This is a genomic window from Leeuwenhoekiella nanhaiensis, from assembly GCF_002744755.1.
GTDB lineage: Bacteria > Bacteroidota > Bacteroidia > Flavobacteriales > Flavobacteriaceae > Leeuwenhoekiella > Leeuwenhoekiella nanhaiensis.
This window is the reverse complement of record NZ_KZ319290.1, coordinates 257750-315420: the sequence shown is the minus strand read 5'-3', so window position 1 is coordinate 315420 and position 57671 is coordinate 257750. Positions and strand designations below refer to the sequence as shown.

Genomic DNA, 57671 nt, shown 5'->3' with positions numbered 1-57671 from the left:
CAAAGGCTTGTAACCCGCATAAACTTTGTGTTCGTGTCAATTAAATTCAATTATTCGCCTAACTTTAGAAAAAAAGGAATGATTAGAGTTTTTGTACTTTTTATTGCCGGATGTCTGTGCTTACCAATATATGCTCAGGAGAAGCCTGCTTACCGCATATTTGATGCAAATGGCAATGTCATAGCTTACAGCGCTATGCTGGATAGCTTAAAAACCGAAGCCGATGTGATTCTTTTTGGCGAATTGCACAACAACCCTATCGCCCACTGGCTCGAATTAGAGCTTGCTAAAGACCTCTCCAAAGACCAAAATGTGATGCTAGGGGCCGAAATGCTTGAAACCGATAATCAGAAAGCATTGAGCCACTACCTCAAAGACAGCCTGGATTATAAACAATTCAGCGAGCAGGCTCGTTTGTGGACAAATCACAAAACCGATTACCAGCCCCTTGTTGATTTCGCTAAGGAAAGTGAAATAGACTTCATCGCAACTAATGTTCCCCGGCGCTATGCAGCACTAGTGCACAAGCAAGGTTTTGAAGCCCTGGATAGTATCGCTCCCGAAGAGAAGCAGATTATCGCACCATTACCCATTACCTTTGATGCCGATTTACCCCGATATCAGGAAATATTAAAAATGATGGGCGATCACGGAAGCCCTAAACTAGTGATGGCACAAGCTCTTAAAGATGCGACTATGGCGCATTCGATTTTGACAAACTATACTGAAGGCACTTTATTTCTCCATTTTAATGGTGCTTTTCACAGTGATTTCCACGAAGGGATTCTTTGGTATTTAAAGCTTCAGCAGCCTGAATTGAATTATTTTACCCTAAGCACAGTGCTTCAGGATGAGCTTTCAAACCTGAATGAAGAACATCGCAATCGCGCAGATTTCATTATCGTCGTTGATGCCGATATGACTACCAGTTATTAATCACTTGGTATTCGGATATAACTCCCATTCACTACAACGGTTTCGGTTAAAATTTTTATAAGAAACGAAGAGTTGATAGTAATACTACTATTTTTGCGTTCAAAATAATCAGATATGGATGCATTACTTAAAAATCTGAAAATTTCGATCAACGAAAGTATCTACCTTAAAGATCCTGAGTCCTCTGATTTAGGCAAGCGAATCGTTAAATACGGAATCATTTTAATCAATGAACTGGGTTTTGACAATTTCACCTTTAAAAAGCTTGCCGCTCATATAGAATCTACCGAGAGTTCTATTTACCGTTATTTTGAAAACAAGCATAAATTTCTCATTTACCTCACCTCCTGGTATTGGGGCTGGAAGGAATATCAGCTGGTCTTTGCCACAAATAACCTTACCGATCCTGTTGAAAAGCTTTTAAAGGCTATTGAGATTGTTACCCGTGAGGTAGAAGAGGACCAGTCGTTTAATCACATCAACGAAGTCTTTCTCAATAAAATCGTGATCAATGAGTATTCTAAGTCTTACCTTACCAAAGAGGTAGACGATGAAAACAAAGACGGCTATTTTGCCATTTACAAAAGGCTTTCAAACCGAATTAGAAAAATGATCTCAGATGTTGATGCCTCATATCCATACCCTGCAAGTCTGGCAAGTACCATTCTTGCAGACTCGTTGCATCATCATTTTTTAAAAAATCACTTTTCATCCCTTACCGAATGTGATGATCAGACTTCACCTTCACAGTATTTTGAGCATCTAATCCTAAACCTACTTAATCTATAATATATGGCTAAAGAAGTTTTATCAGCCTGGCAACGTTTTACAGGTCTTTTACAGCTCGAGAAAAAGGACTTTTTACAAATCTTATACTACGCCATATTCGCAGGATTGGTTAGTCTCTCGCTGCCATTAGGTATTCAGGCTATCGTAAACCTGATTCAGGGGGCGCAAATCAGTACCTCCTGGATCATTCTCGTGGTTTTAGTAACTCTGGGCGTTGCATTTGTGGGCGGCTTGCAGATTATGCAGATACGTATTGTTGAAAATCTTCAGCAAAAAATATTTATGCGGGCCTCTTTTGAGTTCACGTATCGATTCCCAAAAATCAAAATGAGCGAACTTAACCGTTTCTATCCACCGGAATTAGCAAACCGATTTTTTGATGTGCTTACCGTTCAAAAATCACTCTTTAAACTGGTACTCGATTTTCCTGCGGCATTGGTTCAGATTATTTTTGGTTTGATCCTCTTATCTTTTTACCATCCCTTCTTTATATTCTATGGGGTTCTTTTGGTTTTACTTATTTATCTGGTATTCAAATTCACCGGCAATAAAGGTTTACAAACCAGTCTCACCGAATCAAAGTACAAATACAAAATCGCACATTGGATTCAGGAGATTGCCCGCACGCTGGTTAGTTTTAAGCTTTCAGGCAGAACAAGCCACGCATTGCAAAAAAATGACGCATTGGTAAATGATTATCTGGATGCCAGAGAAAGCCACTTTAAAATTTTAAGGCTACAATTCATACAAATGATTGCCTTTAAAGTACTGGTTACGGCAGGTCTTCTGCTCATAGGTGGTATTTTGGTTCTCAATCAGCAAATGAACATCGGCCAATTTGTAGCTGCCGAAATTGTAATCGTACTGATCATCAACTCGGTTGAGAAGCTCATTTTTGGTCTTGAAAATCTTTACGATATGCTTACTGCTCTAGAAAAAATAGGTCAGGTCGTTGATAAAGATTTAGAATCTCAGGAATTAAGCACCCCTTTCAGCGCCGGTGAACCTTTAGGTTTTGAACTGCGTAACGTGAGTTACAAAGACACTGCAGATGACAAACTAATTCTAAAAGATATCAGCTTAAAGGTAAATCCAGGGGAACGTGTTTTAATTCTAGGTAAAAACGGCTCAGGTAAATCTACCTTACTAAAAATTTTGGCCGGAATATATGAGCCTACTGACGGAACGTTTTATATTAATGATAAATCCTTAAAGGGCATAAACCTAAATCATTATCGCTCATTCCTGGGACAATCCTTACCTGAAGAAACACCTTTTGAAGGTTCTATACGAGACAATATTACATTTGGTGATACGAGTATTCCTATTGAAGATATTGACTGGGCGATAGAAAACACCGGGCTGCGTGAATATATAAAAGAACAACCAAAAGGTCTGGATAGTTTACTCTATCCCGAGGGCCAGCATTTATCCCGAACCATTGGTAAAAAAATTGTTTTAGCCCGAAGCATCGTTCGTAAACCTAAGGTCTTAATTCTCAAAGAACCTTTAAACAAGTTTGCCAAAGAAGAAAAAGAGCGTATCGTAAATTTCCTTTTTGATAAATCAAATCCCTGGACCATTATTGTCGCCAGTCAGGATGAAGCCTGGAAAGAATGCTGTGAACGAACGCTCATTCTTGAAAACGGTAAAATATCTCAAAACTAAAAAGCCATGCTTAATATTTCGAAAAACAAGCTTAACGATAAGGTTGATCTTTCTGGCTACAAGGCTGGCCGCAAAGTTCTGGGAAAAAAACATTATACCTACTTCAACAGGTTTTTAAAGGTTTTTACTGTAATTCTAATTATCGTACTCTTTCTGCCATGGACGCAGACGATACAGGCAGTAGGCTACGTCACCACATTGACTCCTGAGCAGCGCCCGCAAACCATTCAGTCTCCCATACCGGGAAGAATTGAAAAATGGTATGTACGTGAGGGTGATTCGGTAGCTAAGGGAGATACTATTTTATTTATATCTGAGGTTAAAAATGAGTATTTTGACCCGCTTCTCGTAGAACGTACAGAACAGCAGGTGCTCGCCAAGAGCAATTCGGTACTCTCGTATGCTGAAAAAGTAGCTGCCTTAACTAATCAAATCCAGGCACTTCAGGCTGAACGTATCCTTAAGCTAGAACAGGCCGAAAACAAGCGCATACAAGCCGAGCTTAAGATTAAAAGCGACTCTATTGATTTTGAAGCTGCAAAAACAAATCTGGCAATTGCAGAGCGCCAGTTTGAGCGAACGTTAGGTCTACAGCAGGAAGGGCTAAAAGCGGTGACCGATGTGGAAGAAAAGCGCTTAAAACTACAGGAAACTCAGGCAAAATTGATTTCGCAGCAAAACAAATTACTAGCCAGCCGCAACGAACTCATCAACGCCCAAATTGAAATCAACCGGGTTGGCGCAGAGTATACAGACAAGATTTCGAAGGCTCAGAGTGATCGTTCAACAGCTCAATCCAACCAGTTTGACTCTGAAGCAACCGTGAGTAAGCTCGAAAATGATCGTACAAACTATGCAATTAGGAATGGAATGTACTACATCACGGCGCCGCAGGCCGGATTTATAAACAAAGCCATCATAGGTGGTGTAGGCGAAACCTTTAAAGAAGGGCAACCTCTAGTGGGGATTATGCCTTCAAAATATGATCTGGCTGTAGAAACCTTTGTACGGCCTATAGATTTACCCCTAATTCATAAAGGGGAAAAAGTACGGATCCAATTTGACGGTTGGCCATCAATAGTTTTTAGTGGTTGGCCCTATAATTCATTAGGAACCTTTGGCGGGGAAGTAGTTGCTATTGAACGTTTTATAAGCGCTAATGGTAAATACCGTATTTTGATTGCTCCAGATCCTGACGAAGAGCCCTGGCCGGATGCCTTGAGAGCCGGTTCTGGTGCCAATACTCTGGCATTGCTTGAAGATGTACCCATATGGTACGAATTATGGCGACAGCTTAACGGCTTCCCACCTAACTATTACACACCCGATACGTCTAGCGCTCAAACAGATAAGAAAAAATGAGAATTCTAGTTTGGTTTAGTCTTTTACTGGCCTTTAGTACTACTGCTGTTAACGCTCAGGAAGAACCTGTATCTACACTGAGCTTTGACGAGTATCTAAATATGGTGCAGCAAAATCACCCCTTGGCACGGCAGGCTTATCTCATTGAGCAAACCGGAGAAGCCAAACTGCTAAAAGCCCGGGGTGGTTTTGACCCAAAGGTTGAAGTTGATTTTGATCAAAAAGTCTTCAAGGATACCGAATATTACGATCTGCTCAACGCAACTTTTAAAATCCCTACCTGGTATGGTATTGATTTAAAAGCACAGTTTGAACAGAATGAAGGCTATTATTTAAATCCTCAGAATACGGTTCCTGAAGACGGCTTGTATACAGCCGGTATTTCGGCATCTTTAGGTCAGGGTTTGTGGATTAACGAGCGTATGGCGACCCTGAGACAAGCCCGTTTTTACCGTGAACAGGCCCGGGCTGATTTACAGCTTGCCGTGACCAATGTGTTATATGAAGCTTCTCTTGCTTACTTTAACTGGTTGCGGGAGTACCAAAAAGTATTGCTCTATCAGCGATTTTTAGAAAACACTACAGAACGTTTTGTGGGCATTAAAACCAGTGCGCTGTCTGGCGCAATCCCGCTTATTGACACGACCGAAGCTAAAATAAGTGTTCAAAGCCGGGAATTAAGCCTGCAGGAAGTACGTCTTGATTATCAAAAAGCCAAACTGGAACTGGCTAATTACCTGTGGTTGGGAAATAACATCCCGGTAGAATTACAGGATGATATTTATCCCGAAGGCGAACTTAGTGATGTGATAAGCAAAACGCTTCAGATCACCGATTTTGATTTGGCCGATTTTCAAATTGATACCCATCCTAAAATGCGCTCGCTTGATTATAAGGTGCAGGCGCTCGAAGTTGAAAAACGTTTAAAAGCCAATAAGCTGCTACCGGTTATAGATGTCAACTATAATTTTATAACTTCAGAACCTCGCAATCTCAATTCGTTTTACACCCAAAACTACAAAGCCGGTTTACGATTTAGTATGCCTTTATTTCTGCGGAAAGAACGCGGAGACCTTCAGCTGGCCAAGCTTAAATTGCAGGACGGCGAATTTGATTTGATCAATACCCGTTTGACGCTTCAGAATAAAATTAGGGCTGTAAACACAGAGCTTGAAGTTTTAAACGAACAGCAGGAACTGGTAGAAGATCTGGTAATCAACTACACCACGATGCTCGAAGCCGAATTGCGTAAATATGAGGTGGGCGAAAGTTCGATCTTTCTTATCAATTCACGGGAATTGAAGCTTATTGACAGCCAGCTTAAAGCCATCGAGGTTACTAACAAGCTGTACAAGACTAAAGCTCAACTCTTTAAAACCCTGGCTACAATCCCTGAGTTTGACCAGGAATAGTATCGAGCGGTATCTGATGGATCGTATTTTATAAAATAAACACTGAAGTAGTTCAGGATATTGAAATACTGCGCGTTTTTGTGGTTTTAATAAAGTCAAAGCAGGTATTCTTTGTAACTTTACGCCCTCAAAAAATGACCTGATGATAATTACCAAAACAAGGGAAGAGATCGAGCTGATGCGTGAAAGTGCCCTTATCGTATCTAAAACGCTTGGGGTTCTCGCTAAAGAAGTGAAGCCCGGCGTTACCACTTTAGAACTTGATAAACTAGCCGAAACCTTTATTCGTGATCACGGTGCCGAGCCGGGTTTTTTAGGAATGTATGACTTTCCTAACAGTCTTTGTATGAGCCCCAATGAGCAGGTAGTGCATGGGATCCCCAATAATACACCTCTTAAAGAAGGTGATATTATATCAATAGATTGTGGCGCCTACAAAAACGGTTTTTACGGAGATCACGCATACACCTTTGAAGTAGGAGAAGTAGATGCCGAAATCAAAAAACTCCTTCAGGTTACTAAAGAATCTCTCTACAAAGGTATTGAGCAATTTAAATTAGGAAATCGTGTAGGCGATGTAGGTTATGCCATTCAGAAATATTGCGAAGATCGTGGTTATGGTGTAGTACGGGAACTGGTAGGTCACGGTCTGGGACGCAATATGCACGAAGACCCGGAGATGCCAAATTACGGCAGAAGAGGTCGCGGTAAAAAATTCATCGAAGGGATGGTTGTTGCCATTGAACCTATGATCAATATGGGTACACAGCGCATAAAACAACATCGTGACGGCTGGACCATCACAACACGTGATAATAAACCCAGCGCCCATTTTGAACACGATGTGGCTTTAATAGACGGCAAACCCCAACTTCTTTCAACTTTTGAGTATATTTATGAGGCATTAGGCATACAAAGCGATGAAGAGGCCCCTTTCAAAGCGCAGCCCACATTCAACTAACAAAAATCACACGGTGCTATGCAATTAGAAACCTGGAAGGATTTCCGCGAGGATGACTGGGATGAGGCATATACTTTAGGACTCTCCAACTATGGTCGCGCACGGAGTTATGTAAAAGATCCCAATGGTAGTCTTATCAAAGGGGGAATCATAAACGGATACATAACCGTCAACGTAAAACTTAAAACTGGTAAAAGGCGCAATTTTTACCTGCACAAACTTTTGGCTAAAGCCTTTTTAACGCCGGGTGAAAATGAGAAAGCAGTGCTGCATCTCAATCACGATAAAACAGACAACCGTCTCGAAAATCTGACCTGGGCAACCCACAAAAAACGCTACGCACATCAAAAAACTAGTCCGCTTGACATTAAAAGACGCACATCTGGCGAGCGTCATTATACCAAATTGAGTTATGCCGAAGCAAAGGTTCTTAAGAAAAAACTTTTAGATCCTAACCGGCGCACCCGGCTCAAAGTACTGGCCAAGCAATTTGGCGTTTCAGAAATGCAATTACACCGCATCAAGACCGGGGAGAATTGGGGAGATCTTCAGGTATGACCGGTAGTATTTTTAAAAAAATTTTAAATACGGTACCCAGGCCCCTGCTTATACGCCTCAGTTATGTAGCAAGGCCTTTTTTAGCTTTATGGCTTAAAGGTTCTCGCTATACAGACCCTATTGACGGAAAGTCTTTTAAAAAATTTCTTCCCTACGGTTACGGTAAGCCTCGAGAGAATGTTCTTTCCCCTTCTACCCTTTCGCTAGAGCGACACAGATTGCTTTGGTTGTATTTAAAGAACGAAACGGATTTTTTTAAGGTCCCTCATAAAGTCCTACATTTCGCGCCTGAACAGGCTTTTTACAAAAGATTTCGAAACCTTGAGCATTTAGATTACACCACTACCGACTTGTTTTCGCCTCTGGCAGATATAAAGGCAGACATCTGCGATCTTCCCTTTGAGGATAATAGCTACGATGTCATTTTGTGCAATCACGTGCTCGAGCATATTCCTGATGACACCACGGCTATGCAGGAGCTTTATAGGGTTCTAAAACCCGGAGGTATGGCCATCTTACAAATCCCTCAGGATTTATCAAGAGAAAAAACCTTTGAAGACGACAGCATCACAGATCCTGAAGAACGCGCCACTATATTTGGGCAATACGATCACGTTCGGGTTTATGGAAGGGATTATTTTGATAAATTACGCGGTATAGGTTTTGAAGTTCAGGAGGTTGACTATACCCAAAAAATGGATACTAAACTTGTAGACACTTACCGCCTTGCAGCGGGTGAGATTTTACCGGTTTGTTATAAACCCACATCATGAAAAATATTGCAATCGTATGGTTTATGGTATTTTTTGGCGTCCTAAACGCTCAGAATGCTAACGATTGTACTGATGCTATTGTTCTTTGCGGGGATACTCCGGTAGGAATTGAACCCAGCGGGGTGGGCTTTGATGAATTTAGTCTGCCGGGCAATTTCCAACCCCCGTGTTATTCGTTTAACAATCAAACCGCGTGGTTTAAAGTAGAAATCGATCAGGGCGGAAGTTTTACATTTGATATTGTCCCCGAAAATCCAAACGACGATTATGATTTTGCAGTTTACGGACCCGTTCAGGACTGTCAAAACCTGGGAAGTGCAATTCGCTGCAGCAGTACCCATCCGCCTTCGGCAAACGTAGACGCAAATACCGGTCTCAATAATACCGAAACCGACACTTCGGAAGGACCGGGAGCTGACGGTAACGGCTATCTGAAAGCAATTGATGCAATGGCCGGAGAAACCTATTATATTCTTATAGACCGGGCTAGTGGTTCTTCACGATTCTCTATAGATCTAACCGGTACTGCAACCACTCCAAAAACTACCGGTTTTAACGTACCGGGAAATTTCGAAATCTGCTCGACAACCGGAACAAACACCTATAATCTCAATATACAACGTGACCTTATTTTACAAGGTTATCCCGATACTCGTGTAAGTTTTCATGGTGAATTGGGTGATGCAAACCTGGCCAGAAATGAGTTGCCTGACTTATATACAAACACTTTAGACAGTGAAATACTTTATGCACGCATCTACAGTCCATTAAATTCCTGCTCAGAAATAGTGCCTTTTAAAATCAGCGTTGCCGCGTCTTTGGTTAATGATAACCCCGGTTCTGTTTTTATATGCGACACCAGCATAAATCAAAATTATAACCTTTTACCACTGGGCAATGAAATAATAAGATCACGAACAGATCAGCAAATCCGGTTTTATCAATCACAACAAGATCGAGATACCGACCAAAATACTATTCAAACCTTGAATTTAAGCAGCTCGCAAACTGCTGTTTATTACCGTATTGAAAGCACTAGTGGAGATTGCCTGCTGCTCGATGAATTTACCTTTTTCTTAACTGAACCTCCGGCAGTCCTAAAACCTTCTGCTCTCGATGTATGCGTAGCTGATGAAAACAGCCTCACTCTTAATCTAGACCAAAAAGCCAATGAAGCTCTGGGCGGGCAGGATATTTCGTTATTCAGCAGGCGTTATTACGCCACGGCAAACGACAGAGACCTTGACCAAAATCGTCTGAGTTCGAATTATACTACCGAAGCGGTTGCTCAGGAAATTTTTATGCGAATAGTAGCCAATCGCAGTGGCTGCTATTCCGATACTTCTTTTCAAGTAGTGTTTAATGAAAGTCCTGTTTTTGAATTTCCTGAAACTGCCTACTACTGCACAGATACGCAGGAACCGGTGGAATTGAGAGTGTCTTCCGGCTTTGCCTATTACGAGTGGAGTACGAGTCAGGAAGGGATCGATCTCAACACCATATTTATTGATGAACCGGGAGAATACAGCATAACCGTTTATAACGAAGCAGGTTGCGGCACTACTCAAACGGTTCAGGTTCTGCCTTCCGAAAAGGCTATTGTTGAAAGAGTAGAAGTTACCGGGCTTAATTACCCCAATAATGAAGTAAGTATCCAGGTATCAGGAAATGGGGATTATGAATTTTCGCTAGACGACGCCCCTTATGTAGATAGCTCTGTTTTCACCGGACTTTCAGCCGGTTATCACCAGCTTGCAATAAGAGACAAAAATGGCTGCGGTACGGTAGAAACTGAGCCGTTTTTAGTTCTTGACTATCCCAGGTATTTTACTCCAAATGGGGATGGCATTCACGACACCTGGCGACTGATTGGTCTCGAAGAATATCCCGGGGCTCAAATTTTTATTTACGACCGTTATGGCAAACTTTTAAAGCAGTTAGAATCATCTTCAGAGGGCTGGGACGGCACCTTTCTGGGAACACTTTTGAATCCTGATGACTACTGGTTTGAACTAAAATTGCCCGATGGTATTAGCCTTAAGGGACATTTCAGCCTTATTTATTAGGCTCTATGAGGTAAGGTTTAAAACGTTCGGAAACATATACAGATACAGAGTCTTCAGTTTGATCTGAATACATCAGATAAGCCGCCAGATCCTTATTTTTAGCAATAACGGCTTTAGAACGCTCAAAACCTAAAGCCATAAATGCTGTTGCCCACGCGTCTGCCTCTGCACAGGTTGGGGCAATGACGGTTGCGCTTAGCACATCGCTTTGTTCGCCACTACCGGTAATGGGATTGATGGTGTGCACATACTTTTTCCCTGTGACTGAATCCTGACGGTACTTACGATAATTTCCCGATCCTGCCATTCCTTTATCGTGCAGACTCACCGCTTCGGTGTAGGTGCGCTGTTCTACAGGTGCATTGATGTTTTCAATACCTACACGCCAAGACTGATTTTTATCGAGATTTTTACCTTTCGCCAGAAGCTCTCCACCGATTTCTATAAGGTAATCTTCTACCCCGTTCTGCTCCAGCATTTTACCAATTCGGTCTATGCAATACCCTTTTGCGATACTATTGAAATCTAAATAAATATGTTCTGTGTTTTTTTGAAGTTTGCCTTGCGGCGAAATAGTCAATTTATCTAAACCTACATACTGCATCAAAGAATCTATAGTGATGGAATCAAGCTTTTTTAAGGGCTTATCAGGGCCGAAGCCGTAAGCATTAGCCAAAACCCCAACCGTTGGATCGTAATACCCATCTGTGGCATTATATACTTGCTGTGCCAGGGCAAATACTTCTTTAAACATAGCGTCAACCACAACAGTGCTGTCTCCGGCATTGATGCGCGAAATATCAGAATCAGGCTGGTAGGTGCTCATAGACTTATTAATCGCGGTGATTGTAGAGTCAAACTGCTTTACCAAATCAAAACGCTCCGGTGCATAAAACTGCAACTGGTAACTGGTTCCCAAGGCCTGACCGTTGTAGACCACCAGATTTCTTTTGCGCTCACAAGATGTACAAAGTGCTAAAAATAAAGCACTGAATAAAAGTGCAGATATTGATTGTAAACTGAATTTCATAATTTCTGAAAGGTGATTAAAGTATTTCCTGAAGACCATTATAAACCTGCGTATAGGCTGAATCTTTCTCGACAGGTCTGCCATAATCTTCAGCACTCCCTAAACCTACACCTGCATAAAAAGTTCGCGCATTAAACTTGTCTGCGTGCGTTTTCATTTCCTGCATAAAGACCGGGTCGTAGGCATTAGGGTCATCAGGATATTGCAAAGCCCTGACGATTACAAAATGTAATTTCTTGTCTTTTAAAGCTACAAATTGTGGATTGCGTTTCAGTTGAGAATTGACACCCAAAAATTCGAATCCCTGAGATTCCAGGTCTTTTCCCACGATATTCATCGCCAGATTATGCCGTTCCTGTTCGGTAAGAAGTGTTGCCATTTTGCAAAGATACATCGCGGCGATTTCAGACAAAAAAAAGCCGCTACTTTCGTAACGGCTTTTATAAAATTCTTCTTTTGGATTATCCTCCAAAGTCATCAAAACGGATGTTCTCATCAGGGATACCAAAATCTTCTCCCATCTTTTGAACCGCTTTGTTCATTAGCGGAGGCCCACAGAAATACAATTCGATTTCTTCCGGCTCCTCGTGCTTGCTCAAATACTGCTCAATCACTGCATTGTGAACAAAACCTACAAAACCATCACCGGGACTATTGATATCTTCTTTGACCTTCCAGTTGTCCTCTTCTAAAGGCTCTGAAAGCACCAGGTAGAATTTGAAGTTTTCAAACTCTTCTTCCAAATCACGGAAATGCTTTAAGTAAAATAACTCACGCTTAGAACGACCACCGTACCAATAGGTTACTTTTCGACCTGTCTTAAGAGTTTTGAACAGGTGATACAGGTGCGAACGCATAGGCGCCATGCCGGCTCCACCACCTACGTAAAGCATTTCAGCGTCAGACTCGTTGATGAAGAACTCACCATAAGGACCTGAAATGGTAACTTTATCTCCTTTCTTTCTACTGAAAATATACGAAGAAGCAACACCCGGATTTACATCCATCCAGCCGCCTTTTGCACGATCAAATGGTGGAGTTGCAATACGTACGTTAAGCATGATCTCACGTCCTTCTGCAGGATACGAGGCCATGGAATAAGCACGTTCTACTACTTCGTTGTTCTTCATTACAAGTGGCCAAAGTTTAAACTTCTCCCACTCTTCCTGGAATTTATTAGGATCATCGTGCTCTTCAGGGTGAGCGGTGATATCCATATCTTCAAACTTCACGGTACATTCCGGAATTTCGATTTGGATATATCCACCGGCTTTGTAGTCCATATCCTCAGGGATCTCTACTACAAATTCCTTAATAAACGATGCTACGTTGTAGTTACGCACTACAGTTGCTTCCCATTTTTTAATACCGAATACTTCTTCAGGAATGGTGATTTCCATATCCTGCTTCACTTTTACCTGGCAAGCTAAACGCGCTCCGGCGGCTAACTCTTTACGGGTAAAGTGTGGCGTTTCGGTAGGTAATGCCTCTCCACCACCTGAAAGTACGTGACACTCACACTGAATGCAGGTACCACCACCACCACAGGCTGAAGGTAAAAAGACTTTCTTTCCACCCAATGTTGAAAGCAATGAACTTCCTGAGTCCACTTCTACCTTCTTCTCACCATTAATGGTGATGGTCACAGGACCTGAAGGCGACAATTTTTCTTTTGCAAAAAGCAGTAGGCCAACCAATACAATGGTCAAAACCAAAAACGCTACTACCGTTGCTGCAATAACTCCTCCTGTACTTGCTGCTAAAAACATATTATTTATTGTTTAGTTCTTGTGATACTTCAGCCAAAGGTTCTTCAGCGTCTTTATCCTGGGTTATCGTTTCGATTTGAGCGGCTTCATCAGTTTTCTCAGTCTTCTCTTCACCTCCGGTTAACATTCCACCAAAACTCATAAAACCAATAGCCATAAGACCGGTAATTATAAACGTGATTCCTAAACCTCTTAGAGGCGCAGGTACGTTTGAATACCGAATCTTTTCGCGAATAGCGGCGATGGCAAGAATTGCTAGAAACCAGCCAATTCCTGAAGCCAGACCGTAATTAAACGCAAGACCTAAGGTGGCGATATCTCTGGACTGCATAAAAAGTGAACCTCCCAAGATCGCACAGTTTACCGCAATAAGGGGTAAGAAAATACCAAGAGAGGTATAAAGTGCAGGAGCAAACTTTTCTACTACAATTTCTACGAGCTGTACCATTGTCGCAATGGTAGCAATAAACAGAATGAATGATAGGAAACTCAAATCATATTCTGCATATTCTGGACCTAACCAGGTTAATGCTCCGGGTCTTAACACATACTGATCAAGCAGCCAGTTCATAGGAACGGTTACGGCAAGAACAAAGATTACAGCAGCTCCAAGACCTACAGCGGTCGAAACTTTTTTAGACACAGCAAGGTAAGAACACATCCCAAGGAACGTGGCAAATACCATGTTGTCTATAAATATTGATTTAAAAAATAACTCTACGTGTTCCATTTTTCTTTTATGAAAAGTTAGACTTGAGTAAAACTCAAACCGTAATCTTTAGTTTTCTTCGATTAATGCTTTGTTTCTGGAGCGTTGTACCCAGATGATGATACCTACAACGATAAGCGCCATTGGCGAAAGAAGCATAAAACCATTATTCTCATAGCCTATGCCGTAAAGACCGGTTTTAGCGATTGGGTCACCCAAAACTTTAAATCCTAATAAAGTACCAGAACCTAAGAGCTCTCTGAAGAAACCTACAATAACCAGAATAAGAGCATAACCGGCGGCATTACCTATGCCATCAAGGAATGATCTCCAGGGGCCGTTACCTAAAGCGAAAGCTTCAAAACGTCCCATAATGATACAGTTTGTAATAATAAGACCCACGAAAACCGAAAGCGTTTTACTCAATTCATAAGCAAAAGCCTTAAGCACCTGGTCTACGATAATCACAAGGGCAGCAACTACTACCAGCTGAACGATGATACGTATTTTAGATGGAATGATATTTCGCATTAGCGAAATTACCACGTTACCAACACCCAATACAAACATTACCGAAATTCCCATTACGATAGACGCTTTCAATTGCGCGGTAATCGCAAGTGCAGAACAAATACCTAATACCTGAATGGTAATTGGGTTATTATCTGCCAGCGGATCAAGGATTAAACCTCTGTCTTTTTTAGATAGTAATGCCATAATTATATTTTTAAGTCTTTTAAGTAAGGGATGTACAATTTAACGGTACTGTTAATCATTGCAGTCACACCATTACCGGTGATTGTTGCACCAGCAAGAGCATCAACTTTACCGTCATCCTTGCGCTCGTTAAGTGGATCGTTATTTCCTTTAGCAACAGTGATTCCTTCATACTCGGTACCAGACATAATTTCTTCGCCTGTAAAATCGTCCATAAAGTAACGCTCTTTAATGTTAGCACCAAGACCGGGAGTTTCCCCTTTGTGGTCGAAATAAACACCCTGTACTACATAGTTTTCGTCTAAGGCAATGAAACCCCAGATAGCATCCCAAAGACCTTTTCCGTACATCGGGATGATGTAATAATCCTTACCTTCTTTTTCTCCTACGAAAAGCGGAAGCTTGCGCTCTGACATATCTTTTGCCAGTTCCTGCTTCAGATTGATTAAATAAGCAGAAGAATCCTTTTCGATTTTTCCGTTCTGAATAACCAATTGTTCTTTGATGTATTTACCAAACTCCGCTTCGACCTTGTTTGTTGGAACAAAATTCACAGAACCTTCCACATTCTCATTAATGCCCATAGCATAAAGAATGTTTTGTTGCTTTTCGAAGCGCTCATTTTCAGTAATTGCAGGCTTTAAGCTCGAAGCTGTAAAAGCGAGTAATGATCCTACTACGAGTACCATTACGACTGCAAAGATTACTGTGTAACCGTTTTTATCTGTATTTGCCATGATTAAGCAGTTTTTAATTTTAGACGTTTCATACGTTGTTTAACGTTTGCCTGAACAACATAGTGATCAATAGTTGGCGCAAAAACGTTCATTAGAAGAATCGCAAGGAATACTCCTTCCGGATATGCCGGGTTGAATACGCGAATCATAATAGAGAAAAAGCCTATTAAGAAACCATACCAGTATTTACCGGTGTTGGTTTGCGCACCCGAAACCGGATCTGTCGCCATATAAACGATACCGAAGGCGATACCTCCAATAATCAGGTGTTCCCAGAAAGGCGTGCTCATCAAGCCGTAAAATTTACTGCTCTCGGTAATCCATCCCTGATCTACAACTCCATTAAAAATCAATCCCATTACTGCAGCTCCAACCACGGCACTTAGAATAATTCTCCAGCTTGCAATCTTGGTAAACATCAAGAACAATCCGCCGATAATGATAAGAAATGTTGAAGTCTCACCTACTGATCCCGGGATAAACCCAAAAAACTTATCAGCAAAATCATAAACTACGGAGTTGTTTTGCGCGTAAGATCCTAAAATGGTTTCTCCTGAAAAAGCATCGGGAGTACCTGCAGCTGCCTGAGCTCCGTGTACCCATACTTTATCACCACTCATCCAGGTAGGATAAGCGAAGAATAAGAACGCACGAATAGTAAGTGCCGGGTTTAGAATGTTCATCCCGGTACCACCAAAAACCTCTTTACCGATTACCACACCAAACACAACTGCTACAGCAAGCATCCAAAGTGGAATATCTACCGGTACAATAAGAGGAACAAGCATACCCGTAACCAGGTAACCTTCTTCTACCTCGTGACCTTTGATTACGGCAAAAACAAACTCTACCGCAAGACCTACTCCGTAAGAAACAATAACAAGCGGAAGTACGGTCCACGCACCCATTATGAAATTGTCCCAGGTAAAGAAATTGCCAAACAAACTGGCCTCTCGTACCACACCTTGCGCAGCATCAATTGCTGCGTAATGCTGATAACCCGCATTAAAAATACCCCATACCAAAACCGGTAATAAGGCAATAATTACGGTATTCATCGTACGCTTTAAGTCATCAACGGCTCTGATGTGCCCACCACTGTGCGTGGTTTCATTAGGAGTATACAGGAAGGTGTGCAATGCGTTAAACGCAGGCGCCATTTTCTTCCCCTTAAAATCCTCTTTAATACTGTGTAATTTTTCTTTTAATCCCATAGCTATTATCCTATTTCTTCGTGCATTAAATCTAGTCCTTTACGAATGATTGCCTGGTGTGGTTGTTTAGATACGCATACAAATTCGGTTAACGCAAAATCTTCCGGCGCTACTTCATACATACCCAAAGCTTCCATAGCATCCAGATCTTCTACCATACATGCCTTAAGCAACTGTAATGGGTAGATATCCATCGGGAATACTTCTTCGTAGTTTCCGGTTACCACAAAGGCACGATGCTCACCGTTGGTGTTGGTATCCAGATCATACTTCTTGTTTGGGAATAGCCAAGAAAAAGTAAGGGCTCGTGAAGATGATATTTTATTGAACACGGGTTTATTCCACCCAAAGAACTCGTAGTCGTCGCCTTCCGGAATCGCTACAAACTCATTGTGATAATAACCCAAATGTCCGTCTGCACTAACCTGATCTCCGGTAAGTACGTTACCTGAAATCATACGTACATTATCGCCGTTAATTCCGGCAGAATAAGCAAAAGTAGAAACCTCTGCTCCTATTTTAGTTTTGTAGTACTGTGGCTTCTTAACACTTGATCCTGAAACGCTAATAACACGCTCAGGGTTAAACTTCCCGGTTAAGAATAACTCACCGATAATCGCCAGATTCTCCGCAGTTACCGTCCATACAGTTTCGCCTTTGTTTACCGGCTGAATCTTGTTGATTTGCGTACCCACATTACCGCTGGGGTGAGGTCCTGAAACCGTATGCAGCTCAACGTCTTTTAGATTACCAAAAACCGAATCAGCAGTTTTAGCAACACTCAGGTGAACCTTACCCGAAGTAAGTTTTGCCAGCGCTGTTACTGCAGCCTGCAATGCAGCTTCTTTGCCTTTAAGACTGAAGTTGTAGTCAGGAGCAAGCGGTGCACTGTTATGCCCAGAAACAAAAATTGCCTCGGGAGTAGTATCTACCGCGGCAATAATATCATAAGGACGTTGCTTGATAAAAGGCCATAAACCTGCTTCGAGCATACGTTCTTTAATCGCTTCTGCATCAGCATTGTTTACATCAAGCTTTGAAAACTCGTGGGTTGTTTCAGTTCCATCAGCTTCAATAACCAAATGTGTGATAACACGCTTGGCCCCTCTTCTGATTTCAGTAAGCGTACCGCTTACCGGTGAAACAAACTTGATACGCTCATCTTTTTTGGAGTAAAAAAGCGGCTCTCCCGCTTTTACAGCAGCTCCTTCTTTAAAAAGCATCTTAGGAGTTACAAGATGAAAATCTGAAGGCTTGATCACGTAAGTTCTTGACTTGGGGGCATCAGCAAGAGTTTTCTCTGCCGCACCTACCAATTTAATATCAAGACCCTTTTTGATCTTAATGTCTTTTGACATAGGAAGTATATGTTAAAGTTTTTTAGTTACCCAACCCAGTATCTGCCCGAATTGAGGTGCGCAAATTTACAAATTTTACATCCTTATTGCACAAATACCGGTATAAAATTGTTGTGGTGTTTTACAAGTAAGCTGCATAAAGCCGCAGACTGGCAAAAATACACTTGTTAGCACCTTATTGAGATTCTCTAAAAATAAGGCACTTTATTTGCTAGCTTTGTCCTGAACCAGTATCAAAGGCTTAATGAAAACGTTTTCGGTAATTTTTGTACTACTGCTATATCTAAATAGCGCTGCCCAGATCGCTGTAGAAATGCCTGCACCACCCTATATCAAAACCGTTCAGTTTTATGGCAATACTGCTCAAAGCCAGCTACCATTAATTCAGCTGGGCACACCACTGCGACTCAGTTTTGACGACATCATAGGCGATGAATCTGACTTTTACTACACCATAACCCATTATAATTATGACTGGACACCTTCGGTACTGGTCAAAAATGAATATATAGACGGTGTGGATGACGTGCGCATCATGAATTACACCAATTCGGTAAGCACCCTGCAACTCTATACCCATTATGAGTTAACAATCCCCAACCAGTATACCACAGCAATTACCAAAACCGGCAATTACCTGCTTGAAGTTTTTAATGCGGATGAGGAACTCATTTTTTCCCGAAAGTTTATGATTTACAGTCCGCTGGTTAGTGTTGGGGTTGAAGTTTTACGAAGCAGAAATCTTGAATTTATCAATCAAAAACAGGTGGTAAACTTTTTTGTAGACTCAGGTGACAATGTTTTGATTAACCCAAAAAACACGGTAAAAACTTTAATAATTCAGAATAACAATCTTAAAAATACGATCGGTAGCCTGAAGCCCCAATACAGTATAGGCAATCGCCTGGAGTACCGGTATAATGAAGAGGCTTCGTTCTTTGGCGGCAATGAGTTTTTTGATTACGACAACAAAAACATCAGGACAGCGACAAACCGAATCCGGTTTGTAGACCTTCAGGATTTATATCACAATTACCTCTACGGAAATGTCACCCGTGAAGATCAGGAATACACCTACAATCCGGATATCAACGGAAACTTCTTGATACGTACCATGCAGGGCTCAGACCCAAGGGTACATTCCGAATATGCCTGGATTCACTTCAGCTTAGATCATCCCCAGCGCCCGAAAGGCGAAGACATTTACATCTACGGAAACTTCAACAACTACGACCTGGAAGATGCCACCCGAATGTATTACAACGCTGATACAGGAAGGTATGAAACCGCGTTGCTGATGAAGCAGGGCTACTACAACTATAAATATGTAGTGGCAAAAAATGGAAAACGACTGGAAGAAAACCCTGTAAGCGGTGACTTTTGGCAAACCGAAAATGAATACGATGTTTTGGTTTATTACAGACCTCCTGGTGCGCGCTTTGATGAATTGATAGGTGTAGGCAATGCACTTTCTACCAGCATTTCAAATGTAAGGCGAGATTAATATCAAGAACTTCTTCTCTATTTGGGGATTTATGATAACTTCGTAATGATAGTTATCTAAAAATCTGTTATGGCGGTGCAAAAACCGGTTGAACAAAAGCCAAAAGTCCCCATTTATGACCGGGGAAATGAGTGCCTCAACTGCGGTCACCCGCTCGAACTAAGCGACCGCTACTGTTCGTATTGCGGCCAACTCAACTCACGGCAAAAGCTATCACTAGGCAACTATTTCAGGGAATTTGCAGGAAGTATTCTTAACTATGATTCGAGGTTTCGGTACACCATCAAAGACCTGTTATTTAAACCGGGAACCATTACGCGAGATTACGTAGACGGGAAGCGACTTACCTACGCCAATCCGTTTCGGTTTTACCTCAGTATAAGCATCCTTTTCTTTATCATTAGCGGTTTGCTCGACTTCTTTGAAAACACTGAAAATAATATAGATTCATTTGACTGGAATAATCTCACAACGGAAGCCCGGACAGATCTGCAGGAAATCCCTTTGGATTCCATAAGGTATTACATAGAAAAGGGAATTCAGCAAAAACAAGACACCACGCAAGCACTCCCGTTTGAATATCAAACCCCGGCTAGTCTGGATTCCATGGGTTTCTATCAGCGTACAAAAAGTAAAATTTCCCTTTTTAGAGCATTCAGTTCTTCCACCTCAATCACTCGGGCAGAGGAAGGTTTAGACAGTCTTCACTATCCAAAAACCCGAGGCAACATCTGGCTTTACAAAAAGAGCACTTCAGTCAATAAAATAATTGATGAGCCCTTTGAGTTTTACGAATATCTTGTTGAGAAGACTCCTTTTTTCATCTTTTTCTTCACACCCTTTTTCGCACTAGCATTTGTTCCCTTATATCTTAAGAAGGATTCCTATAAAGTTGCGTTGCAAGCAGTTAAGAACACTCACTATTCCTGGTTTAAAAAACTTTTGAAAATACCCTACCTCGGCTCTGCCGTAGCTCATCTATTAGCAAGCCTTAGAAGGTTTCTTTTCCCTTCAACCAGACACAATTATATTGAGCACGTCATTTTTATATTTCACATATTTTCCTTTATGTTTTTGGGAATGTTGCTGCTCGCCTTACCTGATTTTGTGATAGGCGCCAGCGTTCTGACTTCACTATTCCTGTTTTTAGTTTGTCCGTTTTACTTCTACAAAGCATTGCGGAATTTTTATAAAGAGCGACGCCTGCGAACGCTGCTGAAATTCTTTATCCTGAATTTTGTATTTTTAGTCCTGTCAACAATGAGTGTGATTATTTTCTTACTCATTACCGCCGCAACCTATTAATAATGGTAGAGCAAGTAACAAAAGGCATAAAAGTTTCGGTTGAAACCCATTTTGAAGGCGCATTTTCAAAAAACAGCGAGGTGTTTTATGCTTTTGGCTATACTATCACTATTACTAATAACAGCCGGGATACCGTAAAATTACTCAGCCGCTGCTGGACGATTTATGATTCGCTTAATGATATTGAGCAGGTCACAGGCGAGGGAGTAATTGGCAAAAAGCCCGTACTTCAACCCGGCGAACATCATCAGTATACTTCAGGCTGTTTGCTTAAGTCGCCCTTTGGAGCGATGAATGGTCATTACACCATGATAAACTTCAGTAGTTCTACGCAGTTTCAGGTAGGCATCCCCACCTTTAAGCTCAATTCAAAATTCAACCTTAACTAATTGTATTTTAAAGATCTACAAAGATCAGATTCAGTACACACATTCTTCACAATACTGTTAGCCTATTCTTAGGGCGTGGCTTTAGAATTTTGTACCTTTCGCGCCATTACAAAAAAATAATTCTTCTGACGAAAAAAATCAGAAGCCAATCCACATCTGTGGAGAAACCAAAAAAGAATTAAGCATGTCAACAGGATTTTTTGAAGTACCCGTAGCTATTAACGAGCCCGTAAAAACCTATGCTCCCGGCACACCGGAGCGCGACGCGGTTTTAAAAGCCTACAAAGAACTTTACAACAGTACCGTAAATGTACCTTTATACATAGACGGAAAAAAAATAGAAACCGGCAATACCAGCCCAATGTCGCCTCCACACGAGCACAAGCACAAACTGGGTGAATACCAGCTTGCCGAAAAAAAACATATTGAAGCTGCAATCGCCGCCGCTCTTGAAGCACGCAAAAAGTGGTCTCAAATGCCTTGGGAACACCGCGCAGGCATCTTTTTAAAAGCTGCCGAATTGATTCAGGGACCTTACCGTGCGAAGATCAATGCTGCTACTATGCTGGCACAATCTAAAAATATCTATCAGGCCGAAATTGATTCTGCCTGCGAGCTTATTGATTTCCTTCGTTTCAACGTACAGTATATGAGCGAAATCTACGCAGACCAGCCAGAGTCTACATCTGCTGCCTGGAACCGCGTAGAATATCGCCCACTTGAAGGTTTTGTTTACGCCGTTACTCCTTTTAATTTTACGGCTATCGCCGGAAATTTACCAGCCTCTGCCGCGCTTATGGGTAATACCGTAGTTTGGAAACCTAGTGACAGCCAGGTTTATTCTGCTCAGGTAATTATGGAAGTTTTTGAGGAAGCCGGAGTACCAGCAGGTGTAATCAATATGGTGATGGGTGATCCTGAAATGATCACCAATACCGTTCTGGACAGCCCTGATTTTGCCGGAATTCACTTTACCGGTTCTACAACCGTATTTAAAGGAATCTGGGCAAAAATTGGAGCTAACATTCATAACTACAAAACTTATCCACGCATCGTAGGCGAGACAGGTGGTAAAGACTTTATCCTTGCACATCCTACTGCTAATCCACAACAGGTAGCAACGGCTATTTCCCGAGGAGCTTTTGAATTTCAGGGGCAAAAATGTAGCGCGGCGAGCCGGGTGTACATTCCAAAATCAATGTGGTCTAAGGTGAAAGATTTGGTTGTTAAAGACATCAAATCCTTTAAAATGGGATCTCCCGAAGATATGAGCAACTTCATCACTGCCGTGATTCACGAAGGTTCATTTAACAAACTTGCTAAGTACATTGATCAGGCTAAAAAGGATTCAAATGCCGAAATTATTGCCGGAGGTAATTACGATAATTCGAAAGGATATTTCGTAGAGCCAACAGTAATTTTAACCACAGATCCTAAATATACTACGATGACTACTGAGCTTTTTGGCCCTGTAGTAACCGTTTATGTTTATGAGGATGAAAAGTGGAGTGAAACCTTAAAACTGGTTGATACCACAAGTGAATATGCATTAACCGGAGCTGTTTTGGCAGCAGATCGTTACGCAATTACCGAAGCTACTCAGGCATTACAAAATGCAGCCGGTAACTTCTACATCAACGATAAGCCTACAGGAGCTGTCGTTGGTCAACAGCCTTTTGGTGGTGCACGGGCATCAGGTACTAACGATAAAGCAGGTAGTGCTTTAAACCTGTTGCGTTGGGTTTCTCCTCGATTAATTAAGGAAACCTTTGTAACGCCTACAGACTACCGTTACCCGTTTTTAGGAGAGTAAATCACTGATTTATATACATTTAAAATGCCATCTTTGAAAGATGGCATTTTTTTCGAACTCTAATTGAATATTATCTAAATGTTATGCTAATGTAAATTTAATGTTACCAAATATTTTTTTAGTAACTTTACTTAATAAATAGAGGAATTATGAAGAATGATGAAAATAAGATGTACGTCCTGAAAGTGAAATATTCCGTTATTGACGTAACCAGGAAGAAACGAAATCGAAAAATAACCCGTAAAAAGGAAAAATTATATCTGGTACGCGACCCTGAAAGTATTGATGAAAAACTAAAGCAGCTTGAAGACAGCCTCCTTGAGATTGATCAACAGGAACGCACGACCCTCCTTAACCGCGCTCAGGATTTCCTGAGAAGTTTTGGAAACCGATGCAATCGTACCTATTATAATATGTTACGAACCTAAAAAAAGCGACTGAGAAGTCGCTTTTTTGTTTATCATCCTTTAAACTTCAAAGGTAAGTGCACCACCTTTTTAGTCTCAAAAAATTCCTCTTTAAAATAATCTGACAAATCGTAAATCTTTGCCGTTGTATATAAACTCAGTTCTTCGGTTAAATCTCCTCCTTTTAGATACAGAATACCGTTCTTCAGTTCGTGAGTGCTCTTTTTGGCAATTTTTCCTTTGGTCCAGTGCACAAAAGTTTCCATTTGCGCCACAGCCCTACTCACTATAAAATCATAACTGCCGGGTACATTCTCAACCCGATCATTGGTCGTTTGTACATTGGTTAATCCTAAACCTGCAACTACCTCATCAACTACCTTGATTTTTTTACCAATGCTGTCTACCAGATGAAATTGCGTCTCCGGAAACATAATAGCCAACGGCACTCCCGGAAAGCCTCCACCGGTACCCACATCAAGAACCTTGCTACCCGGATTAAAAGCCTGCACTTTTGCAATGCCCAAAGAATGCAAGACGTGCCGTAAATAAATCTCGTCGATATCTTTACGCGAAACCACGTTGATTTTCAGGTTCCAGTCCTGATAAAGCTCGTTGAGTTTTTCAAACTGAACAAGCTGATTTTCACTCAGATTAGGGAAATAGTGTTTTATAAGTTCCATAAATGCAAATTACGGCAACAAAATTAGGTTTTACTGCGTTAAATTGCGGTATTTGCAGGCCTTAAAAAGATATAAATCTTATTTTTGAGGTTGCGTTACAAACACCTCTGTTCTGGGGTTTTGCTAAGCATAATTTCTATGGAAAATATTAAAACAATAAAATTCTCAAGGGTTGATTCGGCTAAGTTCTTCCGCACCCTGAATAAGCGCGTAAACACTTACTTTAAAGAAAACAATGTAGAACGTACCGGTAACTGGAAACTATACCTGAAAACAGCAGTGATGTTTTCTCTGTTTCTGGCACCCTACTTTCTGATTCTTACGCTTAACCTTCCGGGCTGGGCGCAGCTCCTGCTCACTATTGTTATGGGCGTGGGAATGGCCGGTGTGGGAATGAATGTGATGCACGACGGGAATCACGGATCCTTTTCGAAGAAAAAGTGGGTAAACAAAATGATGGGAAGCAGCATTTACATTCTTGCCGGAAATGTGTATAACTGGCAGGTACAACACAATGTACTGCATCATACCTATACCAATATTCACGGGCACGATGAAGATCTGGAAGCAGGTCGTATTCTGCGCTTCTCCAAACACGCCCCGTGGTATAAACATCACCGTTTTCAACATTACTATTCTATTTTTCTTTACGGTTTGCTCACCTTCAACTGGGCGATTACTACCGATTTTCTTCAGATGAAACGCTATCTGAAACGTAAGTTGTCTTACGGTGAATTTCCAAATCCAAAAATTGAATGGACAAAACTGGTAATCACCAAACTCATTTATGTCGCAATCTGGATTGTGCTTCCGTTATTGATTTTAGATATCGCGTGGTGGAAAGTTCTAATCGGCTTTTTTGTGATGCACTACACCGCTGGGGTTATTCTTAGCGTGGTGTTTCAATTAGCACACGTTATTGATGAGGCTGATATGCCGCTACCTGACAAATCGGGCACTATGAAAAACACCTGGGCTATTCACCAGTTGTTTACCACTGTTAACTTTTCGACTAAAAACCGAATCGTAAACTGGTTTACAGGAGGGCTTAACCATCAGGTGGAGCACCATATTTTCCCGCACATCAGTCATATTCACTATACCAAGATTTCTAAAATTGTACGGGAAACCGCGCAGGAGTTTAACCTGCCTTACAATGAGTATAAAACTACACGTAAAGCGATTATTGCTCATTTTAAGTACTTAAAAGAAATGGGTGCGCAACCCAATTTACAATCTGCTTAATTTAATTTCTTAATGGAAACACTTACCAATCAACTATCTGACCGAATCAATAATTTGGCCGCATCTGCTACGCTTGCAATGGCCGCAAAAGCACGTGAACTGCGTGCGGAAGGAAAAGACATCATAGGCCTTAGCCTGGGTGAGCCTGACTTCAACACTCCAGATTTTATTAAAGATGCCGCTATACAAGCTATAAATGATAACTACAACTCCTACTCACCGGTTGACGGTTATGTAGAGCTTAAAGATGCGATCATTACTAAATTTAAAAGAGACAATAATCTTACCTACGATCGCAGTCAGATTGTGGTTTCAACCGGAGCCAAGCAGTCTTTATACAATATCGCACAGGTATGCATAAACCCGGGTGACGAAGTGATTTTACCCTGCCCGTATTGGGTAAGCTATGCAGATATCGTTCAACTGGCGGAAGGTGTTCCGGTAGAAGTACAAACTTCTATCGATACCAACTTTAAGATGACTCCTGAGCAGCTTGAGGCAGCGATTACCCCAAAGACCAAAATGCTTTGGTACAGTTCGCCCTGTAACCCTAGTGGTTCTATTTACAGCGAGAAGGAGCTTCGTGCTCTTGCAGATGTATTGCAAAAATACCCACACATCGTTGTGGTAAGTGACGAGATTTACGAGCACATCAATTATGTAGGCGGTCACGCCAGTATGGCTCAGTTTGAAGATATGTACGATCGTACGGTAACGGTTAACGGAGTTGCGAAAGCTTTTGCTATGACCGGATGGCGTATTGGGTACATTGGAGCCCCATCGTACATTGCCCGCGCCTGTAATAAAATTCAGGGGCAGGTAACCAGTGGTGCCAACTGTATTGCGCAGCGTGCCGTAATTACAGCCCTTGAAGCGCCTGTGAGCAAGATTCAATATATGGTTGATGAATTTAAAGAGCGTAGAAAGCTTATTTTAGATTTACTCAGCGATATTGAAGGTTTTGAATGCGTTGAGCCTGAAGGTGCTTTCTATGTATTTCCGAACATCACACACTTTATAGGCAAAACCCTAAACGGAAAGACGATTAACAATGCTTCAGACTTTGCAATTTATTTGCTGGAAGAAGCAAATGTTGCAACTGTAACCGGTGAAGCTTTTGGAAATCCCAACTGTATCCGTATTTCATACGCCGCAAGTCAGGATCAAATCAAAGAAGCTTTGGCCCGCATCAAGAAAGCGGTTTCTTAATTAGGAGCTATATAAAACAGAAAAAGCGACCTCAACGGGTCGCTTTTTTTATTGGCTAATTCAAATAGGTTTCGTTTACATTTTAGGAAGCAAAACGGTATCAATTACGTGGATCACTCCGTTAGACTGGTTTACATCAGCAATAGTTACGGTCGCAACATTACCTGCCTGATCTTTGATTTTTACCATATCTCCATCTAGCATTCCGTAAAGGGTTTGACCGTTAACGGTTGTCCATTCTGCCACTCCATTACCTGCCTTAATATCTGCAATAATATCGGCAGCACTGTTTTTTCCTGCAATAACGTGGTAGGTTAAAACACCTTGTAAGGCCTTCTTATTCTCAGGCTTCAATAAGCTGGCAACGGTACCATCAGGTAGTTTTTCAAAAGCAGCATTTGTAGGTGCTAAAACAGTGAAGGGTCCTTCGCTTTGTAGTGTTTCAACCAAATCTGCAGCCTGTACTGCGGCTACCAGAGTTGTATGATCTTTAGAGTTTACTGCATTCTCTACAATGTTCTTTGTAGGATACATTTCTGCCCCACCTACCATTTTGGTTTCCTGAGCAAAACCTGTTGAAGATACAGCGAGTGAGCAAGTCATTACTAAAGCTGCGAATACATTTTTGATTTTCATAGTGTAAGTTTTTTTTTTAGTTACACCTACACATACGTTGGTCAGGAAGCTGTTGGTTTTAGGATATTGGGCTTTAGCAAAATATTAACAAATTAGACCGTCTCCGTCCGCTTTGCCATTAGGTCTTTAATGATCATATCTGCGTGTACCCGTGTGTTTTCGATAAAGAGTTTGCTGGTACGCATCCCGCTGTTGATTACTCCGGCAACATAAACATTAGACAAGGGCGTTTCAAGCGTTTCGGGATGGTGAATGGGTTTTTTAGCATCTTCCTCGTCAATAGGCAGTCCCAGGTTTTCGAAAAGCGAATAATCTGGCGTATAGCCTATCATCGCGAGGACAAAATCATTTTCAATCTCAATCTCTCCATCGGGCGTGTTTAAAACAACCGAATAAGGTTTGATCTCCTTAACAGTTGTATTGAAATACGCCTTGATCGAACCTTCCTTGATTCGGTTTTCAATATTGGGTTTTATCCAGTATTTGGTCTTTTTGTAAATCTCGTCACCCCGAATGGCCATGGTGACCTCAGCTCCCTTATAATAGGTCTCAAGCGCCACATCACAAGCCGAATTTGCCGCACCAATCACCAGTATTTTCTGGTTGACATATGGATGCGGACTGTCGTAAAAATGTTTCACTTTGGGCAACTCCTCTCCCGGAATGTTGAGTTTACGAGCCGTATCGTAAAAACCGGTAGATACAATTACTGCTTCGGTTTTAAAATCTTCTTTTGGCGTTTTAATACGGTAAGAATCACCATCCTTCTCCATGTGTTCCACCGGACTGTACAGGCGTACGTTGAGCTTCCAGCTATCATAAACCCGGCGGTAATACTCTAAGGCTTCCTTACGGGTGGGCTTATCATTGTGCGCTACGAAAGGTACATCACCTATTTCCAGTAAGTTAGAGGTGGAGAAAAAGGTCATCTGCTCCGGGAAATTGTAAAGGGAATTTACCAGCACTCCTTTTTCCAAAACCAGATATTCAAGATTCGCCTTTTTTGCAGCAATGGCACAGGCCAGACCTATAGGGCCGGCTCCAATAATAATGAGATCGTACTTTTTCAAAACGCTTCCTTTTAGCTTAAAATGAAATCTGATAATCTTTGAATCAGACCTAATTTCTTTTTCTGTAAAGTTAACCGATACTAGCGATTACGCCAAAAGAACGGCGTTAACAGTATCAAAACAGTGAAGAGTTCAAGACGACCAATAAGCATCAAAAAGGCACACCACCACTTCCCGACTGCAGGAAGGGCATCAAAATTGTTCACCGGACTTAATATTCCAAATGCAGGTCCCACGTTACCTAAAGAGGAGGCGGAACCGCCCAGAGCTGTTGGAAAATCAAGACCCATAGAAGCCAGACCACAAGCACCGATGATCCAGGCTAAAAGATAGAGAATAAAAAAGCCTAGAATATTGAATACGATTTCTTTAGGCACCGCCTTACCATTATGGCGTACCGGTAAAATAGCATTCGGGTGCAGGGTGCGTTTAAACTCCAGCAGACCGTTACGAATGATCATTAAATGCCGCACCACTTTTATTCCACCCGAAGTAGAACCCGCCGAGCCTCCTAAAAACATCAATCCAAAGAAGATTATGGTGGCAAAAGGCGCCCACATTGTAAAATCTGCCGACACAAAACCCGTTGTGGTAATGACTGAAATTACCTGGAAGAGGCCATGCCTCAAAGCACTCTCGTACCTTCCTAAAACCATGGGATGGTCTATTGAAGAAGCACTTACGTCAGCCCTAAAAAGTATGATCGCCACAATAAGAACAGTGAAACCCAGAATAAATGAAAAGTAAAGTTTAAACTCTTCGTCCTTCCACACATTACGCAGCTTTCCTTTAAAGGCAAAATAACTCAACACGAAGTTTGTACCTGCCAGGAACATAAATACAATAATAATCCATTGTATGATGGGAGTATCATTCCAATACGCAACACTGGCATTTTTGGTACTAAAACCACCGGTAGAAAGCGTACTCATCGCATGGTTTATCGCATCAAGAAAAGACATCCCGGCAATTTTAAGCAGTATGGTTTCGGCAACGGTGTAGCCAAAATAAATCAGCCAAAGCCGCTTTGCTGTATCGGTAATACGCGGGTGTAGTTTATCCGCGTTGGGGCCCGGTGCTTCGGCAGCAAAGAGCTGCATCCCGCCAATTCCCAACAAAGGTAAGATTGCAATAGCCAAAACGATAATACCCATCCCTCCGATCCAGTGGGTGGTGCTGCGCCAAAACAGAATTCCGTTTGGGATGGCTTCTATATCATTTAAAATAGAAGCTCCTGTCGTGGTATAACCGCTTATGGTTTCAAAAAAGGCATTCGTGATAGAAGGTATAGAACCCGTAAATAAATAAGGAAGACAGCCACTCAGAGACATAAATATCCATCCAAACGTAACCACAATATAACCCTCCCGCTTTTGGATCTCCTTTTTGTGATCCCGGGTAAAAAACATAAACACCAATCCTACAAAAATAGTGATGAGTCCGGCTGAAATGATCCCCAGCGCTACCGATACATCATCGTAGAAATAGCCAATTATTGCTGATATAAGCATAAAGCCGCCATTAAAGAGCAGCAGTAAGCCCATCAGGTGAAAAATTATACGGTAGTTAAGTCTGACTCTGTTTGGCATTAGATAAACATACGTTCAACTTTGTTGATAGAGCGCAGCAGGCAGCATACCACAATGCGGTCACCCACCTGTATTTTATTTTCGCCCAAAGCAATGATTCCTACCCCATCACGTACAATACCACCTATGGTTGCTGATCTTGGGAAATCAATATCTTTTATACGCTTGCCTATAACTTTTGAATTGGGCTTGGCGATAAACTCAAGCAACTCTGCATTCATATTGTTGAGCTTGGTCATTGCGACCACATCACCTTTTCTGATGTATCTGAAAATATTATTTGCTGCAAGCAGCTTTTTATTGATCAGCGTATCAATGCCAATACTGTGCGAAAGCTGAAAATAATCCATATTCTCAACCAGCGCGATAGTTTTTTTAACGCCTTTTGATTTGGCCACGAGGCACGACATGATATTGGTCTCGCTGTTTCCGGTAACCGCGATAAAGGCATCCATATCGTAGATATTCTCCTCTTCGAGCAATTCTACATTTCTTCCGTCACCATTAATCACCAAAGCTTTTGGCAATTTTTCGGCAATATCAAAAGCCTTATCGTTGTCCTTTTCAACCAGCTTTACATTAAAACTTTCAGAACATAAATCACGAGCGGTTTTAAAGCCGATTTTACTTCCGCCCAAAATCATCACATTTTTAATATCCTCGTGTACCTTACCGGTAAGCTTGTATATTTCCTCAACCCCGCCTTTTACGGTCATAAAATACACCTGATCGCCTTCTTTGAAAATGGTATCTCCCCGGGGAATTAAGGTATATTGTGTGCCTTCGCGCTGAATGGCGATTGGCATAAAATGCAGTTCAGGAAAAATACGGGCTGCTTCCTTGACACTTTTACCTACAAAAGAAGCGGTACGACTCAGAGAAGTCCCAACCATCGTTAAAGCCCCCTCTTCAAACTCGTAACTATCATTAAAGGCAGACTGACTCAGCAGCAATTCAATTTCTGATGCGGCCAGACTTTCGGGTGAAATCAGTTCATCAATACCAAATTTTTTAAATCCGGCGACTTCCTGATTTTCTATAAATTCTGTATTGGATATTCGGGCAATGGTGCGCTTGGCTCCCATTTGCTTAGCCAGCACACAAACTGTAATATTAGTAGTCTCACTTGCTGTTACCGCAATAATAAGGTCTGTGCTGTCAATGCGGGCGTCTTTCAGCGTTTGTATTGAAGTGGAATCGCCGCGTATGGTTCTAATATCGAGATGCGTATCGGCATAGGCAATACTTTCCTTGTCGATGTCAATCAGGGTGATATCCTGAGATTCAAAAGAAAGAAGTTTTGCCAGGTGAAATCCAACTTCACCGGCACCAGCAATTACGATTTTCATAGTTCTCTTTAAAATCTAAAAAAATCCCGAAACACAAGCATTCATAGGGGCTGATGAGAAAGGATTACGATTAAGACCAGCAAGTTATTTTAACCGGCTAGTAAATAAAGTGTTGCAAAGATACATTATTCACAAGTATCGCCCGAAAAATTAAGAACTCTCCAACACCGCTCTTTCTTTAAAATCAAAAACTCAACGAGAGCATCTGATGACAAACACTATATTTGCTAAAAAATTAGCGATGAGCGGCAATATAAATCCTTACAAAAATTCTGACCAGACCAAGCGCCAACAGGTTGAAAAGATGTTTGATACCATTTCTGGTGAGTATGACGGTCTTAATCGGGTTATTTCTTTTGGTATTGATGTCAAATGGCGTAAAAAAGTAGTTAAACTTGTAGGTGACACGCAACCCGAACGCGTTCTGGATGTAGCCACAGGTACGGGAGACCTAGCCATTAACCTGGTTAAGACCGGAGCAAAAGAAATCATTGGTCTTGATATTTCTGCCGGAATGCTCAACGTGGGCAAAGCTAAAATCAAACAAAAAGGTCTTGATGCCCAGATCGAAATGGTGCAGGGCGATTCGGAAAACCTTCCGTTTGAAGAGAATCATTTTGATGCAATTACTGTCGCTTTCGGTATTCGGAATTTTGAAACCCTCGAAAAAGGCCTGGCCGAAATTCTACGCGTACTCAAACCCGGAGGAATTTTTGTCATTCTGGAAACTTCGGTGCCTACAAAAACACCTTTTAAACAGGGCTATAACCTGTATTCCCGAAGAATTCTGCCCCTTATAGGCCGTGTTTTTTCTAAAGATCGTGACGCTTATGCCTATTTGAGCGAAAGCGCATCGGTTTTCCCTTACGGAGAACGACTTAACAATATTTTGCGCAAAATTGGGTTTACTAATGTTGAAGATCACCCACAAACTTTTGGGGTGGCCACCATTTACACAGCATCAAAATAAATTTATGCGCAGGTTACTACTTTCAGCCTTCTTATTAATTTTCTTCGTACCATCGCTTCAGGCGCAGTTTCTTACGCGTGAGCGGGTACTTAACGATGAGAATTTTGATAAAAAACCCTGGAGCTGGGGCTATTACTTCGGCGTTAACCGCTACGATTTCAACTTTGACTATTACGAGCAGCGGCCCGATATTTTTGTGGAGCAAAGCTATGGCTTTAACGTAGGTCTGCTGGGCAACAAGCGCATCAATGATTATTTAGACCTACGCCTTGAACCCGGACTCGTCTACAACGGCCGAAACCTTATTTTTACTGACATTCCCGGAGAAGATAATGACCGCTTGCGCGAACTGAACTCCACCTACATTCACATTCCGTTACTTTTAAAGTTTTCAACCAAAAGGCTCAATAATTTCAAACCCTTTGTAGTGGGCGGCGTCAGTTACTCGTATAACCTTTCGAGCAACGAAAAAAACCCGGATGATAACAGTGCAGGGCAGTTTCGAATGACTAACAATACCTTTTATTATGAAGTAGGTTTTGGTATTGATTTATACCTGCCCTATTTTAAATTTTCACCCAGCATACGCGGCGTATTCGCATTAAGCGACGAGCTGGTACGCGACGAAGACCCTAACAGTCTGTATACTTCAAACATTGAAGTTATGCAGTCACGGGGTATCTTTTTAAATTTCACCTTTCAATAATGTGGCAAACCGATTTATATAGAGAGAAACACGGCTTTGTTTTTAATTACGGCAAAGACCTCCTGAGCATGCTCAATCCGCAGGCCGGCGAGCGCATTCTTGATCTGGGTTGCGGGACGGGCGAACTTACTGCGGCAATTGCAGAAAGTGGCGCCGAACTCGTGGGGCTCGATGCTTCAGAAAAAATGATTGAGGCGGCAAAGGCCAAATTTCCTAACATAAAATTCATTAAAGCCAAAGGAGAAAGTTTTATCGATTCGCAACCTTACGATGCGATTTTCAGCAACGCCACTTTGCATTGGATTTTGAATCCCGAAGCTGTAATTTCCTGCATGTATAGTAATCTCAAGCCAGACGGAAGACTGCTGCTTGAAATGGGTGGCAACGGCAACATCAGCAGCATTACTACCGCGCTGAGCACAACGCTTAAAGAACACGGTTACACGAAACAATCCCGAATCACAAATTGGTATTTCCCCAAGCTGGGTACGTATTGTCATTTTCTGGAGCAGCGCGGCTTTAAGGTCACCTTTGCACATCTTTATGACAGACCTACAAAACTTCAGGATCCTGAAAATGGAATCGTGGACTGGCTTGATATGTTTGGCGGAAAATATTTTAATGACATCCCGCAGGAAGAAGCTTTGAAAATAAAACAGCAGGTTCAGGAACAGTTGCGTCCCGTTCTTTTTAAAGACGGCCATTTTTATGCAGATTATAAGCGTCTGCGTATTTGCGCCATAAAGTAGGCTATCCGCTTCGCTTAAATTCACTTACCAAAATAGCACCTGCGACAGCTACATTGAGGCTTTCGGTTTCGTGGGTGCCGAAGCGTGGAATCGCGATTCTATGCTGAACCAGAGCTTCGACTTCTTTTGAAATGCCATTGGCTTCATTTCCCAAAATTAAAATTGCATCTTGAGGTAAAGTCTGCCCATAAACCGAAGCGCCGTCCATAAACGCACCATAGACCGGATGCTGTGCTGATCTAAGATAGTGCTCCAAATCTTTGTAGTTTACGGTAACCCGCGTTAAAGAACCCATCGTAGCCTGTACCACTTTTGGATTGTAGCAATCAACTGTCTGGTTTGAGCAAATCACGTTTTTAATTCCGTACCAGTCGCAATATCTGATTATGGTACCCAGATTGCCGGGATCACGCACCTCATCGAGAACAAGAGTAAGTCCCTGATTGAGCTCCTCGCCTGCTTCAGGAATATGAAATACCGCCAGAGCTTTCTGCGGAGTTTTTAAAAAACTGATTTTCTTGAGTTCACGATCGTCTACTTCAATTCGGGATTTTTCAGTCTCAAAATAACCGGGTAAGGCATAGAGACTATGCAGGCTTAAGCTCGAGTCTAAGAACTCTTCGATCCCCTTTAAACCCTCAACCACAAAAAGACCATGCTGTTGCCGGTACTTTTTTTGAGCCAGGCTCGTTATTAATTTTATTTGGCTTTTGCTAACCACGCCTAATGTGTATTTTTGGAGTTATTTTGAAAAAACGCCCTTGCAACAAATTCCCGCAAAAATAGGATTAATATTCATTCTTCTGCTTCTTTTAGCAGGTTGCAACGCCGTTAAACGAGTGCCCGAAGGGAAACTCCTGCTTACCGAAAATGAAATCATCGTCAACGACGAGCCTGAAGAGTCCTACTCCATCAACAACATACCGTACCAGCAGCCCAATACCCGCCTGCCTTTGTTGGGCTCTCCAATACGCCTGTACATTTATAACTGGGCGCGCCCCAATATCGATTCGATCATGCAGGCACGTTTTATTGATAATGAAAACCGACGGGAATTTTACACGGCCTGGCTTTCGCGAAAGCAGCTGGATAAATACATCGACTTCAGAGTGAATTTTAATGAGGTGCTTAAGAATTTTGGCGAGGAGCCCTCAATAATCTCTGAAAACCTGGTGAAGCGCTCGGCAAACCGCTTAACGGAATATTACAACAGTAAGGGCTGGTTTAGGGCCGAAACTACCTATAAGATTCAAGGCGACAGCACGGCTAAAAAAGGACAAGTAACCTATACCGTAAATACCGGCAAGCCCTATTATATAGATTCGCTGAAAACGTTTATAAAGTCTGCAGCGGCAGATTCCATTTATCGCAAACACACGGACGAGTCAGTTATCAAAACCGGAGCTCAGTATGAATTGCTCGATATCAATGCCGAAACTGCCCGTTTAACCGATTTGATGCGTAACAACGGTTTGTTTTATTTCGATCGGGAGTATATCAGTTTTATTGGAGATTCGGTCAATACCGATTATAAGGTGAATCTGGAATTATACATCAAAAACCGGGAAATACGCAGCAGAGACTCGGTTTATGAAGTACCCTTAAAAGTGCACCGCATCAGCCGGGTTAATGTGGTAACCGACTACGGGTTTTCGCTCCGCGATAACCGTATTCAGGACAGTACATCACTCAACGACTATCATTTATATGCCTACGACGAGATACGCTACAAACCTAAATACCTCACCGATGCTATTTTTGTTAAACCCGGCGACACCTACAGCGATGAGTCGCGCAACAAATCACTAATCCGGTTGAGCCAGCTGGGTACCTTCCGGTATCCCGATTTGCGCTATTCAGAAGACCCCAACGATCCTGAAGGCACTGATCTCATTGCAAATATTTACCTGACTCCGTTACCTAAGTTTAACCTGCGGGCAGATTTTGATGTTTCGACCTCAAACATTCAGCGTTTTGGTATCGCCGGTGGTGGTTCGCTACGCATACGTAATATTCTTGGCGGGATGGAAACCCTACAGATTTCGGGACGTGCGAGTATAGGAGATTCACGTACTGCTGCCGGGAGCAACAGTCCTGAGCTTTTTGATATTACCGAAATTGGCGCTGATGTCAGCCTGACTATCCCACGTATCTTTTTCCCCATTAATACGCCATTTATAACTCCGGATATGTCTCCTTCTACTAGCTTCACAACGGGTATAGGCATACAACAAAACATAGGTCTGGATAAACAAAATGTAACCGGCGGTATAAATTACAAGTGGTCTCCTACTTCAAAACTCAATTACCGCTTTGACCTTTTTGATATTCAATACATACGCAACCTAAACATTCCTAATTATTTCAGGGTTTATGAAAACTCGTATCAGGAGCTGAATGACATAGCCCAAAATTATCCGTCTCAAACACAGGACTACATCAATGAGAATGGAGATTTGACCATACCTGACGGTTCATTGTCATTCATTAGAGATGTAAGAAACCGAAATTTCACAGTAACCACGGCAGAATTTAATGATGTCATTAACATTGAAGACCGTCGCAGACGTCTTACTGAAGACAACCTCATTTTAGCAACCTCATTTACCTATTTTAGAAATACACGCGAGACGCTATTTGATGATGAGTTCTCCAGCTTCAGAGCAAAAATTGAGTTGGCAGGAAACACATTAAGTGCATTGAGTGATTTAATAGGGCTGCCTAAAAATGAAGATGGCTCGTCCCGGGTTTTAGGCGTGCGCTTCTCGCAATATATAAAGACCGAGCTTGACTTTATCAAACACTGGGATTTTGGCAATGATAACATACTTGCAGTACGAGCATATGGAGGAATCGCTATTCCCTATGGTAATTCGAATAGCATTCCGTTTATTCGCAGTTTTTTTGGCGGTGGATCTAACGATAACCGGGCCTGGCAGGCATTCCGTCTTGGACCGGGAAGCACAGACAGCCCCAATGATTTTAACGAGGCTAACATGAAACTGGCTTTTAACGTAGAACAACGCTTTAAGATATTTGGAGACCTGAAAGGAGCTGTATTTACCGATGTTGGAAACATCTGGAACGCACTCGACAATGTTGATGACCCGCAGGCTACATTTACTGGTTTTTCCAGTCTTCGTGATATTGCAGTTGGAACAGGTTTTGGCTTTAGATACGACTTTAGCTTTTTCGTAATTCGTTTTGATATAGGCTTTAAAACCTACGATCCTGCATTACCCCTCGGAGAGCGCTGGTTTAAAAACACCAACCTGAATAATGCGGTATTTAACGTAGGTATAAATTATCCTTTCTAAAATAGAATGGGATAACCCCTAATATTTTATTAATTTTGCACACTAATTAAGAAACCAAAATTTTATGAGTCATACGATCAAACCGGGAGTTGCAACCGGAAAAGAAGTTCAGGCAATTTTTAAACACGCTAAAGAAAACGGTTATGCACTACCCGCGGTAAACGTAATCGGCTCTAACACGATCAACGGAGTTTTAGAAACAGCTGCTAAATTGAATTCCCCCGTAATCCTTCAGTTTTCTAACGGTGGAGCTCAGTTTAATGCCGGCAAAGGATATTCTAACGAAAACCAGCAGGCGGCTATCGCAGGAGGTATTGCAGGGGCAAAACACGTTCACGAATTGGCAAAACGCTATGGTGCTACCGTAATTTTACACACAGACCACTGCGCAAAAAAACTACTTCCCTGGATTGACGGTTTACTCGATGCCTCTGAAGAATACTATAAAGAACACGGGCATTCCCTTTTCAGCTCTCATATGATTGACCTGAGTGAAGAACCTCTGGAAGAAAACATTGAGCTTTGCAAAAAGTATCTGGAGCGTATGAGCAAGATGGATATGACTCTAGAGATCGAACTGGGTATTACCGGTGGTGAAGAAGATGGGGTTGACAATTCTGACGTTGATGCTTCGAAATTGTATACACAGCCTGAAGAAGTTGCTTATGCTTACGAAGAGTTGAGCAAAGTGAGCGATCAGTTTACTATCGCTGCTGCTTTTGGTAACGTACACGGGGTTTACAAGCCTGGTAACGTAAAACTTACTCCAAAAATTCTTAAGAATTCTCAGGAATACATCACAAAAAAATACGGTGTTGAAGAGAATCATATTGATTTCGTTTTCCACGGAGGAAGTGGTTCTACTGTAGAAGAAATCCGTGAAGCTATTGGCTATGGTGTAATCAAGATGAACATTGATACCGATTTACAATGGGCTTTTACTGAAGGAATTCGCAAGTATTTTGACGCCAATGCAGATTACCTGCAGGCTCAAATAGGAAACCCTACCGGTGACGATAGTCCAAACAAGAAATATTACGATCCACGCGTTTGGTTACGCAAGGGAGAAGAGTCTTTTATCGCCCGTCTGGAACAGGCTTTTGAAGATCTGAACAACGTAAATACTTTATAATTTTCGCTCTGCGAAAAAAATCTCAAAAACCCCGGAGCGCGAATTCTGGGGTTTTTCACCCTTAAAAGCTGCACTATTAAGCAGTAAAATTCTAGGCTTAACTTAAAAAGCACACATTATATGGCTTGGTTTAAACGGAAAGAAAAAGGAATTCAAACGGCTACCGAAAATAAAAAAGACGTCCCTAAAGGTCTTTGGTACAAATCTCCTACCGGAAAAATTATCGACTCTGAGGAATTGGCTAAAAATTTCTACGTGAGTCCGGAAGATGACTATCACGTACGCATAGGCAGTGAGGAATATTTTTCGATCCTTTTTGACGAAGGCAAATACAAGGAACTTGACAAAAACCTGACTTCAAAAGATCCTTTGAATTTTGAAGACACTAAAAAATACGTTGACCGTCTTAAAGATGCCGAAAACAAAACCGGCCTGAAAGACGCTGTGCGCACCGCAGTAGGCAAAAGTATGGGCAAAGACCTCGTAGTTGCTGCGATGGATTTCAAATTTATTGGTGGTTCTATGGGTTCTGTTGTAGGCGAAAAAATTGCCCGTGCGGCAGATTATTCCCTTAAAAACAATGTGCCTTTACTCATCATTTCAAAATCTGGTGGTGCTCGTATGATGGAAGCTGCATTATCATTAATGCAACTTGCTAAAACCTCAGCTAAGCTGGCTCAACTTGCAGAAGCTAAAATACCTTACATCTCACTTTGTACAGATCCTACAACGGGTGGTACAACTGCATCTTTTGCAATGCTGGGAGACATTAATATTTCTGAACCCGGTGCTCTTATTGGGTTTGCAGGTCCGCGTGTGGTGCGCGATACAACCGGGCAGGAATTACCGGAAGATTTTCAAACAGCAGAATTTTTAAAGGAGCACGGTTTCCTTGATTTTATTGCACACCGTAAGGAATTGAAAGCAAAGGTAAACCTGTATCTCGATTTGATTTTAAATCAACCTGTTAGAAATTAATCAGGCCTTGATGACTTTATTTTTGAAAGTAAAAAACTCCTTTACTTATCAAAATTAATTGTATCTTTGCCGGCTCAACGGGAAAAGCCCGTTATACATAAAAACTATTTAAATAATATTGGCATGTATCTTACACAAGAAAAGAAAGATGAAATTTTCAGCACTTACGGTAAAGACAAGAACGATACCGGTTCTGCTGAAGGACAGATTGCGTTATTCACATACCGCATCAACCATTTAACCGGGCATTTAAAAAACAACCGTAAAGACTTTAACACAGAGCGTTCTTTGGTAAAGTTAGTAGGTAAGCGCAGAGCATTACTTGACTACTTAACCAAGAAAGATATCAACAGATATCGTGCTATCGTTAAGGAATTAGGTTTAAGAAAATAATTCTCGAAAAGGGGCTGTTTTACAGCCCCTTTTATTTTTACCTGTCTCGTTGTTTAAAACAGCAGACCCTATTTTAAAGCCGCTTAGCGGCAAAAGTCCCGAAAGGGCAAAGAAAGCTATCCTTGGGTTTTTCATTGGTCAAACACTACACACAACACAACAGACCTTGCCTTTAACCTTGATGGTTAACGGCTTATGTTTAACCGCATCCTGATTAGGATGCAGATGAAAAATCAAATTTATGATTCCAAAGACTTTTAAAGAGGTCATTGACCTTGGTGACGGTAGAGAAATCTCTATCGAAACCGGAAAACTTGCAAAACAGGCACACGGATCTGTAGTTGTACAATCAGGTAAATGTATGTTGCTGTGTACTGTAGTATCAAACTACCAGCAGAGTGATGTAGATTTTCTTCCATTGACGGTAGACTACCGTGAGAAGTTTGCTGCAGCCGGTCGTTATCCGGGAGGTTTCTTCAAGAGAGAGGCTCGTCCCAGCGATGGTGAAGTATTGACTATGCGTCTTGTTGACCGCGTTTTGCGTCCCCTGTTCCCAAAAGATTATCACGCAGAAACTCAGGTGATGATTCAGTTGATGTCTCACGATGAAGAGGTTATGCCAGATGCGATGGCAGGTCTCGCAGCTTCTGCAGCTATTCAACTTTCTGACTTCCCTTTTGAGTGCCCTATTTCTGAGGTACGCGTAGGTCGTGTAAACGGTGAGTTTATCATCAACCCATCACGCAAGCAATTGGAAGAATCTGATATCGACATGGTAATTGGTGCTTCTGCTGATTCTGTGATGATGGTTGAAGGTGAAATGAACGAAATTTCTGAAGAAGAAATGACCGAGGCTATCAAAGCCGCTCACGAGGCCATTAAAGTTCAGTGTGCTGCACAGGTACGCCTTGCGGAAGCATTCGGCAAAAAAGCAACCCGTGAGTACGAGCCTGAGCGCGAAGATGCAGATCTTGAGAAAAAGGTGCGTGATTTGGTATACGACAAAGTATATGAAGTTGCTAAAGCCGGTTCTGCAAAACACGAACGCAGTGCTGCATTCCAACAAATTAAAGAAGAAGTAACCGCAACCTTCTCTGAAGAAGAACTTGAAGATTTCGGTTCACTGGTTTCTAAATATTTCTATAAGGCCGAAAAAGCAGCAGTTAGAGACCTTACTCTTAACGAAGGACTTCGTTTAGACGGTCGTAAAACTACAGAGATACGTCCTATCTGGTGTGAGGTTGATTATTTACCGTCTGTACACGGTTCGTCAATTTTTACCCGTGGGGAAACTCAGGCTCTTGCGACGGTAACCCTAGGTACTTCAAGAGAAGCTAACCAGATTGACATGCCTTCTTTTGAGGGAGAAGAAAAATTCTATCTGCACTACAACTTCCCTCCTTTCTCAACCGGTGAAGCCCGCCCTATTCGCGGAACTTCACGTCGTGAGGTAGGTCACGGTAACCTGGCACAGCGTGCACTTAAAGGTATGGTACCAGCAGATTGCCCGTATACTGTACGTGTGGTATCAGAAGTATTGGAATCTAACGGTTCCTCTTCTATGGCAACCGTTTGTGCCGGTACAATGGCGCTTATGGATGCCGGTGTTCAGCTTAAGAAGCCTGTTTCCGGTATTGCAATGGGTCTTATTTCTGATGGAGAAAGTGGCAAATACGCAGTACTTTCAGACATTTTAGGTGATGAAGATCACTTAGGAGATATGGACTTTAAAGTAACCGGTACGGCAGATGGTATCACCGCTTGCCAGATGGATATTAAAGTAAAAGGTCTTTCTTACGAAATTCTTGTAAAAGCTTTAAAACAAGCTCGCGAAGGTCGTTTACACATCCTTGAAAAACTTACCGACACTATAGCAGAACCTCGCGAAGACGTGAAGGAATATGCTCCTAAAATGGTTACTACCCGTATTGCCAATGAATACATTGGTGCACTTATAGGACCTGGAGGTAAAGTTATTCAGGAATTGCAGAAAGAAACCAATACTACGATCGTTATTAATGAAGATCCGGTTACCGAAGAAGGTATCGTGGAAATTCTGGGTACCGGTCAGGAAGGAATCAACGCAGTTCTTGCTAAGATCGATTCAATAACCTTCAAGCCTGTGGTAGGTAACAGCTACAAAGTAAAAGTGATCAAGATGCTCGATTTTGGTGCTGTGGTAGAATATTTAGATGCTCCGGGTAACGAAGTATTGTTACACGTATCTGAATTAGCCTGGGAACGTACTGAGAACGTAAGTGACGTGGTGAATATGGGAGATGTATTTGAAGTGAAATACTTCGGTATCGACTCCAGAACTAAAAAAGAGAAAGTTTCGCGTAAGGCCCTGCTTGAAAAACCGGAAGGTTACAAAGAGCGTGCTCCACGTAGCGACAATAAAGATCGCGGATCTCGAGATAATAACAGAGGTGGTAGAGACAACCGCAACAGAGATCGCAGAAGAGACTAATTCAGTTTAATCTCAAAATTTAAAGGAGCCTAATGGCTCCTTTTTTTTGCACATACCTTTCTGATAACTAGAACAATATGCTCTAAAATAATATTAGTTAATTATCAATATTGCATTAATTCGAGTCAAAAAGCATGACTAACTGACATAACTACAGCATTTGGCAGAAAAACTGCCAAAATCGCAAGACACTTTCAAATATTAATCTTTAACATTTACTTAGCAATACCCGCTCAAGCCTTATAGAATAGGGGCCTCAGAAGAACTTATTTTATAAGGAACTATCTGACGCCGTTCTGGTTCTACTCTCGTATGGTCCTTGCACTATATAGAGCGAACTAATTAATAAAAACTTATCTAATGAAAGTATTAGTATTGGGTGCAGGCAACATGGGACTTACCTATGCAGAAGGAATGGCGACATCTCCATTCCTCGGAAAGCGTAAACTTATGATTTACGATGTCTCCCCACAAAAAACGGAAGCTCTTTCAACCATGGCGCAGTTTGATGCGTACGATAGTATTGAAGATTGTGTGCCACAGGCTGACGTTATCTTTTTGGCTGTTAAGCCTTATCACAAAGAGTCTCTCTTTGAATCTATAAAACCCTATATCAATCAGGAGCAAGTATTTGTTTCTTTGATGGCAGGAGTTACCATAGAAACGATTCAAAATGGATTAGGCATTAAAAAAGTAATACGTACGATGCCTAATTTACCCGCCAAAGTAGGTAAAGGTGTTACTTCTTTCACAGAATCTAAAGAAGTAAGTCGAATCGAATTACTTACGGTACGTAGTCTTCTGGACACAACAGGTGCGTCAATACATGTTGAAACCGAAAATTTCATTGATGCTTCAACCGGTATTTCTGGTAGTGGACCTGCATATATATTTTATTTTATGCAATCTATGCTTGAAGCAGCATTAAAAATGGGCTTCAGCAGCAACGATTCTAAAGTTTTAGTATCACAAACATTTGAAGGTGCTGTTGCATTATTCAATGATTCTGATCTGTCACCAGAAACCTGGATGGATCGTGTAGCTTCAAAGGGAGGAACTACCCGTGCTGCCTTAGATTCAATGGAAGATAATAACGTAAAAGAATTAATTAAAGAAGCTGCATATGCAGCGTTTAACCGCGCAACAGAACTCGGTAAAGAAAAATAAGATGAAGAAAAGAAAACGCGTAGTTATAAAAGTAGGAACTAACGTAATGACGAATAGGAACAACAGAATTGTTGGCCCCGTTCTTCACGAACTTGTAAGACAAATAGCAGAATTATATGAGAAAGGATATCAGCCCGTGCTGGTTTCTTCAGGTTCTGCGATTGCCGGTAAAGAGGTTTTAGGAGAATGCAACTCTGACGATCCTTCAACTCGAAGACAAATATTTTCTTCGGTAGGACAGCCGCGTATGATGCGTCACTACTATACACTATTTAATAGTTTTGGTATGCATTGCGCGCAATTACTGGCGACTAAAAGAGATTTCGCTCCAGGTAAGCATCGCGAAAACATGATTAATTGTTATGAGGGATTGCTATCTGAAGGTATTGTACCTATCGCTAATGAAGATGATGCTGTATCACTTACCATGTCTATGTTTACAGATAATGATGAGCTAGCAAGTCTTGTAGCTGAATTAATCGATGCGGATGCTCTTATCTTGCTTACAGATACAGATGGCTTGTACACAGGTCACCCTGATGATGACGATTCCGAAAAAATAAGTGAAGTACATCCTGAACAGAATGTTGAAAAATACGTTCAGGAAAACCGAAAAGCAGAAGGTGAAGGCCGTGGTGGTATGAAATCGAAATTAAAGATTGCCAAAGAAACTGCCCGCAAGAACATCACCTGCTACATAGCAAATGGTAAGCGACATAATGTTATTATCGATTTGCTGGAAGGTAAAGAGATTGGTACAAAATTCTCAGAGACCAAGTAAAATCTTTGGCTTAAACTAATCCGAAAAAAGAAGAATATGCAATTATTAAATACAGATATTAAAAATAAAGTTTTGGATTCTATGATCACTATAATTGGTCAGCGGAAAGCCGAAATTTTAGAAGCAAATAAAAAAGACCTTGAAGCTTTTAATCGTGATGATCAGGCTCTTTACGACCGATTAGTCGTAAATGACAAAAAGATTGAAGGTATGATTCAGGCGATTCAGGAAGTGCGTGATCAGGAGGATCCCGTAAGTCAGGAAATTTCAAACGTAACTTTAGACAGCGGTCTTAATATTGTGAATAAAACAGCGCCTTTTGGTACTATTTTGATCATTTATGAATCAAGACCTGACGTTACCATTGAAGCAGCCGTATTGGCCTTTAAAGCAAATAACAAAATCTTGCTTAAAGGTGGTAAGGAAGCCTATAACAGTAATGTTGTACTTGTAGATTGCTGGAAACAGGCATTACGCGAAAACAACCTGGATGAAGACTGGATCACAATGTTGCAGTTAAATCGCGAAGAGACACAGGAGTTCTTACGAAATCCGGATCAACCATTAGATCTTATCGTGCCACGCGGCGGCGAGCGTCTCATTGCTTTTGTTAAACAGCACGCTCAGTGTGCCGTCCTGGTGAGTGGTAGAGGAAATAATTTCCTATATGTTCACCCGGAAGCCGATTGGAAAAAGACAGTTGAAGTAATTATCAATGCGAAAACTGATAAAATCTCAGGTTGTAATGCGCTTGATAAGGTGCTTGTAGATAAAAACCTTCCTAGTTATGAATCAAGAATTCAGGAATTAAAAGATATTCTTGAAGCTAAAGGCGTGGAAGTCTTGGCTGATGCCAAATCTAAAGAGGTACTCAGCTCTAATACCGAAATTCCAAATGAGGATACCTGGTATGAAGAATTCCTGGCAATGAAAATTGTATTGGGAGCTGTTGACAATATCGACGAAGCTATTGCTAAGATTAATACCTATAGTGGTGGACACTCGAGTGCCATACTTACAGAGAACACAGAAGTAGCACAGTTTTTTATGGAAAATATTGACACTGCTGCTGTATATCACAATGCTTCAACCCGTTTTACAGACGGAGGTCAGATGGGTGTTGGCGCGGAATTAGCTATCAGTACAGATAAATTACATCATAGGGGACCTTTAGGTCTGAAGCAATTGGTGACAAATAAATACTATGTATATGGCGACGGTCACGTGCGTGTATAATTTTTAGAAATATTGCAAAATAAATAAGCCTTAAAATAGGTGTATATTATCAAAAGAGTCCGATTGTATCGGGCTCTTTTTGCGTTATAAACCACACATTACCATTCATAATACACTAAAAAATAGCCTGTTACAGTTTTTTCTTACAGGAATAAAGTTGTCTCATCGTCAAAATTGATTACTTTTACAGTTATAGGAATTGCCCCAAACTTCAATGAGTACATTTATAGATCGCTTATTTAACCATCGTGTTAAAAGTATCAATCAGGAGTTTTCTGTGGAAAATGAACACCCTGATTTTTTCAGTTACCTGCTTGGGCTAGGGACTGAAAGCGCGCGACTACTTATCTTGAAATCTAAGATTGAAAGTTTTCAATTCCCCGAAGAACCTTACCTAAAGAACTTATGTATTCTTCAGTTTTATCTGGATTTAGAGCGTTATCTGCTAATAAATGACTCCAGATTTATAAGTACCGAAGAGCAACTAAGAGCCGAAATTAAATTGAAGTTTCCCGAACATGGAAATTCAGATGCCTTTGCACCTTTATATCGCCAAGGAAAAGCTCAGGAAATTTGCCTTGCACAACTTTATATACTTATTATTCTTAAGAAATTTAGAGATGAGGATCCTGACCGCAAGGCAACTCAAATTCGAATTGAAGAATTAACCAAAAAGCTGCATAAGACCCCGAGCAACCAGACCTTGGTAGAGCAGATTAGTCTCTTTATAAGCATTAAAGAGGAATCTTTAGCCGTTCATAAGGAGTTTGGGCAGATCTTCGGGCAGGATTTTGTAGACTCTGTTTTTGCAGAAACGCAAAGCGATTTCAACATCTATTTTGAACGCATAGACGCGGTCTCCTGTATTTCAGATGTTATTCCACAATTGTTTTCCTCTTTATTAAGAGAAAATAATACTTCAACACTCTCTTTCCCAAATGTAACCGAAGAGCGTTCAGACCTTCCTATTGAGCCTGAAAAACCCGTTATCATTAATCAGGATGACGTACTCGAGAACTTATTAGATGGTTACTTACTATTTGATGAACACGGTACGATACTGCAATGCAATACACTTGGAGCTAAGATTTTTGAGCTTTCAAAAGAAGAGCTACTCAAACGGGATATTTTTGAACTATTTCCCGAATATGTCTCGCAAACCATAAGGCAGGATATTGCCCGACTTTATGAAAACTCCAAAAAAAGCGTCATCGGCCGCCGAATCGAAATCGATTTAATTGCGAAAAATGGGAAAAAAGAAACCTATGAGGTTTCCGCTAGTAACAATTACACAGCTCCCGTAGAAAGTTTCACGCTTTTACTGCGTAATATTTCTAAACGGAAAGACACGCTCAAAGCGCGCATCAGTGCCGAAAAAGCAGCAGAGGCTAAATCGACTTTTCTTTCTAATATGAGTCACGAAATACGAACACCACTTAACGTAATTCTGGGACTCTCTGAAATCATTTCTAAACACGGCATAGAAGACCCGGAAATTCTACAAAAAAACATTGAAGGAATTTCTTTTTCAGCCAAAAATTTATTGTCAATTGTTAATGACATTCTCGACTTTTCTAAAATTGAAGCCGGAAAACTATCGCTTCAGTCTATAGATTTTAATCTTCGGGAAGTAGTTTACAATCTGGCTAATGGGTTTGAAATTAAAGCCCGGGAGAAAGGGCTTTCCCTTTCGGCACATATTGACGAAGTGATACCTAATGTGGTAGTTGGTGATCAATTCAGACTTAATCAGATTCTTACCAACCTCATAGGAAATGCAATAAAATTTACACACCAGGGCTCTATCTCACTTAAGGTAGGACTCGATAGTGAAACGGATGAAGAACTACGCCTTAATTTTAAGGTTAAAGACACCGGGATAGGAATTCCTGAAGAGAAAATTCAAACGATTTTTGACAGTTTTTATCAGGTTGAAAGTCCGGAAAATGCCAAGATTAATGGAACCGGTTTGGGACTGGCGATTACCAAAGAATTGATAAATCTGAAAAAAGGAACGTTGACCGCGAGTAGCGAAGTAGGTAAAGGCTCTGAATTTTGCTTTAATGTGAGCTTTAAGAAGAGTAAACTGAAAAATCTTGATAACACTTCTCGTCCGAATCTTGCCAAAAATAAATCTCTTGAAGGCTTAAAAGTTCTTGTCGCCGAGGATAATAAGATGAATCAGTTTTACATCAAGCAATTGCTGAGCAGTCTGGGCGTTGAGGCTGATATTGCTGAAAATGGCGAACAAGCAGTAAAAATACACCAGAGTGGTAAGGTAGATTATGATCTGATTCTGATGGACATGCATATGCCCGTAATGAATGGTCTCGAAGCCATTGCTTCAATACGGCAGTCTAACAAAGACGCGATTAAAAAAGTACCCATCGTTGCCTGTTCTGCTGATGTTTTTCCTGAATCCCGAAAAAAAGCCATCAATGCCGGGATTGACTTTTATTTGACTAAACCCTTAAAAGAGGAAGCTTTAAAAGAAGTATTGTTTTGGCTTGTAGATGAGGATAAAAATAGTGAACCAGAAGTGGTACAAGAAAAATCCCCGTCAGGCTCTGATATCACGCAACAATCAAAATCTGTTGACATCGCGCATCTGCTTGATATTTTTGATAATGACAAAAAATTTGTAATCGCTCTCTTGGAAGTTTTTATCCAGGAAACTCCTGATGATCTTAAAAGTCTCCGCAAATGTGTAGAACAGGAGTATTATCTACAGGCCAGTACTACAGCACATAAGATGAAATCAAGTTTCATGAATCTGGGCATGACCAGACACGGCTATCATTTACAGCAGATAGAGAGCCTTATAAAGGACTCTTCAAAAGTAACAGAGGCCAAAAAGCACCTTAAGACTTTCGAAGATTTGTATACTCAAGCCCTGACGGAAGTAAATGTCAAACTTATTGAATTAAAAACGAAAAATAAATAAGTAATAATATTCTGATTTTCAGATTTATAGCAAAATATCAATACGCCTGACATCTCGTATTGTTAAATTTTTCTAAAAAAAATTCAATTCTGTTGTAACCTTTTCTTTGCTTGATACGTATAATGGGTATAATGCTCAATTAATACGTAAACGTCAATGAGACAACTCAAGATTACTAAACAGGTTACCAACAGGGAAACCGCTTCTTTAGACAAGTACCTTCAAGAAATAGGGAAAGTAGATCTTATTACAGCCGAAGACGAGGTAGAACTCGCTCAGCGCATCAAGGCCGGTGATCAACGTGCATTAGAAAAACTAACTAAAGCAAACTTGCGATTTGTGGTTTCGGTAGCAAAGCAATACCAGAATCAGGGTTTGACCTTACCTGATTTGATCAATGAAGGTAATTTGGGTTTAATTAAAGCTGCAAGACGTTTTGACGAGACCCGAGGTTTCAAATTTATCTCTTATGCGGTATGGTGGATCAGACAGTCTATCCTTCAGGCATTGGCAGAACAATCGCGTATTGTAAGACTTCCGCTTAACAAAATTGGTTCTATCAATAAAATCAATAAAACCTACGCCTTTTTAGAGCAGGCCAATCAAAGACCTCCAAGTCCTGAAGAGATCGCTAAAGAGCTTGACATGACCATTAACGATGTTAAGGAATCTTTGAAAAATGCCGGAAGACACGTAAGTATGGACGCTCCTTTAATAGATGGAGAAGATTCAAACCTGTATGATGTATTGCGTTCTGGCGAGTCGCCAAACCCCGATCGTGAGTTGATCACAGAATCACTTCGTACCGAAATAGAACGCGCTCTGGAGACGCTTACACCCCGTGAAGCTGATGTCGTTCGCTTATATTTCGGCCTTGGCAATCAACAACCTATGACTCTTGAAGAAATAGGAGAAACTTTTGAACTAACCCGCGAGCGCGTGCGTCAAATCAAAGAAAAAGCTATCCGTCGTTTGAAGCATACCTCACGTAGTAAAATTCTTAAAACTTATCTGGGCTAAGCGCTTTTTACAAGAATTCGTTAAAAATAAGGAGATAAGCAGGTTTTTTATTAAATTGCCTGCAACCCTAAAATAAAAATATTTAAAGCAACAACAGTTCATCATAACTGTTCGTTTTTTGATTGATGAATGAATCCCCGGCTGATTACCGGGGATTTTTTATTTCATAACTTTAGCTTATGTTTTATTATTTAATTTATCTCAGTGATTCTTCTAATTCAACTACACCAAATGCTATTCAAGATATTTTAGACAATGTTGCAGATTGGAATAAAGAATTGGATATTTCAGGGTTTCTAGTTTATCGAGATGGGAATTTTTTACAGCTTCTGGAAGGAAATAAAAACGAAGTTCTCGCATTATTTAGTAAAATAAAAAATGATAAAAGACATAAAAATGTCACCCAGATATTAGAAGATGAATCTGAGAATCGAATTTTTAGCGATTACGAATCTGGCTTTCTAGTGCCAAAAAACAAACTGGTTTTAGACAAACTGAATAATTATCTTTTAAATCTGAAACTTTTAGAAAATCAAAAAATCAACTCAACCATTTCTATTCTAGAGAATATTTTGGCCAAAATGCATTAATACTTTAAAACATATTAAATGAAACCTACATACCTAGCCCCTTCCCTACTCGCTGCAGATTTTGCAAACCTCGAGCGGGATATAAAAATGGTAAATGCCAGTGAAGCAGACTGGTTTCACGTAGATATTATGGATGGGGTTTTTGTGCCCAATATCTCTTTTGGAATGCCTGTTGTACAGGCTATTACCCGTCACGCTACCAAGGTCATTGATGTTCACCTGATGATTGTAGATCCCGATCGCTACATCCAGACTTTTGCTGATTTAGGTGCGACCCACCTTACGGTACACTATGAAGCCTGCACGCATTTACATCGAACGCTTCAGGCGATAAAAGCCGCAGGTATGAAAGCCGGTGTCGCTCTTAATCCTCATACACCCGTAGATCTTTTAAAAGACATTATTTCAGATATTGATATCGTGATCATTATGAGCGTAAACCCCGGTTTTGGGGGCCAAAGCTTTATAGAAAACACCTATAAAAAGATTAGATCCCTTAAAGAAATTATCATCACCCACAATGCCTCTACCCTAATTGAAATTGACGGCGGCGTGACCGATCAAAATGCGGCGAAACTAATAGATAGTGGTGCCGATGTTCTGGTTGCCGGAAGCTTTGTCTTCAAAGCTCAGGACCCTGTTGAAACCATCTCTCAGCTTAAGAAGCTTATTTCCTGACCTCTATCGCTCATCCCAAAAGGGCCTCGACGATTTTTCCGTTTAAAATTTTAAGATTAACTTACTGAATCTTAAGTCTTTTTAATTGAAAATCCTTGTTGCACCAGATTCCTTTAAAGAAAGTCTTAGCGCTTCTGAAGTAGCACGCGCTATTGCCTCAGGTATCGAAAGATGCTTACCACAGGCACAATGCAAACTACTCCCCTTCTCCGACGGCGGTGAGGGAGCCTTTGAGGTATTGGGTGCACTCAACCTTGGGAAGTGCATTGCTGTAGAAACTCAGGATCCCCTAGGCCGGGCACTTACAGCCCCTTATTTTGAATTTGCAGATTCAAAAACGGTATGGATTGAGCTTTCCCAGGCTTCAGGTCTTGCCCTGCTAAAACCCGAAGAACAAAACCCTTTAAACACCTCAACTTACGGTACCGGTTTACAAATACGTCACGCGCTTGAGCGGGGTAAAGAACATATAATTTTAGGCATAGGTGGCAGCGCGACTCATGATGTAGCTACGGGAATTTTTAATGCTTTGGGCGGAAAACTTCTGGATGCAAATGGAAATACACTTGATGCGAGCGGCGCTACACTTGAAAAGTGTAGAGCAATTAATGCCGAAAATCTCGTACCTGAATTAAAAAGCAGCCGATTTACTATTGCCTGTGATGTGCAAAACAAACTTACCGGAATACATGGTGCTGCATTTATCTATGCTGCGCAAAAAGGGGCTACGCCAGATATTATTGATCGGCTTGAACGCGCGACGGTTCGGTTTGGGACAATGCTGGAAAAAGAGACTGAGAAAAAAATTCTGGATCAGGAAGGTGGCGGTGCCGCCGGAGGTACGGCCGCAGGAATGCTTGCATTTACTGATGCAGAACTCAAAAATGGTTTTGATATTTTGGCAGAACTTACCGGACTTGAAGATCAAATAAAACAGGCAGACCTTATTATTACCGGTGAAGGGCGCACTGACGACCAGAGTACATTTGGCAAAGTACCTTTTAAGATTGCTGCCTTAGCACAAAAGCACCGAAAACCGGTATTGCTCTACTCGGGTGGTGTTACGGCTGATCCTCAGGTTTTAATGGACTGTGGTTTTACGGGAGCTTTTGCCATCAAAACCGAAGCTATGACTCTGGAGTACGCAAAGAAAAATGCAGCCCGGCTACTCAGTGATAAAGTTGCGCATACCCTTAAAGATTTTATTTGATATGGGTTTAGACCTTCTCTTTATTGGCATTGTTATTATTTGGATCATTATTGGCACCAGTTATTTGCGCTGGCATCCGTTTTTTGTGTTGCTTATAAGTGCTCTGGGACTGGCAATGCTGCTACAAACTCCTTTAATCGAAATCCCAAAAGTCATTTCTGTAGGTTTTGGAAACATGTTTCAAAACATAGGATTGCTTATTCTTTTTGGCTCTTTTATAGGCGCAGCGCTTGAAGCAACAAACGCGACTCAGGTTATCGCCCAGACTATTCTTAAGAAATTTCGCAGATTGCCGCTACCTTTTGTTGTAAGCGGATTGGGTTATATTGTTTCGATACCGGTTTTTTGTGATGCCGCATTTGTTATTTTGGCACCCTTGGCCAAAAAAATGGCGCTGGGAAATCGGCTTAAACGCAATGGTCTCACCATTGCGCTTTCAACCGGCTTGTTTTCTGCTCACGTCCTGGTGCCCCCCACCCCCGGACCTCTCGCAGCAGCTGCAAATTTACAGCTGAAAAATCTTTACGTACTTCTGCTTGGGGGTGGCTTCTTTGCTCTGATTCTTATGCTCATAGGGGGTTTCTATGCTTACTATTTGTTCCGGAAGGGAAAGTTTGAAGAAAGCTTAACAGAAATAGCAGCTCATACCACTCAGGAGCAGGAAACCCGTTCAAACTTAAATTTCAGTCTGGCTATTATTCCTCTCGCGTTACCCATTCTTCTTATGGCGTTTGCGGCATTTACTCCGTTTTTATCCGCAATAGCCGGTTTGTACTATGTGATTGTTGCCCTTGAATTTTTGGGTGACCCGGTTATCGCACTTTTAGTGGGTGTACTGACTGCTTTTTACCTGTGTTTCAAGCAAGACCTATCAATCAATGACGTTATTAAAAAAGGGATACAGCAGGCTGCACCTATACTATTGATTACCGCTATGGGAGGTGCGCTGGGAAGTGTAATCCAACAAGCTAACCTCACTCAGGGATTTGAGACTTTGCACTTTAATGCATCAATTGGTCTGGTGATTCCCTTTTTGCTTGCTGCAGTTCTCAAGTCTGCGCAGGGCTCATCAACAGTTGCGCTGATTACGGTCTCATCAATACTTTTGCCCCTGCTTCCTGCACTGGGTCTTGATTCAGAGACGGGAAAAGTCTGGGCCATATTAGCCATAGGAGCCGGATCTGTAACTGTTTCGCACGCCAATGATTCGTATTTCTGGATCGTAAGTCAGCTTGGGGAAATGAGTGTGAAAGAAGCCTATCGCACACATACTTTTGCTACCTTTTTACAAGGTGTTATCGGTTTTATTCTTTTGCTTTTGGCTTTTAATCTTCTAGGTGCATAGGAAGGAAAGAAAAAAAGGCAAACCAGCACTCAAATAATTAACCCGATACGCCCCCTACAGCTTACGAATTAATATAAATAGGAGTGTGATCTGCCATCCTTTTTTGAAATCACTTGACTGAAATTTTTCAAAGACTAATTATTTTTTCAGCCATTTCAAAGAACTAAAATACCAGGGATTATTTTATACGGAATTCCTCATTTTTTTCAAATTTTAACACATTAGCCTGCACTTTAACATTTCAGATTAAAAACTAAGCTCCTATAAAATTAAAGCCCGAAGCTTTAAAGCTTCGGGCCTCTCCCCCGAATTAAACAGCATTGGCTGCTACAATCTTAATTCTTCATTATCGTTTGACCACGATAAACTCAGATCTTCTATTTTCAGAATATTCCACTTCTGTACAATTAGCTCCTTTTTCGTTACAAATATTTATGGGACGGCTTTCGCCATAACCAATGGCACTTTCAATACGGTTTGCAGCAATTCCACGGCTTATAAGCCAGTCACGTGTGGCTTCTGCACGATTGGTTGACAATTCCTTATTAAAATAATCAGTACCTCGTTGATCTGTGTGTGACTCGATTTTTATAATCATATCAGGATACGCATTCATAACATCTACTACCTTTTGAAGCTGAATTGCCGCTACCGAATTGATATTGTATCGGTAATATTCAAAATAGATGGGATCAACCTTGATTTTTTCGACATCCCCATCTGTGGTAAATATTTCAGAGAGATCTTTGATTTTAAAATCGAGCAGCTTCATCGTTCTACCCGGTGTCACATCAGTATTTAAATTCAAACCATCTTTACTATAGCCTGCTTTGTGTGCCTCAATGGTATAGTTTGTTTCACAAAGAACTTCAAGCCGGTAAGCACCGTTTTCATCTGTTCGTACCTCACTAAATTTCTCATTTTCATTTATATATAGCGTAACGGTTGCATCTGCTAAGGGCTGCCGGGTTTCCAAATCGTAAACCGTTCCTGAAACAAATTGCTGGCAAAGCTCCAGATTGTAAGTAAACTCATAAATATCATCATCGCCTTTACCGCCTGCCCGATCCGATGAAAAATAACCCGTATTAGGTGTCTTACCTTCTACGTAGGCAAAATCATCTGCGTTGGTATTGATCACAGGACCCAAATTTATAGGAGTTCCATAAATACCGTCTTTATAAAAGGATTTGTACATATCAAGACCTCCAAAACCCACGTGGCCGGCAGAGCTGAAATACAAAACATCACCTTTAAAATAGGGAAAGAAATCATCTGTCGTACTGTTAAGTAACGGACCCAGATTTCTGGGTTTTGAAAACGTACCATCAGGATACACATCACACACATAAATGTCTGCCTTCCCGTAGCCTCCGGGCATATCTGAGGCAAAAAACAATTTTGACCCATCTTCAGTGAGGTATGGATGACCTGTAGAATACCCCTCAACATTAAAAGGAAGCAATTCTTTTACCGGCTTCTTTTTTGTAAGGTCAACCCGGTAAATTTTAAAATGATTGCGTTTATCTCCATCAAAGACCTTCTTTTTTCCACTTTGAAAACTGGAAGCATAATACATCGTTTTGCCATCTGCCGTGAAACATGCTGTAGCATCGTGATAAGGACTTTCAATCTGCTCATTAAATAATTGAGGATTTTGACCGGGGTTAGCTTCTGAAATCTGTAAACTGTATAAAGACAGGTAAGGCGTATAATCCCTGTCTGTGATTTCATTATCCGTTTTATTTCTTGATGACGAAAAAACAAATTGGTCTTCTAAAAAACTTCCACCAAAATCGGCATAAGCCGAATTAAATGCAGCATTCTTGACGGTATATAAGGTGTCATTCTTTATAAGTTCCTCAAAACGGTCGCGTTCTTCGTAATAAGCCGTCAGTTTTTCTTTAGTACTGTACTCTTTATAATAGCGTTCTACAATTGTATGCGCCTCATCATAACGTTTCAATCTTCTGAAAGAATCCAGATATTGATACCCCTGTCGCACGTTTAATTCGTGTGTTGGATCTTCGTACCACTTTTTATAAGCCTCGTTAGCTTTTTGATACTCCTTTAAATTGTAATACGTATCACCTATACGCATCCAGGTTAAAGTTGCTACATCTTTGGCCTCTGCAAGGTACTCCTCATAAGCTTTAGCCGCATCAACATACCTGAATGTGTCGTGCAACTGGTTTGCCTCTTCCAGCTTTTTTTGACTAAAACCGGCAGTACTTAAAATCAGGGTTAAAAAAAACAAATAGATCTTCATAGTCTGTCGTTTGGGTTTTAAAAGAATCTGGGTGAATAAGTGGCACCGCGTTTACGGGCCAAAGAAAATTTAATCAGCAACTCGTGACTACCGTCGTTATATTGATTAAAATCTGAGGTATTGTATTCATAGGCATAACCTATAAAAATCGAATCGGTAATTTGAAAACCGGCCAGCGCTCCTACCGAAGCATCCATACTATAAGCCAAACCCAGTGTTAGTTTCTCGTATAATAGAAAATTTGCAGAAAGATTAGTACGCAAGGGTGCCCCTTGCACGTAATCAAATAACACTGCGGGCTTAAACCTGGTTCTACTGCCGATGTCAAAAATATATCCACCGATTAAAAAAATACTCATCTCTTCGGTCTCCACACGGGTATCTTCCTCATCAAAATATTCCTGCGAAAAGAAATTAGGGGTAGATAACCCCAAATACCATTTATCAGTATACAGGTAGGTTCCGGCTCCCAAAACTCCCAAAAACTCGTTATCAATATTATTCATAAACGCGGGGTCATTTGGATTTTCGTAGATACCCTTGGTAAAATCAACATTGAGCACTCTAAAGCCTGCTTTGAGACCAAAAGCGAGATAGGTATCAACCCCAACCTGAAAGGAATAGGAAAAATTACCATCTATTTTCACATCTTCTATTGGCCCTAACACATCTCGGGTGATATTGAGTCCCAGCCCCACGTTATAAGTGACTGGACTCTCAAACCCCACATTATTAGTTTCCGGAGCCCCATCTATACCCGTAAGCTGTGCTTTATAGTCAGCTGTTATATTGAAATAATCAGTAGAACCCACATAAGCCGGATTAATAGTCATTGTATTGTACATATACTGCGTGTAGTTTGGGTTTTGCTGTGCGAAAACCTCAAAGACATAGCTGAAAAAAGCCAGTATTAGCAGTATGATGGTTTTAATTTTAAAAATCATAATTATCGCTTTTTGAAGTTTTTTAGTTTGCCAGATACAACCAACCTTTGAGTGTACGTCCTCCGTTTATCTCCAGTACATAATAATAAGTGCCACTAGGGAGACCTTTTGAGGTATTGAAACCTGTAGTTACGTTGGCAATACCATCCCAATCATTCTTGTAGTTTACACTTGAGAAAACCTTTTGCCCTACACGATTAAAAATCAATAAAGTATTTTCAGGATACTGCTCAAGACAGCGTATTTTAAACAAGTCATTTATATCGTCACCATTTGGTGAAAACTCATTAAAGACCATTAGACAATCCGGGTTAAGGTCAACTTCAGCTAGATTGTTATCAGCATCTAAATCCAGAGGGTAAGAATTAATAATACGCGCTCGATTCAGATAATTTTCGCCATCCTTTACGCGTGCCGAAACCGTCAATACGGCACTGTCGTTTGCTGCAAGTTCTGGTATTAGCCAAATTCCTGTAGAGGAGTTATAGGTTCCTATTGAAGTTTGGAAACTCACCAACTCCAGATCTGACGGAAGCTTGTCTTCAACCTCTATAAGACTGATACTCACAGAACCATTATTCTGAACGGTCACGGTATAAACCACGGTCTCACCTATTGCAGGCATATCGTTATCTACGGTTTTGGTAACTATTAAGTCTGAACAGGCTACCGGAATAACTTCTAGGGAAGCCGGAGTATCGAGAATACATCCTGCACCCGCTTCATAACTTACCGAAACGCTTTCATTACCCGGAATATCCCAAATCACGACCACAAAATTATCTGTGGCTGAACCTCCCGAAATCACATTACCTGATGCGGATACCTGCCAATTGTAGTTATTCATACCTGACTGCGTTGTATAGGTAACTTCGGCCCCGAGACAGGGAGCATTTACAGAAGCACTAATCGTTGGAGTAACCGGGTTAGTCAATGTAACTGTGACTGCGAAGCGAGCATCAACCTCAACTCCCAGTACTACCAAAGCGGCATAATAAATTTTTCCATCTTCCAGCAGGGTATCGTCTAGAAGCACATTACCTCCTGTTGCTGCATCATACCAGATTACGGTATCCTGATCGAGTTCCAAATCTGCTACCACAGCTGCTTCGCTAATACAGAAAGCCTGTTGCGGGTTTCCGGTTGCAATTGCAGTTTGAATCGTGAGTTCGTTTGTAGTAACATCAGAACTGGAATTTCCAAAATTATCAGTAGCCGTAGCCATCACATCGTAAGTGCCATCAGCAAGCGGACTCGGGATTGTCAGCGTCCAGGTGTTATCACCGTTGTCAACTAAATTTCCGTCACCTTCGGTATAAGTAACTCCGGCTACAACCACTACCAAATCATCAGCAGAGTCAGCAGTTCCGGTGATTGTTGGAGTGTTGTCATTCGTTACCAAAGGATCTACCGTTGGAACCGTAGGTGGCGTAGTATCAATCGTAAGTTCATCAACTGTAGCATCAGTTGAAACATTACTGACAGCATCAGTGGCTGTAGCTACTACATCGTAA

Annotated in this window: 50 protein-coding genes; 33 read left to right on the top strand and 17 right to left on the bottom strand. The window is 41.2% G+C overall.

The genetic code is table 11. The features are described from left to right. The first annotated feature begins 78 nt into the window (after nt 1-78). From CJ305_RS10250 to CJ305_RS10210, 9 genes are all read left to right on the top strand, one after another. Nucleotides 79-936 carry a ChaN family lipoprotein gene (locus CJ305_RS10250; RefSeq protein ID WP_099646265.1) on the top strand — a complete coding sequence of 286 codons (858 nt, stop codon included), beginning with the start codon at nt 79-81 and terminating at the stop codon, nt 934-936. A 114-nt stretch (nt 937-1050) separates the two neighbouring features. Then, a complete protein-coding gene (locus tag CJ305_RS10245; protein WP_099646167.1) occupies nt 1051-1725 on the top strand; it encodes a TetR/AcrR family transcriptional regulator in 675 nt (224 codons plus the stop codon). A gap of 3 nt (nt 1726-1728) precedes the next feature. Then, on the top strand, nt 1729-3393 hold the full coding sequence (locus CJ305_RS10240) for a peptidase domain-containing ABC transporter (RefSeq protein ID WP_099646166.1): 1665 nt from the start codon (nt 1729-1731) through the stop codon (nt 3391-3393). Between the two features lie 6 nt (nt 3394-3399). Further along, nucleotides 3400-4755 carry an HlyD family secretion protein gene (locus tag CJ305_RS10235; protein ID WP_099646165.1) on the top strand — a complete coding sequence of 452 codons (1356 nt, stop codon included), beginning with the start codon at nt 3400-3402 and terminating at the stop codon, nt 4753-4755. Further along, nucleotides 4752-6167, top strand: coding sequence for a TolC family protein (locus CJ305_RS10230; RefSeq protein WP_099646164.1), 1416 nt, complete (start codon nt 4752-4754; stop codon nt 6165-6167). Before CJ305_RS10235 ends, CJ305_RS10230 begins: the two co-directional genes overlap by 4 nt. 142 nt (nt 6168-6309) lie before the next feature. After that, entirely contained in the window at nt 6310-7128 is an 819-nt protein-coding gene (gene map, locus CJ305_RS10225) for a type I methionyl aminopeptidase (RefSeq protein WP_099646163.1), read from the top strand. Between the two features lie 18 nt (nt 7129-7146). After that, a complete protein-coding gene (locus CJ305_RS10220; RefSeq protein WP_099646162.1) occupies nt 7147-7686 on the top strand; it encodes an HNH endonuclease in 540 nt (179 codons plus the stop codon). Continuing rightward, nucleotides 7683-8459 (top strand): class I SAM-dependent methyltransferase, encoded by a 777-nt coding sequence (locus tag CJ305_RS10215; RefSeq protein ID WP_099646161.1) that lies wholly within the window; start codon nt 7683-7685, stop codon nt 8457-8459. The genes CJ305_RS10220 and CJ305_RS10215 overlap by 4 nt, the downstream gene beginning before the upstream one ends. After that, nucleotides 8456-10525, top strand: coding sequence for a T9SS type B sorting domain-containing protein (locus CJ305_RS10210; protein WP_099646160.1), 2070 nt, complete (start codon nt 8456-8458; stop codon nt 10523-10525). Before CJ305_RS10215 ends, CJ305_RS10210 begins: the two co-directional genes overlap by 4 nt. Here CJ305_RS10210 and CJ305_RS10205 read toward each other — a convergent pair. The 8 genes from CJ305_RS10205 to CJ305_RS10170 all read right to left on the bottom strand — a co-directional run bounded on the left by CJ305_RS10205 (nt 10515) and on the right by CJ305_RS10170 (nt 18059). Continuing rightward, nucleotides 10515-11555: an FAD:protein FMN transferase gene (locus CJ305_RS10205; RefSeq protein WP_099646159.1), complete on the bottom strand. Its 1041-nt coding sequence runs from the start codon at nt 11553-11555 to the stop codon at nt 10515-10517. The two genes, CJ305_RS10210 and CJ305_RS10205, sit on opposite strands and share 11 nt — an antisense overlap. A gap of 16 nt (nt 11556-11571) precedes the next feature. Then, complete coding sequence (locus CJ305_RS10200; protein ID WP_099646264.1) at nt 11572-11934, bottom strand: Na(+)-translocating NADH-quinone reductase subunit F; 363 nt, start codon at nt 11932-11934, stop codon at nt 11572-11574. 82 nt (nt 11935-12016) lie between these two features. Continuing rightward, on the bottom strand, nt 12017-13324 hold the full coding sequence (gene nqrF, locus CJ305_RS10195; protein ID WP_099646158.1) for an NADH:ubiquinone reductase (Na(+)-transporting) subunit F: 1308 nt from the start codon (nt 13322-13324) through the stop codon (nt 12017-12019). A 1-nt stretch (nt 13325) separates the two neighbouring features. Next, nucleotides 13326-14054, bottom strand: a complete 729-nt coding sequence (gene nqrE / locus CJ305_RS10190) for an NADH:ubiquinone reductase (Na(+)-transporting) subunit E (RefSeq protein WP_099646157.1) — start codon at nt 14052-14054, stop codon at nt 13326-13328. 48 nt (nt 14055-14102) lie between these two features. Next, nucleotides 14103-14750, bottom strand: a complete 648-nt coding sequence (locus CJ305_RS10185) for an NADH:ubiquinone reductase (Na(+)-transporting) subunit D (protein ID WP_099646156.1) — start codon at nt 14748-14750, stop codon at nt 14103-14105. Nucleotides 14751-14752: 2 nt separating this feature from the next. After that, a complete protein-coding gene (locus tag CJ305_RS10180) occupies nt 14753-15490 on the bottom strand; it encodes a Na(+)-translocating NADH-quinone reductase subunit C (RefSeq protein ID WP_394340049.1) in 738 nt (245 codons plus the stop codon). Then, nucleotides 15490-16701 (bottom strand): NADH:ubiquinone reductase (Na(+)-transporting) subunit B, encoded by a 1212-nt coding sequence (locus tag CJ305_RS10175; protein ID WP_099646154.1) that lies wholly within the window; start codon nt 16699-16701, stop codon nt 15490-15492. The genes CJ305_RS10180 and CJ305_RS10175 overlap by 1 nt, the downstream gene beginning before the upstream one ends. 5 nt (nt 16702-16706) lie before the next feature. Further along, nucleotides 16707-18059, bottom strand: coding sequence for a Na(+)-translocating NADH-quinone reductase subunit A (locus tag CJ305_RS10170; protein ID WP_099646153.1), 1353 nt, complete (start codon nt 18057-18059; stop codon nt 16707-16709). A 244-nt stretch (nt 18060-18303) separates the two neighbouring features. Here CJ305_RS10170 and CJ305_RS10165 point away from each other — a divergent pair, with 244 nt between their 5' ends. The 5 genes from CJ305_RS10165 (at nt 18304) to CJ305_RS10145 (ending at nt 23498) form a co-directional block, all read left to right on the top strand. Beyond that, a complete protein-coding gene (locus tag CJ305_RS10165; protein WP_099646152.1) occupies nt 18304-19563 on the top strand; it encodes a type IX secretion system plug protein in 1260 nt (419 codons plus the stop codon). A gap of 69 nt (nt 19564-19632) precedes the next feature. After that, a complete protein-coding gene (locus tag CJ305_RS10160; RefSeq protein WP_099646151.1) occupies nt 19633-20868 on the top strand; it encodes a DUF3667 domain-containing protein in 1236 nt (411 codons plus the stop codon). Between the two features lie 2 nt (nt 20869-20870). After that, nucleotides 20871-21257: a Co2+/Mg2+ efflux protein ApaG gene (apaG, locus tag CJ305_RS10155; RefSeq protein ID WP_099646150.1), complete on the top strand. Its 387-nt coding sequence runs from the start codon at nt 20871-20873 to the stop codon at nt 21255-21257. A 184-nt stretch (nt 21258-21441) separates the two neighbouring features. Further along, a complete protein-coding gene (gene pruA, locus CJ305_RS10150) occupies nt 21442-23070 on the top strand; it encodes an L-glutamate gamma-semialdehyde dehydrogenase (RefSeq protein WP_099646149.1) in 1629 nt (542 codons plus the stop codon). Between the two features lie 149 nt (nt 23071-23219). Then, nucleotides 23220-23498 carry a hypothetical protein gene (locus tag CJ305_RS10145; RefSeq protein WP_099646148.1) on the top strand — a complete coding sequence of 93 codons (279 nt, stop codon included), beginning with the start codon at nt 23220-23222 and terminating at the stop codon, nt 23496-23498. 32 nt (nt 23499-23530) lie between these two features. On the opposite strand, the gene rsmG is transcribed toward CJ305_RS10145, so the two are convergent. Further along, a complete protein-coding gene (rsmG, locus tag CJ305_RS10140; protein WP_099646147.1) occupies nt 23531-24160 on the bottom strand; it encodes a 16S rRNA (guanine(527)-N(7))-methyltransferase RsmG in 630 nt (209 codons plus the stop codon). A 138-nt stretch (nt 24161-24298) separates the two neighbouring features. Here rsmG and CJ305_RS10135 point away from each other — a divergent pair, with 138 nt between their 5' ends. Further along, nucleotides 24299-25405, top strand: coding sequence for a fatty acid desaturase family protein (locus tag CJ305_RS10135; protein ID WP_099646146.1), 1107 nt, complete (start codon nt 24299-24301; stop codon nt 25403-25405). A 12-nt stretch (nt 25406-25417) separates the two neighbouring features. Then, a complete protein-coding gene (locus CJ305_RS10130) occupies nt 25418-26614 on the top strand; it encodes a pyridoxal phosphate-dependent aminotransferase (RefSeq protein WP_099646145.1) in 1197 nt (398 codons plus the stop codon). A 75-nt stretch (nt 26615-26689) separates the two neighbouring features. Here CJ305_RS10130 and CJ305_RS10125 read toward each other — a convergent pair whose 3' ends face one another. The 4 genes from CJ305_RS10125 to trkA form a co-directional block, all read right to left on the bottom strand. Continuing rightward, nucleotides 26690-27250, bottom strand: coding sequence for a fasciclin domain-containing protein (locus CJ305_RS10125; protein ID WP_099646144.1), 561 nt, complete (start codon nt 27248-27250; stop codon nt 26690-26692). Nucleotides 27251-27342: 92 nt separating this feature from the next. Then, on the bottom strand, nt 27343-28320 hold the full coding sequence (locus CJ305_RS10120; protein WP_099646143.1) for a YpdA family putative bacillithiol disulfide reductase: 978 nt from the start codon (nt 28318-28320) through the stop codon (nt 27343-27345). 80 nt (nt 28321-28400) lie between these two features. Next, nucleotides 28401-29909 carry a TrkH family potassium uptake protein gene (locus tag CJ305_RS10115; RefSeq protein WP_099646142.1) on the bottom strand — a complete coding sequence of 503 codons (1509 nt, stop codon included), beginning with the start codon at nt 29907-29909 and terminating at the stop codon, nt 28401-28403. Then, nucleotides 29909-31258, bottom strand: a complete 1350-nt coding sequence (trkA, locus tag CJ305_RS10110) for a Trk system potassium transporter TrkA (protein WP_099646141.1) — start codon at nt 31256-31258, stop codon at nt 29909-29911. Before trkA ends, CJ305_RS10115 begins: the two co-directional genes overlap by 1 nt. Before the next feature lie 241 nt (nt 31259-31499). Here trkA and ubiE point away from each other — a divergent pair, with 241 nt between their 5' ends. Genes ubiE through CJ305_RS10095 form a run of 3 tightly spaced genes read left to right on the top strand, consistent with a single transcriptional unit; the run spans nt 31500 to nt 33683 of the window. Next, complete coding sequence (gene ubiE / locus CJ305_RS10105) at nt 31500-32228, top strand: bifunctional demethylmenaquinone methyltransferase/2-methoxy-6-polyprenyl-1,4-benzoquinol methylase UbiE (protein WP_099646263.1); 729 nt, start codon at nt 31500-31502, stop codon at nt 32226-32228. A gap of 4 nt (nt 32229-32232) precedes the next feature. Further along, the gene (gene porT, locus CJ305_RS10100) at nt 32233-32934 is read left to right on the top strand and encodes a type IX secretion/gliding motility protein PorT/SprT (RefSeq protein ID WP_099646140.1); all 702 of its coding nucleotides are present in this window, start codon (nt 32233-32235) and stop codon (nt 32932-32934) included. Further along, entirely contained in the window at nt 32934-33683 is a 750-nt protein-coding gene (locus CJ305_RS10095) for a class I SAM-dependent methyltransferase (RefSeq protein ID WP_099646139.1), read from the top strand. Before porT ends, CJ305_RS10095 begins: the two co-directional genes overlap by 1 nt. 1 nt (nt 33684) lies before the next feature. On the opposite strand, the gene CJ305_RS10090 is transcribed toward CJ305_RS10095, so the two are convergent. Further along, nucleotides 33685-34404 carry an RNA methyltransferase gene (locus CJ305_RS10090; RefSeq protein WP_099646138.1) on the bottom strand — a complete coding sequence of 240 codons (720 nt, stop codon included), beginning with the start codon at nt 34402-34404 and terminating at the stop codon, nt 33685-33687. Between the two features lie 7 nt (nt 34405-34411). Between CJ305_RS10090 and tamL the strand changes: the two genes are divergently transcribed. The 14 genes from tamL (at nt 34412) to CJ305_RS10020 (ending at nt 52944) form a co-directional block, all read left to right on the top strand. Beyond that, nucleotides 34412-37000, top strand: coding sequence for a translocation and assembly module lipoprotein TamL (tamL, locus tag CJ305_RS10085; protein ID WP_223248852.1), 2589 nt, complete (start codon nt 34412-34414; stop codon nt 36998-37000). 64 nt (nt 37001-37064) lie between these two features. Then, nucleotides 37065-38132 carry a class II fructose-bisphosphate aldolase gene (fbaA, locus tag CJ305_RS10080; RefSeq protein ID WP_099646137.1) on the top strand — a complete coding sequence of 356 codons (1068 nt, stop codon included), beginning with the start codon at nt 37065-37067 and terminating at the stop codon, nt 38130-38132. 120 nt (nt 38133-38252) lie between these two features. Further along, on the top strand, nt 38253-39110 hold the full coding sequence (gene accD, locus CJ305_RS10075; RefSeq protein WP_099646136.1) for an acetyl-CoA carboxylase, carboxyltransferase subunit beta: 858 nt from the start codon (nt 38253-38255) through the stop codon (nt 39108-39110). Nucleotides 39111-39233: 123 nt separating this feature from the next. Further along, nucleotides 39234-39503, top strand: coding sequence for a 30S ribosomal protein S15 (gene rpsO, locus CJ305_RS10070; protein WP_099646261.1), 270 nt, complete (start codon nt 39234-39236; stop codon nt 39501-39503). A gap of 241 nt (nt 39504-39744) precedes the next feature. Then, nucleotides 39745-41973 (top strand): polyribonucleotide nucleotidyltransferase, encoded by a 2229-nt coding sequence (locus CJ305_RS10065; RefSeq protein ID WP_099646135.1) that lies wholly within the window; start codon nt 39745-39747, stop codon nt 41971-41973. Nucleotides 41974-42333: 360 nt separating this feature from the next. Beyond that, the gene (proC, locus tag CJ305_RS10060) at nt 42334-43140 is read left to right on the top strand and encodes a pyrroline-5-carboxylate reductase (RefSeq protein ID WP_099646134.1); all 807 of its coding nucleotides are present in this window, start codon (nt 42334-42336) and stop codon (nt 43138-43140) included. A gap of 1 nt (nt 43141) precedes the next feature. Continuing rightward, nucleotides 43142-43921 (top strand): glutamate 5-kinase, encoded by a 780-nt coding sequence (proB, locus tag CJ305_RS10055; protein WP_099646260.1) that lies wholly within the window; start codon nt 43142-43144, stop codon nt 43919-43921. A gap of 36 nt (nt 43922-43957) precedes the next feature. Further along, complete coding sequence (locus tag CJ305_RS10050) at nt 43958-45157, top strand: glutamate-5-semialdehyde dehydrogenase (protein ID WP_099646133.1); 1200 nt, start codon at nt 43958-43960, stop codon at nt 45155-45157. Between the two features lie 214 nt (nt 45158-45371). After that, nucleotides 45372-48101 (top strand): ATP-binding protein, encoded by a 2730-nt coding sequence (locus CJ305_RS10045; RefSeq protein WP_099646132.1) that lies wholly within the window; start codon nt 45372-45374, stop codon nt 48099-48101. A gap of 156 nt (nt 48102-48257) precedes the next feature. Continuing rightward, nucleotides 48258-49121 (top strand): sigma-70 family RNA polymerase sigma factor, encoded by an 864-nt coding sequence (locus CJ305_RS10040; RefSeq protein WP_099646131.1) that lies wholly within the window; start codon nt 48258-48260, stop codon nt 49119-49121. Nucleotides 49122-49300: 179 nt separating this feature from the next. After that, complete coding sequence (locus CJ305_RS10035; RefSeq protein ID WP_099646130.1) at nt 49301-49711, top strand: BLUF domain-containing protein; 411 nt, start codon at nt 49301-49303, stop codon at nt 49709-49711. 18 nt (nt 49712-49729) lie between these two features. Continuing rightward, nucleotides 49730-50389, top strand: a complete 660-nt coding sequence (gene rpe, locus CJ305_RS10030; RefSeq protein WP_099646129.1) for a ribulose-phosphate 3-epimerase — start codon at nt 49730-49732, stop codon at nt 50387-50389. Between the two features lie 85 nt (nt 50390-50474). Further along, nucleotides 50475-51599: a glycerate kinase gene (locus CJ305_RS10025; protein WP_099646128.1), complete on the top strand. Its 1125-nt coding sequence runs from the start codon at nt 50475-50477 to the stop codon at nt 51597-51599. 1 nt (nt 51600) lies between these two features. Then, nucleotides 51601-52944 (top strand): GntP family permease, encoded by a 1344-nt coding sequence (locus tag CJ305_RS10020; RefSeq protein ID WP_099646127.1) that lies wholly within the window; start codon nt 51601-51603, stop codon nt 52942-52944. A gap of 346 nt (nt 52945-53290) precedes the next feature. Here CJ305_RS10020 and CJ305_RS10015 read toward each other — a convergent pair whose 3' ends face one another. From CJ305_RS10015 to CJ305_RS19830, 3 genes are read right to left on the bottom strand one after another with little or no spacing between them, the layout of a single operon-like run. Next, entirely contained in the window at nt 53291-55213 is a 1923-nt protein-coding gene (locus CJ305_RS10015) for an OmpA family protein (protein ID WP_099646126.1), read from the bottom strand. Nucleotides 55214-55230: 17 nt separating this feature from the next. Further along, nucleotides 55231-56157, bottom strand: coding sequence for a PorP/SprF family type IX secretion system membrane protein (locus tag CJ305_RS10010; RefSeq protein ID WP_223248851.1), 927 nt, complete (start codon nt 56155-56157; stop codon nt 55231-55233). A 22-nt stretch (nt 56158-56179) separates the two neighbouring features. Further along, nucleotides 56180-57559: a T9SS type B sorting domain-containing protein gene (locus CJ305_RS19830; protein WP_099646125.1), complete on the bottom strand. Its 1380-nt coding sequence runs from the start codon at nt 57557-57559 to the stop codon at nt 56180-56182. Nucleotides 57560-57671: the final 112 nt, after the last annotated feature.

Excerpts from the sequence above, each read along its gene's own strand:
- trkA (WP_099646141.1), bottom strand. The coding sequence starts at position 31,258 with ATGAAAATCGTAATTGCTGGTGCCGGTGAAGTTGGATTTCACCTGGCA.
- proB (WP_099646260.1), top strand. The coding sequence starts at position 43,142 with ATGAAGAAAAGAAAACGCGTAGTTATAAAAGTAGGAACTAACGTAATG.
- CJ305_RS10065 (WP_099646135.1), top strand. The coding sequence starts at position 39,745 with ATGATTCCAAAGACTTTTAAAGAGGTCATTGACCTTGGTGACGGTAGA.
- CJ305_RS10045 (WP_099646132.1), top strand. The coding sequence starts at position 45,372 with ATGAGTACATTTATAGATCGCTTATTTAACCATCGTGTTAAAAGTATC.
- CJ305_RS10240 (WP_099646166.1), top strand. The coding sequence starts at position 1,729 with ATGGCTAAAGAAGTTTTATCAGCCTGGCAACGTTTTACAGGTCTTTTA.
- rpsO (WP_099646261.1), top strand. The coding sequence starts at position 39,234 with ATGTATCTTACACAAGAAAAGAAAGATGAAATTTTCAGCACTTACGGT.
- CJ305_RS10170 (WP_099646153.1), bottom strand. The coding sequence starts at position 18,059 with ATGTCAAAAGACATTAAGATCAAAAAGGGTCTTGATATTAAATTGGTA.
- CJ305_RS10165 (WP_099646152.1), top strand. The coding sequence starts at position 18,304 with ATGAAAACGTTTTCGGTAATTTTTGTACTACTGCTATATCTAAATAGC.
- nqrF (WP_099646158.1), bottom strand. The coding sequence starts at position 13,324 with ATGTTTTTAGCAGCAAGTACAGGAGGAGTTATTGCAGCAACGGTAGTA.
- CJ305_RS10035 (WP_099646130.1), top strand. The coding sequence starts at position 49,301 with ATGTTTTATTATTTAATTTATCTCAGTGATTCTTCTAATTCAACTACA.
- CJ305_RS10020 (WP_099646127.1), top strand. The coding sequence starts at position 51,601 with ATGGGTTTAGACCTTCTCTTTATTGGCATTGTTATTATTTGGATCATT.
- CJ305_RS10125 (WP_099646144.1), bottom strand. The coding sequence starts at position 27,250 with ATGAAAATCAAAAATGTATTCGCAGCTTTAGTAATGACTTGCTCACTC.
- CJ305_RS10175 (WP_099646154.1), bottom strand. The coding sequence starts at position 16,701 with ATGGGATTAAAAGAAAAATTACACAGTATTAAAGAGGATTTTAAGGGG.
- CJ305_RS10160 (WP_099646151.1), top strand. The coding sequence starts at position 19,633 with ATGGCGGTGCAAAAACCGGTTGAACAAAAGCCAAAAGTCCCCATTTAT.
- CJ305_RS10205 (WP_099646159.1), bottom strand. The coding sequence starts at position 11,555 with ATGAAATTCAGTTTACAATCAATATCTGCACTTTTATTCAGTGCTTTA.
- CJ305_RS10010 (WP_223248851.1), bottom strand. The coding sequence starts at position 56,157 with ATGATTTTTAAAATTAAAACCATCATACTGCTAATACTGGCTTTTTTC.
- CJ305_RS10095 (WP_099646139.1), top strand. The coding sequence starts at position 32,934 with ATGTGGCAAACCGATTTATATAGAGAGAAACACGGCTTTGTTTTTAAT.
- proC (WP_099646134.1), top strand. The coding sequence starts at position 42,334 with ATGAAAGTATTAGTATTGGGTGCAGGCAACATGGGACTTACCTATGCA.
- CJ305_RS10245 (WP_099646167.1), top strand. The coding sequence starts at position 1,051 with ATGGATGCATTACTTAAAAATCTGAAAATTTCGATCAACGAAAGTATC.
- porT (WP_099646140.1), top strand. The coding sequence starts at position 32,233 with ATGCGCAGGTTACTACTTTCAGCCTTCTTATTAATTTTCTTCGTACCA.
- CJ305_RS10040 (WP_099646131.1), top strand. The coding sequence starts at position 48,258 with ATGAGACAACTCAAGATTACTAAACAGGTTACCAACAGGGAAACCGCT.
- CJ305_RS10250 (WP_099646265.1), top strand. The coding sequence starts at position 79 with ATGATTAGAGTTTTTGTACTTTTTATTGCCGGATGTCTGTGCTTACCA.
- rpe (WP_099646129.1), top strand. The coding sequence starts at position 49,730 with ATGAAACCTACATACCTAGCCCCTTCCCTACTCGCTGCAGATTTTGCA.
- map (WP_099646163.1), top strand. The coding sequence starts at position 6,310 with ATGATAATTACCAAAACAAGGGAAGAGATCGAGCTGATGCGTGAAAGT.
- CJ305_RS10050 (WP_099646133.1), top strand. The coding sequence starts at position 43,958 with ATGCAATTATTAAATACAGATATTAAAAATAAAGTTTTGGATTCTATG.
- pruA (WP_099646149.1), top strand. The coding sequence starts at position 21,442 with ATGTCAACAGGATTTTTTGAAGTACCCGTAGCTATTAACGAGCCCGTA.
- nqrE (WP_099646157.1), bottom strand. The coding sequence starts at position 14,054 with ATGGAACACGTAGAGTTATTTTTTAAATCAATATTTATAGACAACATG.
- ubiE (WP_099646263.1), top strand. The coding sequence starts at position 31,500 with ATGAGCGGCAATATAAATCCTTACAAAAATTCTGACCAGACCAAGCGC.
- CJ305_RS10215 (WP_099646161.1), top strand. The coding sequence starts at position 7,683 with ATGACCGGTAGTATTTTTAAAAAAATTTTAAATACGGTACCCAGGCCC.
- CJ305_RS10235 (WP_099646165.1), top strand. The coding sequence starts at position 3,400 with ATGCTTAATATTTCGAAAAACAAGCTTAACGATAAGGTTGATCTTTCT.
- apaG (WP_099646150.1), top strand. The coding sequence starts at position 20,871 with ATGGTAGAGCAAGTAACAAAAGGCATAAAAGTTTCGGTTGAAACCCAT.
- CJ305_RS10220 (WP_099646162.1), top strand. The coding sequence starts at position 7,147 with ATGCAATTAGAAACCTGGAAGGATTTCCGCGAGGATGACTGGGATGAG.
- rsmG (WP_099646147.1), bottom strand. The coding sequence starts at position 24,160 with ATGGAACTTATAAAACACTATTTCCCTAATCTGAGTGAAAATCAGCTT.
- CJ305_RS10130 (WP_099646145.1), top strand. The coding sequence starts at position 25,418 with ATGGAAACACTTACCAATCAACTATCTGACCGAATCAATAATTTGGCC.
- CJ305_RS10230 (WP_099646164.1), top strand. The coding sequence starts at position 4,752 with ATGAGAATTCTAGTTTGGTTTAGTCTTTTACTGGCCTTTAGTACTACT.
- CJ305_RS10015 (WP_099646126.1), bottom strand. The coding sequence starts at position 55,213 with ATGAAGATCTATTTGTTTTTTTTAACCCTGATTTTAAGTACTGCCGGT.
- CJ305_RS10200 (WP_099646264.1), bottom strand. The coding sequence starts at position 11,934 with ATGGCAACACTTCTTACCGAACAGGAACGGCATAATCTGGCGATGAAT.
- CJ305_RS10135 (WP_099646146.1), top strand. The coding sequence starts at position 24,299 with ATGGAAAATATTAAAACAATAAAATTCTCAAGGGTTGATTCGGCTAAG.
- accD (WP_099646136.1), top strand. The coding sequence starts at position 38,253 with ATGGCTTGGTTTAAACGGAAAGAAAAAGGAATTCAAACGGCTACCGAA.
- fbaA (WP_099646137.1), top strand. The coding sequence starts at position 37,065 with ATGAGTCATACGATCAAACCGGGAGTTGCAACCGGAAAAGAAGTTCAG.
- CJ305_RS10145 (WP_099646148.1), top strand. The coding sequence starts at position 23,220 with ATGAAGAATGATGAAAATAAGATGTACGTCCTGAAAGTGAAATATTCC.
- CJ305_RS10115 (WP_099646142.1), bottom strand. The coding sequence starts at position 29,909 with ATGCCAAACAGAGTCAGACTTAACTACCGTATAATTTTTCACCTGATG.
- CJ305_RS10210 (WP_099646160.1), top strand. The coding sequence starts at position 8,456 with ATGAAAAATATTGCAATCGTATGGTTTATGGTATTTTTTGGCGTCCTA.
- CJ305_RS10185 (WP_099646156.1), bottom strand. The coding sequence starts at position 14,750 with ATGGCATTACTATCTAAAAAAGACAGAGGTTTAATCCTTGATCCGCTG.